A 55600-nucleotide genomic window follows, 5' to 3' on the forward strand; every position below is an offset into this window, starting at 1 on the left:
CGGGCGGCGGCGGGGCGCCGGCCGCCGCCGCCGCCCCGCCCGGGGCGGCCGGCCCCGGGCCCCCCCCCCCCCCCCCCCCCCCCCACGCCTGGGAGACCACCTACGCGCACCGCCTCAGCGGCCCCGACCCCGTCCTGGAATGGGTGACCGGCACGGCGCTGCGCCCGGTGCGCGCCGCGCTGGACGAGCCGGACTGGCAGCGGTTCCGCGCCGCGCTCGCCGACCGGCTGCGCACCAGTTATCCCGCGCGTGCCGACGGCACCACGTGGTTCCCGTTCCGGCGGATCTTCGTCGTCGCCCACAAGCCCTGATCCCGGACCCGCTCACCTGCGATGTTCTTGAACGGAGGGGGGTGTGAACGGGCCCGGAACGATGCGCTAGAGTGGTTCCCGTCAGCACGAACGAGAGCTGATGGAAATCGAATATTCCTCCGTAGCTCAATTGGCAGAGCATTCGGCTGTTAACCGAAGGGTTACTGGTTCGAGTCCAGTCGGAGGAGCTTTTCGAGCGAAGCCCCAGGTCACAGGCCTGGGGCTTCGCTCTTTCGTCGTCCGGAGATCTCTCGGTGCGAATCGCGCCCCCGGCCTTCGTTCACTCGTTCGTGGATATCCGGTGAGCGGTTCCGCACGCTCGCCCGGCGGGCTGCTGTACCGGGTCGCCTGCCGGGCGCGGGTGGCCGGCCACCGGGGCGCCCGTCGTGCGACTTCCGGGCGAGGCGCACTTGCCCGGAAGTACGACCTCGCCGTGGACTTCGAGGTGATCTCGCGGCCGTCGCCGGGCCCTAGCTTTGCGGGTGATCGGAACACGGGACCACCCAGGAGGACCACATGGTCAAGCTCGGCAAGGCGGCGCTGCTCGGCACGGCGGGGGCGGTCGCGCTGACCGCGGCGTTCACCCCCGCGGCATCGGCGATCATCGGCGGGCACGACGCCACCGCGGACTACCCGTTCATGGTGAGCGTGCAGAAGGACGGGCAACACTACTGCGGCGGCTCGCTGATCGCGCCCGACTGGATCGTCACCGCCGGGCACTGCACGGTGAACCTCGAACCGCAGCAGCTCTCGGTGCAGATCGGCGACCATGACCGCACGAAGGGAGAGACGGCGAAGGTCACCGAGGTGATCGCGCACCCCGACTTCTCCTACGAGCCGTTCCACGACGACGTGGCCGTGATGAAGCTCGACCACCCGGTGCGGGCCCAACCGATCGAGCTGGCCGCCGACTCCGGACCGGCAGGCACCCCCACCCGCATCCTCGGCTGGGGCATGACCTGCGAGGACGGCAGCGAGTGCCCGGACCTGCCGACCGTGCTGCAGGAGCTGGACACCGAACTCGTCGCGGACGACCGGTGCAGCGAGAACTACGACCCGGCGAACGAGCTGTGCACCGACAGCCCCACCGAGGGCGCGCAGGCCTGCATCCTCGATTCCGGTGGCCCGCAGCTCAAGGGACGGCCCGGCGCGTGGGAGCTGATCGGGGCGACCAGCCGCGACGGCGACGCCGACCCGAACTGCGCGAGCGGTCCCGGGATCTACACCGACCTCACCGCCCACCGAGCCTGGATCGAGAACACCATCGCGACCCGTTGATCGCTCTTCCGCTCCACTCCTGTTCCGGAGGGGGCGGGTGGCGGAACCTCATTGCCTGTCTTCCCACTCCAGTCGGGTAGCGCTCGGGTGGCGGAACCTCAGCGGCTTCGCCGCAGGCGGGAGGAGGACACGGCCCGGCGGGGTTCCGCCGCTCGGCCCCGCCGGAAACGGTGATCAAGTGGCGGCCAGCAGGCCGACTGCGACGGCCGCGGTGCCGAGGCCCAGCAGCTGGCCGGGGTGGATGCGTTCGGCGAGGACGCCGCGGGCCAGCAGCACCGTGCCCGCCGGGTACAGCGCGACGATCACGGCGACGACGGTGAGGTCGCCGCTGCGCGCGGCGAGCAGGAACAGCAGGTTCGCCACCGAGTCCAGCACGCCCGCCGCGGCCGAGACCGCGTACGCCGGCCGCCGGGACCCGAGCCTGCGGTGCAGCAGTCCGGCCGCGGTCAGCGTGACCGCCGAGGACACGGCGCGGCCGACGATCAGCGGCGCCACCCCGCTGTCGGCGGGCGCCTGGTGCAGGAACACCAGCTGCAGCGCGATCGCGGCCCCCGCTCCGAACGCCAGCAGCAGCGCCCCGCGGGACGGCCGCCCGGCACCGGGTCCCGCGCTGACCAGCACCACGGCGATCAGTGCCAGCGCGAGACCGATCCCACCGGCGAGCGCCAGCCGCTCGCCCTGCAGCAGGCCCACCGCGACCGGCAGCCCGGCCGAGACGAGCGCGGTGACCGGGGAGAGCACGTTCATCGGCCCGATCGCCAGCGTCCGGTAGAGCAGCGCGAACGCGGCCGCCGACACGACGCCCGAGGCGGCGCCCCAGCCGAGGGCTCCGGGGCTGAAGGAGGCGCCGAGCAGCGGCCACAGCGCGAGTTCGACGGCGAGGCTGGCCGGGGCGGCGATCACCACGGTTCGCAGCACGTGGGCGCCGCGGGCGCCGACGCCGCCGAGGAAGTCGGCGCACCCGTACGCGAGCGAGCTGCCGAGGGCCAGCAGTAGAGCGAGCACAGCACATCCCTTACGGTTCAACGGAACGACCGCACCGTACAGCGAACAGTCCGCTTTCTGTCAACCGAACGACCTGTGAGTGCAATAAAACGACCGGAAGGTGAGCAGATGCCCGAGTCGGAGGCCGCGCTGCGCACGGTGGCGCAGAACGTCCGGGCCGCCCGCACCCGCGCCGGCCTGTCCCTGGAAGAACTCGGCCGCCGCGCCCAGGTCAGCAAGGGCGCGCTGGTGAGCCTGGAACGCGCGCAGGGCAACCCGAACCTGGGCACCCTGGTGCGCCTCGCCGACACCCTCGGCATCTCCGTGTCCGATCTCGTCCAGGGCGCCCCGTCGAGCCGGGTGCGCGTGGTGGACGCCGCCTCCGTCGAACCGCTGTGGACCGGGGAGCGCGGCGGCGAGGCCCGCCTCGTGCTCACCGCGCGCGGCCCCGCGCCCACCGAGATCTGGCGCTGGCGGCTGGAACCCGGCGAGGAGTACCCCAGCCACCCCCACCAGGCCGGTGTCGTGGAGACCGTCACCGTGCTCTCCGGCCGGATGCTCCTGGTCGTCGACGGCGCCGAGCACGAGGTGCCCGCCGGGTGCACCGCCACCTTCGACGGCGACGTCCCGCACGGCTACCGCGGCGCGGGCGAGGAGACCTGCGAACTGGTCATGACCGTGGTGCTGCCCTGACGATCAGCCGCGGGTGGACCCGAACCGCCTGCGGTAGTCCGTCGGCGTGGTGCCCAGGTGCCGGGTGAACGCGCGGCGCAGCGCCTCGTCCGAACCCAGCCCGCTGTCCCGGGCCGCCGAGGTGACCGAGTGCCCGTCCAGCAGCAGCCGCTGCGCCCGGTCCAGCCGGACCCGTTCGACCCAGCACGCGGGCGTCGTCCCCAGCTCCGCGCGGAACAACCTGCTCAGGTGCCGGGTGCTGACGGCCGCGGCCCGCGCCATCGACGCCGGGCGGTGATCCCCGGCCGGGTCGCCGAGCACCGCGTCGAGCACCGCGCGCAGCTGCGCGGCCCGCGCCGGGGGCGGGGCGGTCGCCGTCGAGTACTGCGACTGGCCGCCCGGCCGGTGCAGGAACACGACCATCTCCCGCGCGATGTGCCGGGCGCCCTCCGCCCCGTGGTCCTCCTCCACCAGAGCCAGCGCCAGATCGATGCCCGCGCTGATGCCCGCGGAGCTGACGTAGCGCCCGTCGCGCACGTGGATGGCGTCCGGTTCCACGCGCACCGCGGGGTACCGCCGCGCCAGCGCGTCCGCGTGCCGCCAGTGGGTGGTGGCCCGGCGCCCGTCGAGCAGGCCCAGCTCCGCCAGCAGGAACGCTCCGGTGCACACCGACGCGACCCGCGGCGCGCCCGCGGTGAGGGTGCGCGCCGCCGACAGCAGTTCCTCGTCCACCGGAGCGGGCACGAGCCGCTCACCACCGGCGATCACCGCCGTGTCCACGGGTCCGGCGTCGGCGGCCGCGGTGGTCGGGCCCAGCGCCGGGCCGGTGGCGGTGGCGACCGGGCCGCCGCCGGGGGAGACCAGCACCACCTCGTACCGGTGGCCGAGCAGTCCCGCCTGGTGCAACACCTCGGCGGGCCCGCTGACGTCGAGCATGGTCACCCCGTCGAACACCAGGAACGCGACGCGGTGCGTCATGTCCGGATCCGTGGTGTTCCGGGCTGCGAGGACATGGCGCCACGGTAGCCGCCGGGCGAACCTGGTCTCGTCGGGCACCGAGACGAGAGGCGGCATCGATGAGCGAGACCATCGCGGGCGTGGAGATCCCGGACGGCGCGTTGGCCCGGGCGGCCACCGAGCTGGTGCGGGACGTGGCATCGCCGCTGGTCTACGACCACTCGCGGCGGGTGTTCCTGTGGGGAGCGCTGCGCGGGCGGCGGGACGGGCTGCGGTTCGACCCGGAACTGCTCTACGTGGGGGCGATGTTCCACGACCTCGGACTCACCGAGCGGTTCCGCCGCGACGACCAGCGCTTCGAGATCGACGGCGCCGACGAGGCCCGCCGCTTCCTGCGCGAGCACGGCGTCGACGGGGAGCCGGCGGACCGGGTGTGGACGGCGATCGCCCTGCACACCACCCCGGAGATCCCGCTGCACATGGCGCCGGAGATCGCGCTGGTCACCCGCGGCGTGGAGCTGGACGTGCTGGGCCTCGGCTACCACGAGGTGGGGGAGGAGCAGCGGGCCGCGGTCGTCGGCGCGCACCCGCGCCCGGACTTCAAGAACGGGATCCTCGCCGCGTTCACCGACGGCATCCGGCACCGTCCGGAGACGACCTTCGGCAACGTCAAGGCGGACGTGCTGGCCCACTTCGTGCCCGGTTTCGTGCGCGGCGACTTCGTCGAGGTGATCCGGGATTCTCCGTGGCCGGAATGAGCCCCGGAGGAACGCCACGGGCCGGGGCGACACCAGGTCGCACCGGCCCGTCGGACGGTCGGGGTCAGTCCGTGCCGACCTCGATGGCCGCGTGGTCCAGCGCGTCGGACTCGACACCGCCGTCCTCGCCTTCGGCGCGCGCGGCGATCGCGTTCGCCCCGCCCGGCGCCAGCTCGCCGACGAGCTCGCCCCACGCGGTGAGCGCCCCGTGCCCGCCGCCCTCGTACAACTCCAGCATGCTGCGCGAGTCCGCGATGTCCAGGTTCCGCATGGACAGCTGGCCGATGCGGTCGTTCGGCACGAACGCCTGGTCCTTGCTGCGCTCCATGGACAGCTTGTCCGGGTGGTAGCTCAGGTTCGGGCCCTCGGTGTTGAGCACCGTGTGGTCCCAGCCGCGGCGCAGCCGCACGGTGACGCTGCCGGTGACCGGGTAGCCGATCCAGCGCTGCATGGACTCCCGCAGCATCAGCGCCTGCGGATCGAACCAGCGGCCCTCGTAGAGCAGCCTGCCGAGGCGGCGGCCCTCGGTGTGGTACATGGCCACCGAGTCCTCGTTGTGCACCGCGTTGAGCAGCCGCTCGTAGGTGATGTGCAGCAGCGCCATGCCCGGCGCCTCGTACACGCCGCGGCTCTTGGCCTCGATGATCCGGTTCTCGATCTGGTCGGACATGCCGAGCCCGTGCCTGCCGCCGATGGCGTTGGCCTCGTGCACCAGGTCCACGTCGGAGTCGAAGGACTTGCCGTTGATCCGCACCGGGCGGCCGTGCCGGAACTCGACGGTGACGTCCTCGGCCGGGATCTCCACGTCGGAGTCCCAGAACCGCACGCCCATGATCGGCTCGACGATCTCCAGCGGCGTGTCGAGGAATTCGAGCTTCTTGGCCTCGTGGGTGGCGCCCCAGATGTTGGCGTCGGTGGAGTACGCCTTCTCCGCGGAGTCGCGGTACGGCAGTTCCCGCTCGACCAGCCACGCGGACATCTCGTCCCGGCCGCCGAGTTCGCCGACGAAGGCCTCGTCCAGCCACGGCTTGTAGATGCGCAGGTCCGGGTTGGCCAGCAGGCCGTACCGGTAGAAGCGCTCGATGTCGTTGCCCTTGTAGGTGGAGCCGTCGCCCCAGATGGACACGTCGTCCTCGCGCATCGCGCGCACCAGCAGCGTGCCCACCACCGCGCGGCCCAGCGGCGTCGTGTTGAAGTACGCCTGTCCGCCGGAGCGGATGTGGAAGGCACCGCAGGCCAGCGCGGCGAAGCCCTCCTCGACCAGTGCGGCGCGGCAGTCGATCAGCCGGGCGCGCTCGGCCCCGTAGACGCGCCCGCGTTCCGGCACGTCCGACAGGTCCGGCTCGTCGTACTGGCCGATGTCGGCGGTGTAGGTGTACGGCAGGGCGCCGCGCTCGCGCATCCACGCCACCGCGACCGAGGTGTCCAGCCCGCCGGAGAAGGCGATGCCGACGCGCTCACCCACTGGAAGATTATTCAGGACCTTCGACATGTATTCATCGTAACAGGCGTCGTTCCGGTCCTCGAAGGGCAGGGATTCCGCAGTGCCTGGACTGTCCGAACGGTCACCTCCGGTGCTCGTGAGCCGCGCGAGGAATGGCGCATAAATATGCAATTCCGAGGTCGTGGCCGCGTGCGGACGGAGCAGCGCGCGGTCCACCGGCCGGCGGCGTGCGCCACCCGGAAGGCGCGTTGATCCGGCCGGTGCGCGAACTAGGGTGGAGCGCGTGGTGATCCTCGTGAGCCTGCTGCGCCGCCTGCCGGAGCTCTCCCACGAGCAGTTCGTGCGGCACCACCGGGAGCACCACGCCCCGCTGGTCGCCTCGCTGCCCGTCGCCGCCCGGTACGTGCGCCGCTACGTGGTGGAGCACCCGCGGCCGCTCGGGGTGCCGGGCATCCCCGAGGCGACCGTGGACGCGGTGGTGCGGCAGTGGTTCGACTCGGCGGAGGACCTCGCGGCGCTGACGGCCTCGGCCGACTACCGGGACGTGATCCGGCCGGACGAGCAGCGCTTCATCGACATGTCCCGCAGCGAGTTCTGCTTCACCCGCGAGCAGGTGTTCCTCGGCGATCAGTGATCGGCGAGCAGGGCGCGCAGCTCGGCGGCGTCCTCCCGCACGCAGATCGCGAGGTCGGGTGCGCCGCCGGCGATCCAGCGCCCGAACGCGACCTGGAAGACGCTCATCGCGGCGTGCGCGGCGAGTTCGGCGTCCCGCGGGGGCGTCCCGCGCTCGCGCAGCGCCCTCGTGGCGGTCTCGGCCATGCCCGCGAGCTTGAGCAGCTCCCGCTCCCGCAACACCGGGGTGGCGGCGATGATCTCCGCGCGGCGGGCGGCGTGCTCGCGGCGCGCTTCGAGCAGTTCGGTGCTCGCGGCGACCCCGAGCAGTGCGGCGTCCAGCGGTGGGACGTCGTCGGCGGCGGCCGCGATCCCGTCGTGCACGGCCTGCTCCATCGCGCGGCCGCCGTCGAAGAGGACTTCGCGCTTGTCGGCGAAGTGCCGGAAGAAGGTGCGTTCGGTGACCCCGGCGCGCTCGGCGATGTCGCCGGCGGTGGTCCGCTCGAAGCCGCGTTCGGCGAACAGCTCCACGGCGGCGCGCGTCATCCGGTCCCGTGCGCCCGGTTCCCAGCGGCTCATGACCGGTGAGTGTAGTGATGGCAGCGACTGACATCAGGTGCTACTGTCGATGACAGTCACTGACATCAAGGGAGAGGAGCACGCCATGCGCGTCTTCGTCACCGGCGCCTCCGGCTGGATCGGCTCGGCCGTCACCGCGGAACTGCTCGCGAACGGGCACGAGGTCCTCGGCCTGGCCCGCTCCGACCGGTCGGCCGCCGCAGTCGCGGCCGCGGGCGCCGACGTGGTCCGCGGCGACCTCGACGACCCCGAAGGCCTCGCCGCCGCGGCCGCGAAGGCCGATGCCGTGGTGCACCTGGCCTTCAAGCACGACTTCGGCGCCTTCACCGCGGCGGGGCGCACCGAGGAGGCCGCCGTCCGGGGCATGCTCGACGCCCTCGCCGGGAGCGACCGGCCGTTCCTGCTCGCCTCCGGCCTGGCCGGGTTCGCGGCCGGTGGCGAACCGCCCACCGAGCTCGACTCGTCACCGCACGAGGGCGTCGACTCGGCGCGCGGTGGCAGCGAGAACCTGGCGCTGTCCTACGTGGACCGCGGAGTCCGCGCGGTGGCGCTGCGCTTCGCGCCGACCGTGCACGGGGCGGGCGACCCCGGGTTCACCGCGCAGCTGGTGAAGGTCGCGAAGGAGCGCGGGGTTGCCGGCTACATCGGCGACGGCGCGAACCGGTGGGCCGCGGTGCACCGCTCCGACGCCGCGCGGCTGACCCGGCTCGCGCTGGACGGTGCGCCCGCCGGTACGCGGGTGCACGCGGTCGCCGAGGAAGGCCTGCTCGCCAGGGACATCGCCGCCGCCATCGGCGACCACCTCGGCCTGCCGACCGCATCGATCGATCCGCGGGACGCCGCCGAGCACTTCGGCTGGATCGGCGGCTTCTTCGGGGTGGACGCGGCGGGGGCTAACGCCCGCACCCGCCAACTGCTCGGCTGGGCGCCGACCGGGCCCGGGTTGATCGCGGACATCGCGGCGGGCGGCTACTCGGGCTGAGCTCCGGTGGCGGGCCGGAAAGCCCTGCGGTGGCGGGAGAAACCGGTTCCTGAGGGGAGCGCCGCGGAGGAGGAGGCTGAATCGGTGCGGTCCGCGGCGGCTGCTATGCTGGCAGCACGGTCCGAGGACCGGTCCCAGCAGGTCGAACAGGGTGCGTGACGCATGAGCAGATGTGGACATCGCGACCGGATCGACGCGCCACGACCGGAAATCAGATCGGTCGGCCTGCCGAAGGCCTGCTGAACCGCGAAGGGGCGCCGATTCGGTGCCCCTTTTCCGCGATCGCACTCTTTCGGGCGAACCAGTCTCGGATTGATCAGAGTCGGATAACGATTCTGTCGAGACCCGCGATCTGATTCGTGCAGCGCCGCGACACCCCGCTTCCCCCTGAGGTTTTCCCGCAGGTCATAGCGGGCGTGAACGATCTGGATCAGCCAGTGGTCCCGGCCACGTGGCATGAACCAAATCGATTCATGATGCGAGAGGACCAACGAAACTCCCACTGCTCTCCGTCCTCGGAGCAGTGGTGCAAGAACGGGGACGACTAAAGGACGGGGGAAGTCGGGATGTCCGCTCCAGGGATCGGCAAGGAAAACCACTTCGCACTGCCCGATCTGGCCTCGGTGGCCCAGCTGCCGAAGCCGATCAGGGCTCTGGTCTACCTGGTCATGCTGTCGCTGCTGACGGTGGCCGGGATCAGCGCGCTGCTGGCCACCATCGTGATCATCGGCCAGCTGACCGGCGCGTTCAGCATCGCATCGTTCATGTGACGCCGCGACGAGCACGGGCCGGCACCTCCGGGTGCCCCCCCTTTCTGCTGCCACGGCCCGGAATTCCCGCTCCGGACAGCCCGCGACCGCCCGGTTTCGCCCGGTCGAGCGGGCAACCCAACGCGCCCCACACCGCCCAGCCTCGCTACGATCACCCAGAGGAGCGTTTCATCACGCCTTCGGGGGCAGTAGCTCAGTTGGTCAGAGCAGCGGACTCATAATCCGTCAGCCGTGGGTTCAAGTCCCACCTGCCCCACCACCTGACCAGCGGGCGAAGTTCGAAGCGAGATCGATCTCGTCGATTTCGGCGCGAGACCCCGGGTAGTGCGAGCGCACGCGCCGCCCGCCGGCGCTCGCGGTCGCTTCGAGGAGCAGGCACTCCGCGTGATCGAGTGCACCGATCGGCCTGCCGACGTACCTGAGCGCCGATCTTTCCTGCATTCGGAGCAATCGCGGGCTCGTTCGACGTTCCGGCCGAACCTGCGGCGCGATGGGGCGTCTTCCGGACGTGGGGGTTCACGAGTCGCCGGACGAGGGTCCGGGTCGGTCGTCCCCCGGTCTGAGGGGGCCGATGAGGTTGGACGCGCGGAGGAGCATCTGGATCGCGGCGGCAGTGGTCGTGGTTCTGAGCGTGGTCGGCGGGCTCGTGGGCGTGGCGAATTCCTCTCGGTGGGCGTCGTCGTGCAGCGGTGGTGTGTCACGGGGTTCCGGGACTGACGACGTGGCCCGGTCGGTGCGGGAGAAGCTGCCGTCGTTCGCCGAAGGCACCTCGGTGGCGATCGAAGTGGTGGATCTGGATTCGTGCGCGGAGGTCGCTCGGCTCGACGCCGACAGCGGCTTCCCCACGGCGTCCGTGGTGAAGCTGCTGATCGCGATCGACGCGGTGGAGCGCCTCGGGGACGCCACCACCGATGATGAGATTGAGCGGATGCTCTCGGCCAGCGACGACGCTGTGGCGAGCCGGTTGTGGGTCGCCCACGGCGGTCCGGACATCGTCCGGCGCACGGCGGCGAAGCTGAAGCTGACGGACACCGCGCCGCCGGATTCGTCCGGGCAGTGGGGGAGCACCCGGATGAGCGCGAGCGATGTCGCGCGGGTCTACCGGTACTTGGCGGCGCAGGCCGACGCGGGCACGCGCAAGCTGCTGCTGGGCGCGATGGGGCGGGCCCCCGGCACCGCGGAGGACGGATTTCCGCAGTACTTCGGCATTCCCGGCGGTCTGCCCGGACACCGCTGGGCGATCAAGCAGGGGTGGGGGTCGACCGAGACCGACACCGTGCTGCACACCACCGGATTGGTCGGCGGGGATCGCGATCTCGTCGTCGTGCTGCTGAGCACGTGGCCGCCGGACACCGACTGGGCGGTGGCCAGGGCGGCGCTGACCGAGGCGGTCCGTTCGCTCGACCGGATCGTCTGATGCCGCCCCGGTCCAGATCCGGATGCCGAGGCGTCGAGCTCGGTGGGCTGCTCCACCGGAGCCGGTGACCAGCAGCCCCACCGCCCCGCCGACTGGTCCTGGTCGGTGCCGGTGGGGTGCTGGTCAGGTCGCGCCACCGCGGAGGAGTTCCTCGAACGGCACCGGATTCGCGAACGGGTCGGTGTTCTCCCGCTCCGGTCGTTGCCGCACGGCGGCGACGAGTTCGCGCGCGGCGCGGGTGATCCGCTGCCCGAGCTCGGTGCCGCCGCCCCAATCGGAGCCGGCCGCGTAGACGCCGGTGGGCACGATGTGCGCGCGGAGGTAGGCCAGCAGCGGGCGCAGCGCGTGCTCCAGCACCAGCGAATGCCGCTCGGTGCCGCCGGTCGCGGCGATCAGCACGGGCTTGCCCCGCAGCGCATCGGGTTCGACGACGTCCATGAACGACTTGAACAGGCCGCTGTAGGAGGCGCTGAACGTGGGCGTCACCAGGATCAGCCCGTCGGCGGCGGCGAGCCGTTCCAGGACCTCGCGCAGGCGGGCGCCGGGGAATCCGGTGAGCAGGTTGTCGGTGATGTCGTGGGCGTGCTCGCGCAGTTCCACCACCTCGACCTCGGCCTCCTCGCCGAGCTCGTGGCGGGTGGCCGCGACGAGCCGGTCGGCGAGCAGCCGGGTGGACGAGGGCTGGGAGAGGCCGGCCGAGATCGCCAGGATGCGGGTCATGCGTCGCTCCTTCCGGCGCGCTGGGCGCGGGACTCGTGGGTGGGTGCGTCGGGCACGTTCGGGCCGCGGCGGTCGGCGAATTCTTTGCGGAGCACGGGGACGACCTCTTCGCCGAGGAGGTCGAGCTGTTCCAGCACGGTCTTCAGCGGCAGGCCCGCGTGGTCGATCAGGAACAGCTGGCGCTGGTAGTCGCCGACGTACTCGCGGAAGCCGAGGGTGCGGTCGATGACCTGCTGCGGGGAACCGACGGTCAACGGGGTCTGCGCGGAGAAGTCCTCCAGCGAGGGACCGCCGCCGTAGACCGGGGCGTGGTCGAAGTAGGGCCGGAACTCGCGCACCGCGTCCTGGGAGTTGCGGCGCAGGAACACCTGCCCGCCGAGCCCGACGATCGCCTGCTCCGGCGTGCCGTGGCCGTAGTGGGCGAAGCGCTCCCGGTAGTACTGCACCATCCGGGCCGCGTGCTGCGGCGGCCAGAAGATGTGGTTGTGGAAGAAACCGTCACCGTAGTACGCGGCCTGCTCGGCGATCTCCGGGCTCCGGATCGACCCGTGCCACACGAACGGCGGCACCCCGTCGAGCGGTCGCGGAGTCGAGGTGAAGCCCTGCAGCGGCGTGCGGAACCGGCCCTCCCAGTCCACCACGTCCTCCCGCCACAACCGGTGCAGCAACGCGTAGTTCTCCAGCGCCAGCGGAATCCCCTGCCGGATGTCCTGACCGAACCACGGATACACCGGCGGCGTGTTGCCACGACCCATCATCAAGTCCACCCGGCCACCCGCCAGGTGCTGCAACATCGCGTAATCCTCAGCGATCTTCACCGGATCGTTCGTGGTGATCAGCGTCGTCGAGGTGGACAGGACCAACCGCTCGGTACGGGCCGCCAGATAACCGAGCATCGTCGTCGGCGAAGACGGCACGAACGGCGGGTTGTGATGCTCACCGGTGGCGAACACGTCCAGACCGACCTCCTCGGCCTTCTCGGCGATGGCGACCATCGCCCTGATCCGCTCGGCCTCCGTCGGCGTGCGCCCGGTCGTCGGGTCGGGGGTCACGTCCCCGACGGTGAACACTCCGAACTGCATCTCGACCACTTCCTTCAAATCTGAACTAATCGGTCGAACGACGGCCCGGCGCGAGGTATTCCGACGAGGTCGAGGGGGTGACGAGCGCCATGCGCGGGCGTCAGCGGCCCGCGGTTCCGCGCAGCCGGTCCTGGGTGCGGGTGAACACGCGCCGGAGCACGTCCAGCTCCTGCTCGTCCAAGTCGTCGGTGAACAGCCGCTGCACCGTCCCCACGTGGTGGGCGTCCGCCGCCCGCAGCGCCTCCAGCCCGGCCGCGGTCAGCACCGCGTGGTGCACGCGCCGGTCATCGGGCGACGGGTGCCGCACCACCCAGCCGCGGCGCTCCAGGACCTTCACCTGGTAGGTCAGCCGGCTCGGCGAGAACACCATCCGCGCGGCCAGCTCGCCCATCCGCTGGCGCTGCTCCGGGCACTCCGACAGGACGAGCAGCACGTGGTAGTCCATCAAGCTCATCCCGGCGGCCGCGCGCAGATCCTCGTCGAGGCGGGTCTCCAGCAGCAGGCTCGTCTCGATGTACGGCCGCCACGCACGTCGCTGCGGCGAGGTCTCCCAAGGCTCCACCCCGCCGATCCTACCGTCGTTTCAACCGTTGAAATTCATGTCGCTGAGGTGGCCCGGCCACCTGCCCGCGCACCGATCGGCGCGCGGGCGGGCGGGTGGCTCACTTGACCTCGAGGAGCTCGACGTCGAAGTGCAGCGTGGAGTTCGGCGGGATGATCGGCGGGACGCCGCGCTCGCCGTAGGCCTGGGCGGGCGGGATCGTCAGGGTGCGGGTGCCGCCGACGCGCATGCCGACGACGCCGCTGTCCCAGCCCTCGATGACCTGGCCGGAACCCAGCACGAAGGTCAGGCCCTCGCCACGGTCGTGCGACGAGTCGAACTTCGAGCCGTCGCTGAGCGTGCCCGTGTAGTGCAGGGTCACGACGTGGCCGGGCTGGGCCTCGGTTCCCTCGCCGACATTGGTGTCCTCGACCTTGAGATCGCTCACAGCATCCTCCTCCGTTGTGGACCGTTCAGTCTGCCTCGGCGCGTGGTCCCGAGACCGCGCGGGGCTCGGGCGGAAAACCGCCGCCCGTTTCCCTTCGCGGCAAAGCGGATCTCCTTTCCGCGTGGCCGCGGACCCGGTCGCCCGAGACTCGGGTGAGGGTGGACCGGGTCGGAGGGAGCACGATGAGCCGGTACGCGCGCCTGGCGTTCACCGCGGCGGTGCGCGCCATGCAGGTCGAGCAGGGCAGCCGTCCCGCGCACCGCGCCGAACTGGGCGCCGGTGTGGGGCTCGAACCGGATCCGCTGGGGGAGCGGGAGCGCGCGTTCATCGCCGCCCGCGACGGCTGCTACCTGGCTTCGGTGGGGGAGACCGGGTGGCCGTACGTGCAGTTCCGCGGTGGCCCGCCCGGCTTCGTGCACGTCCTCGACGACCGCACCCTCGGCTACGCGGACGTGCGCGGGAACCGGCAGTACATCACCGGTGGGAACCTGCGCGGCGATCCGCGGGTCGCGCTGTTCTTCATGGACTACGCGACGCGGACCCGGTTGAAGCTGTTCGGGCGGGCCTCGGTGCGCGGGCTCGACGAGGATCCGCGGCTCACCGCGCGGCTGGGCGCGCCGCGCGCCGGCGGCCGGGTCGAGCGGCTGGTGCTGATCGACGTCGAGGCGCACGACTGGAACTGCCCGAAGCACATCCCGCACCGCTACTCCGAGGCGGACCTGGCCCGCACGCACGCCCGCCTCGACGCGCTGGAAGCGGAGAACGCGGCCCTCCGCGCCCGCCTCACCGCCCGCGGCGAACCGCCTCCGAGGTGAGTGATCGGAACGGGTGCGCGGGCCGCTCACTCCGCGAGGTAGGCCCGGCGGAGCGGTTCGAGGTCGAGCTTGTGCATGGTGAGCATCTGCCGCATCACGCGATCGGCGCGGGCCGGGTCGGGGTCGTGCAGCATGTCGGTGAGCTCGCGGGGCGCGATCTGCCAGGACAGGCCGTACCGGTCCTTCACCCAGCCGCACGGTCCCTGCTCGCCACCGGCGGTGAGCCGCGTCGTCATCCGGTCCACCTCGTTCTGCGAGGTGCAGTCGACGTGCAACGAGATGGCCTCGCTGAAGGTGAACTCGGGGCCGCCGTTGAGGCCGAGGAACTCCTGCCCGGCGAGCTCGAACGTCACGGTGAGCACGGTGCCCGCCGCACCGGGCCCGGCCTCGCCGTGGCGCAGGACCTCGGTGATCCGGGAGTCCGGGAAGATCGAGGTGTAGAACCGCGCGGCCTCTTCGGCCTGCCCGTCGAACCACAGGCACGTGGTGATCTTCTGCATGGCGTCCTCCAGCCGTCGGCTTGCATCCGACGGGGACGACGCTCCTCGGCCTGAGTGCCGCGCGCACCTCGGCGCCCGCTTTCCGGTCTCGCCCGGTAGATCCGCTCGTGCTCCGGCGGGGCCGCCGCGTGAGGAGGCCGAGCCGCTGAACAGCTCGCAAGCACCGCCGCAGCCGTCACCTCGCGAGGCCCGGCGGAACCTCCGCCCCCGAACAGCAGCGGTCAGCAGCAGCGCGAGCCGGGCTGGACGTCCCCGCGGTCCACGTGCCGCCGCCAGAACTCCCGCTCGCCCAGCGGCGGTGTGCCGGGGTGGTGCGCGCGGTGGTGCTCCAGGTAGCGCTCGTAGGCGGTTTCGCCGACGATGCCCCGGGCGATCTGCCAGGCCTCGCGGGCGGAGCGTCCCAGCCGGGACAGCACCGCCCCCGCGGCGGCGGACCGGGGGCTCACGTCCCCGCGCCCACTTCCTGCCGGTCCTCCGGCTCCCGCCGTTCCCGCATGATCCGCCGCTCCTCGGCGGTGGGGACCAGCCCGGACGGCGCCCACAGCGCCGACTCGGTGTGCGGGGTCTCGGTGTCGGGCAGCGGTGCGGTGCTGCGCAGCGCCTTGATCCACACCCGGATCGCGTCGGCGAGCACCACCAGGATGAGCACGGCGAACAGCACGCTGAGCACGCCGCACACCGTGGAGTTGGTGACGACCTGCCGCATCTCGTCGACGGTGGCCGCCGAGCCCTTGCTGGTCTCCCCGGCGTCGATCGCGGCCTGGTAGGCACTGCGCTGCGCGAAGAAGCCGAGCTTCGGGTCCGCGGAGAACACCTTCTGCCAGCTGGCGGTCAGCGTCACCACGGCGTCCCAGGCCAGCGGCACGATCGTCACCCACGCGTACTTCGCCCGACCCGACTTGATCAGCACGGTGGTCGCGACGGCGAGGGCGACGGCCGCCAGCAGCTGGTTGGCGATGCCGAACAGCGGGAACAACTGGTTGATGCCGCCCAGCGGGTCGTTCACCCCGGTCCACAGGAAGTAGCCCCAGCCGCCGACGATGGCCGCGCTGGAGATCCAGATGCCGGGCTTCCAAGTGACGTCGCCGAAGCGCTTCCACACGTTGCCGACGGTGTCCTGGAGCATGAACCGCCCCACCCGGGTGCCCGCGTCGACGGTGGTGAGGATGAACAGCGCCTCGAACATGACCGCGAAGTGGTACCAGAACGCCCGCATCGCGTCCCCGCCGAGGACCTGCGAGAACACCTCGGAGAGGCCGAGGGCGAGGGTCGGGGCGCCGCCGCTGCGGCCCACCAGCGTCTCCTCGTCCACGGCGGCGGCCGCGGCGGCGAGCTGCTCGGGGCTGATGGAGAACCCGACCCCGGCGACCGCGTCGGACGCGGACTGCAGGGTGTCGCCGAGCGCCGCGCTGGGCATGTTCATCGCGTAGTACATGCCCGGGTCGATGATGCAGGCCGCGGCCAGCGCCATGATCGCCACGAACGACTCGGTGAGCATCCCGCCGTAGCCGATGACCCGGACCTGGGATTCCTTCTCGATCAGCTTCGGCGTGGTGCCGGAGGACACCAGCGCGTGGAACCCGGACAGCGCACCGCACGCGATCTGGATGAACACGAACGGGAACAGGGTGCCCGCGAACACCGGCCCCTGGCCGTTGAACGCGAACTCGGTGATCGCCTCGGTCTTCATCACCGGCATCGCGATGAGGATCGACACGGCCAGCATCACGATGACGCCGACCTTCATGAACGTGCTCAGGTAGTCCCGTGGCGCCAGCAGTATCCACACCGGCAGCACCGAGGCGATGAAGCCGTACACGACGAGCGCCAGCACCACTTCGTTGCCGGAGAGCGTGAACGTTCCGGCGAGCGCGGAGTCGGCGACCCAGCTGCCGCCGATGATGCTCAGCAGCAGCAGCGCGATCCCGATGATCGAGGTCTCGATGATCCGCCCCGGCCGCAGGAACCGCAAATAGATGCCCATGAACAGGGCGATCGGGATGGTCATGCCGATGGAGAACGTGCCCCACGGCGAGCCCTTCAGCGCACCGACCACGACCAGCGCCAGCACCGCCAGCAGGATGATCATGATGGCGAGCACGGCGATGAGCGCGGCGATGCCGCCCACCGGCCCGATCTCCTCCCGCGCCATCTGCCCGAGGCTGCGCCCGTCGCGGCGGGTGGAGAAGAACAGCACCACCATGTCCTGCACGGCGCCCGCGAACACGACGCCGACGATGATCCAGATGGTGCCGGGCAGGTAGCCCATCTGCGCGGCCAGCACCGGCCCCACCAGCGGTCCGGCGCCCGCGATCGCCGCGAAGTGGTGCCCGAACAGCACCCTGCGGTCGGTGGGCTGGAAGTCGGCCGCGTTGTTCAGCCGCTCCGCCGGGGTGGCGCGGGTGTCGTCGGTCCGCAGCACCCGGTAGGCGATGAACCGCGCGTAGAACCGGTACCCGATCGCGTAGGAGGCCAGCGCGGCGAACACCAGCCAGGCCGCGGAGATCTCCTCGCCGCGGCTGAGCGCGATGACGCCCCAGGCGATGGCCCCCACCACTGCCACCAGCGTCCACACGAGGACCTGCCGGGGACTCCACTTCCGTCGTGGTGACGCCTCGTCCGTCGGCGTCGTTGTCGTCGTGTTCGCCACCGTCCCCGGTCTCCGTTTCCGCGATCAAGCAGTTGTGCACGCAACATGCCTCGTTGATCGCACCGATCTGCAAAGCAGTCGCAAGGATCTGCCTGCGGTGTCCCCCATGTCCAGTGCAAGACCGGGAAGTAACCAGGATGTAAGGGGCGGCCGCCGGCACCGGCCGCCCCCGCGCGGCTCAGCCGTGCCGGGCCACCACGCCGGCGAGCAGGTCGAGCCGTTCCAACGTCGCGTCCCGCGGCTTCGTCGGCAGGTAGAACAGGACGCGGTCCACCCCGGCCGCCGCGTACTCCTCCAGCGGTGCGTCCTTCGGCGCGGCGTACAGCGACACCGGCACCCGCCACCCGGCGCGCTCGCGCACCTTCTCGACCAGTTCGCCCAGGTTCTCGGTGCCCGCCCGGGGCAGCCAGCCGCCGCCGTACTCGGCGACGCGGGCGAAGGAGCGCTCGCTCTCACCGCCGATGTAGATCGGCGGGTGCGGGCTCTGCACCGGCTTCGGCCACGAGTACACCGGGTCGAAGTCGACGTGCTCCCCGTGGAACTCGGCGAGCTCGTTGGTCCAGATCTCGCGCATCGCCCGGATCCGCTCGTCCATCAGCGCGCCGCGCCTGCCCGGATCCGTGCCGTGGTTGCGCATCTCGTCGCGGTTCCAGCCCGCGCCGATGCCGAACACCACCCGCCCACCCGAGACGAGGTCCAGGCTGGCGACCTCCTTCGCCGTGGTGATCGGGTCGCGCTGCACCATCAGCGCGATCCCGGTGCCCAGCACCAGCTTCTCCGTCACGGCCGCGGCCGCGGTGAGGCTCACGAACGGGTCCAGGGTGCGGTAGTAGATGCGGGGCAGGTCGCCTCCGCCCGGGTAGGGCGTCTCGCGGCTCGCGGGGATGTGGGTGTGCTCGGCGAGGAACATCGCGTCGAACCCGCGTTCCTCCAGAGCACGACCCAGTTCCGCGGGCCCGATGCCTTCGTCGGTGTTGAACGTCGAGATGCCGAACTTCATGTCGGTTCAGGCGGCCGGGAGGCCGCCTATCCTCCCATCGCATGCCGAACGCGGAACAGATCCCGTGTCGCCGCCGACGGTAGTCGAACGCGCACCCGGCGGCATCGGCTGCCAAACGGGCGAGTGAGCGCGGCGTTGATCGGCTGACCAGCGGTTACACCATCAGGACGATCTTGGATGTGTCGATTCCCACTCGTCGCCGCGTCCGGCTGGAGCCAGGTCGCGACCACCTCCGTCCGCTGTGGACCGAACCGTCGGCCGGATGCGGCGAACCCCGACGCGGCGGTGGCCCCGCAGGCCGCGCGGCCTGCGCGGACCGGCCTCCGCTGGTCCTGCGCGGTACCGGGACCGGCCGTCGCGTCCGAGGCCGACGATCACTCCGCGAGGCCGTTCGTGGCGGACGGTAAGCTGCGCCTCTCCGCCGGTCGGAGCCAACGGTGGAAATCCGGTCCGCGTCGGCTGCCAACCGCGAAGGGGGTCTCGGGCGTCGTGCAGAGATGTGACGGTTTCGATCGCATTGCCCGTGACCGCCTGGCCGGGCGACGGGCTGGCGGCCATGGATGAACTGACGACCAAACTCACCGAGCTCTACCAGGACAACTACCGGCAACTGCTGCGCATAGCCGTGCTGCTCGTCGATGATCGCGCCTCCGCGGAGGACATCGTGCAGGACGCCTACGTGCGGGTGTTCGACTCCAGGGCGCGGCTGCGCGATCCGGAGAAGGCGCTGGCGTTCCTGCGGCAGGCGGTGCTCAACCGGGCCCGGTCGGTGCTGCGGCGCCGGATGGTCGCCAAGCGGTACCAACCTCGGATCGCCACCGAGGACTCGCGTCCGGACGACACCGGGCGCGGACTGGACCGGGCGGTGCTCGCCGACGCGCTCACCCAGCTGCCGCGCAGGCAGCGGGAAGCGGTGGTGCTGCGCTACTACGCCGACTTCAGCGAAGCGCGCACCGCGCAGCTGATGGGCGTGAGCCAGGGTGCGGTGAAGTCGTACTGCTCGCGGGGAGTGGCACGGCTGTCGGATCTGCTGCGGGAGCGGGTGTGAGGGATCCAAACGACACGCAGGACGTCGACGAGCTGCGCAGCGCGCTGCACGCCATCGTCGACGACGTCGAGCCGCGCGGGGACACCCTGCCCAGGCTGCTGGCCGCCCGGCAGCGCCGGTCCCGCAGGCCCTCGCGGCGCCCGCTGATCGCCGCGGGCGGGATCGCGGTCGCCGCCACCGCCGCGTTCCTGGTGGTCCTCGCGGTCGTGCCCACCGGCCCGCGGGCGCCGGAACCGGTCAGCATCGCCCCGAACAGCTACGTCGCCGCGCCCGCCACGTCGCTCGCCTCGTTCGACGTGCTCACCGGGAAGCGCAACGACGTGCTCGCCGACCTGCCCGCGCCGGTGCGCGGATCGCTGGCCGCCGACGGGAACCGCGTGTACGCGACCGTCCCGGCCGACGGCGGCAGCGACATCGTCGTGCTCGGCCCGGACCGCATCGTGCGCCCGGTGGCGCACCGCACCGGCAGCGGCACCGCACTGGCAGCGGGCGACGGGCTGTTCGCCTACTCCGACGACGACGAGATCGTCGTCGACGGAGCCGGTCCGGCGCGCCGGATACCCGTTCCGGCCGGGCAGCAGGTGCACGACCTGGCGGTCGGCGGTGGTGGGCGGCTCGCGGTGCTCACCTCCGACTCCGCGATCCACGTGGTGGCACCCGGCGCCGGCGAACTGGGGGCGCCGGTGCCGCAGCCCGCCGGGACCTGCGGGCCGCGCGCGCTCGCCTGGGCCGAGCGGGACCTCGCGGTGCTCGCCGCCACCGACTGCGGCGGTGCGGAGCGGCTGCGGATCGCCACGCTCGACGCGGACAGCGGCCGGGCGATCGGCGGCGGTGTTCCGTTCGGCACCGGGGGCGACGTCCCCGCCGAGCAGGTGCAGCTGTCGGTGGACCGCGTCGGCCGGTACCTCGTGTCCGCCGGCGACGGCAGGCAGTGGCTCATCGACGGCACCGACGTGCGCCCGGTCGCACCGGCCTGCTCGGACGACGGGTGCGCCACCGCTCCCGCCACCTTCTGGGGTTGAACCGCCGCACCCGTCGTGCTCGGCCGGTGCGGCGGAACCGCCGGCTGCTCCCGCCGCGGAGAGGACGTCCTCCGCGCGAGGGCCCCCCCGAGGACGCCCGGGCGGCCCGCGCGTGGATTCGCTCATCGGCGGGCGGAACAGGTGGCCGCTACGCCGGGGCGCGCAGGCGGAGGCCCCGTTCGGCGAGGGCGCGCAGCGCGACGTCGTCCGGATCCGACCGGCCCTCGGCCCACGCGGCCTGCACCGCCCGCAGCCGCCCGCCGGTCTGCTGCACCGCCGCCGCGGCGTCCGCGAACTCCGGCGAGCTCGGCATCCCCGGCTCCGCGCCCGAGTCGGCGATGCCGCCGGAACCGGGCGTGTTCAGCAGCTCCCGCAGGTTCCGCGCCGGGGTCGCCGACCCCAGGTCCACCACCGCGACCGACACGACCGCCGTGCGGCCCGCCGTCTCCCCGTCGAAGACCTGCCGGGACAGCCCCTCGCACGGGTGCCGCTGGAACCAGGCCCGCACGTCCCCGAACGCGGCCTCGGTGCAGTCCCCGCCCTGCTCGGCGCTGGTCCGGGTGAACGCGACGCCGTCCACCCGCTGCGCCGCGACCTCCCGAGCCCCCTCCGAACCACCGGCCAGCAGCAGCGCGGACACCGCACCGGCCAGCACCACCGCCACCGCGCCCAGCACCAGCAGCTTCGCGCGGCGCGGCACCGCGGCGAGCCGCTCCCGCAGGCCGTCCGGGCGCGCGGGCGGGCCGGGCGCCGGCTCGTCCGCCACCTTCGGGATGAGCAGCGTGCTCGCCACGGCGAGGTCGGGCGCCACCGAATCCGGGAAGCCCTCCTCGGTCAGCTCCGCCACCGAGATCCGGCGCGTGCGCTCGTCGAGGACGCCCAGCACCTTCCGAGCAGCCTCCACCCCGCACGCCCGCTCGTAGGTGGCGAGCTCGCGGGCCGCCGCGAGCATGCTCGTCGTGGACGGGTACAGCACCCGCACCCCGCGGTGCAGATCGCTCGTCGGCTGGATGATCCGCTCCGCGTAGGGACCGACGGCGATGATCGCGGCCACCGGCAGCGGTTCCGCGCCCCGGGACTGCAGCGCGCGGGCCAGCGCGGCGGCCGACTCCAGCGCGTCCAGCGCGGGGTTCATCGCCGAGTCCTGGCGCAGCAGCGGCCAGCCGTCCACCGTCCACGGCGTCTGCACCGGGGCCTCCAGCGAGAGCACCGACCCCGGCAGGTCCACGCCGACGACCACCACGATGCCGCGGGGCAGCACCAGCACCGCGTCCAGCGCCCGCGGCGCCCCCGGCGGCCGCACGCCGCACACCGCGACCCCGCCGTACACGCCGCTGCCCGGCCCCCAGGCCGTCACGGCCGCCCGGATGTCCGCGCCGATCTCGGTCGGCTCCTCGCCGAGCCGCACCACTCGCATGCTCGTCTCCCGTCCCCGAAGCTCGGGCCGGCCTGCCGCCGCCGGGCCCGGGTCGGCATTCTCGCCTACTCCGCGTACTCCCCCGTTCGAGTGGTATCGGCCACTCGTCCGCACCTGCTCCGTTGCGCCGTTCGGGGCGCCCGCTGCGTCGCGCGGGTGCGCCCGGAACTGCGACGACCCCGCGCCGGGTGGGCCGGGGAGCTCCGGCGAACCGTAGTCGAACCGCGCGACCCGTACGGGGAGTTCACCCACTTCATGTGGCGGTCGCGGTCGAGGCCCGTGCAGAATGACGCCGATCACCCGTGATCGGATCGCCGCAGGACGAGGTCGTAGGGGAAGACGTCCCTCGTCGAACAGCGGAGGTCAGCAGTGAGCACCCGTGGCAGCACAAGTGGCGTGATCTACGTCCACTCGTCGCCGTCTGCGGTCTGTCCGCACATCGAGTGGGCCGTTGCCGGCGCACTCGGCACGCGGGCGGAACTCCGCTGGACGGCGCAACCCGCGGCGCCTGGGCAGTTGCGCGCCGAACTCACCTGGACCGGCGAACCCGGTACCGGATCCAAGCTCGTCACCGCGCTGCGCGCGTGGCCGATGCTGCGCTTCGAGATCACCGAGGACCCCAGCCCGGGGATCGACGGGCAGCGCTTCTGCCACGTGCCCGGGCTCGGCCTGTGGAACGCGCGCACCAGCGCCAACGGCGACATCGTCGTCAGCGAGGACCAGTTGCGCACGCTCGCCGCCAACAGCCGCGGCTCCGAATCGTTCACCCACCGCGTCGACCAGCTGCTCGGCGCCGCCTGGGACGCGGAGCTGGAGCTGTTCCGCCACGCGGGCGACGGCGCACCGGTCAGCTGGCTGCACCGGGTGGGCTGACCGAGGTCCGGTCCGCGCCCGGTGCGGTCGCGGGACGTGCGGCTGTGGGAAGCTGATCGGCGTGCAGTCGTATTCTCCGGCCGGTCGTTCGCAGCACTCCTGGTGGAAGTGGGGGGTGCCGATCGCCGCGCTCGTGCTGATCGCGGCGGGCGTCGGCGGGGTCGCGGCGCAGCAGTACTACCCCGACTCGGTGCTCGCGGGCATCGACCCGGGCGTGCCGGGGCAGCCGGAGAGCTCCGAGTACGCCAACATCGAGTTCACCCCGGACGCGGAGGCGCACCCGGACCACGCGGACATCCGCTGGACCCTCCAGATGCACTTCAACGCGATCAACACGCGCCGCTACGAGACCTGGAAGACCACGGTCGTCGCGGCCAAGCAGCAGCAGCTGCCCGAGGACAAGTGGCAGCGCGAGTACGCCACCACGCGCGACGCCGCCATCAAGGTGCACCGGATCGAACCGGGCCCGGACGACTCGGTGCGCGTCCTGATGACCTTCGTCAGCACCCAGGACCCGAAGGACGCCCCCGCCGGGATGCAGTCGGCGTGCCTGCGGTGGCGCGTGGTCTACCCGATGGTCGTGGACGGCGGCGGGTTCCGGCTCGACACCAACAGCCTGCCGGGCAGCGCGCTCGCCGTGCCCTGCTGACGGCAGCCGCACGACGAGGAGCGCCCCGCCCTCCGGTTCGCACCGGGAGGCGGGGCGCTCGCGCGAGCGGCCGGGACATCAGGCCTTGGTGAAGGCCAATGCCACGTTGTGCCCGCCGAAACCGAAGGAGTTGTTCACCGCGGCCGACACCTCGACGTGCCGCGGCTTGTCCGTCACCACGTCCAGCTCCACCTTCGGGTCGAGCTCGTCGAGGTTGCGGGTGGGCGGGATCTGCCCGTGGTAGATCGACAGCAGCGTCACGATGCTCTCGACCGCACCGGCGCCGCCCACGAGGTGCCCGAGCGCGCTCTTCGGCGCGGTCAGCGCGACCCCGTCGCCGAACGCCTTGCGGATCGCCGCCGCCTCGCCCACGTCACCGACCACGGTGGAGGTCGCGTGCGCGTTGACGTGCTCGACGTCGGAGGTGGACAGGCCCGCGGTGCGCACGGCCTGCGTCATCGCGTTGACCTGGCCGACGCCGTCCGGGTGGCTGCCGGTGATGTGGTAGGCGTCGGAGGTGATGCCCACCCCGCCCAGCCGGCCGTAGATCCGCGCTCCGCGCGCCTTGGCGTGCTCGGCGCTCTCCAGGATCACCACGCCGGCGCCTTCGCCGAGGACGAAGCCGTCCCGGCCCGTGTCGAACGGGCGCGAGGCCAGCTCGGGCTCGTCGTTGCGGGTGCTCAGCGTCCGGGCCTGGCAGAACCCGGCCACGGTGATCTGGTGGATGCAGGACTCGGCGCCACCGGCCACGACCACGTCGGCCTGCCCGGAGCGGATCATGTCCCACCCGCGCGCCAGCCCCTCCGCACCGGAGGCGCAGGCGGAGGCGGGGGAGTGCACCCCGGCTCGCGCGCGCAGGTCGATGCCGACGTGCGCCGCGGGCCCGTTGGGCATGAGCATCGGCACGGTCAGCGGCGAGATCTTGCGCAGCCCGTGCTGCTCCAGCAGGTCGTCCTGGTCGAGCAGCGTCACCGGACCGCCGATCCCGGTGCCGAGCGCGACACCGAGCCGATCCGGATCCACCGACTGGTGCTCGTCGGTGGGCATGTCGTAACCGGCGTCGCTCCAGGCCTGGCGGGCCGCGATGATCGCGATCGCCTGGCAGCGGTCCAGCCGGCGCAGCTGCACGCGGGGCAGCACCTCGGCGGGCTCCACGACCAGCGGAGCGCCGATCTTGGCGGGCAGGTCGTACTTGTCGACCCATTCCGCCGTCAGCCTGCGCACCCCGCTGCGACCGGTCAGCAGACCGTCCCAGGTGGACGCGACGTCACCACCGAGTGGTGTCGTCGCGCCCATCCCGGTGATGACGACGTCGGTCGCCGTCATGCGTTCTTGGTGATGTAGTCCACCGCATCACCCACGGTCTTGAGGTTCGCCAGCTCGTCGTCGGGGATCTTGACGCCGAACTTGTCCTCCGCCTGCACGGCGATCTCGACCATCGACAGCGAGTCGATGTCGAGGTCGTCGACGAAGGACTTCTCGACGGTGACCTCGTCGGCGTCCACACCCGCGACCTCTTCGACGATGCCGGCGAGACCCTGCGCGATTTCCTCGTTCGCCACGATGGTTCCTTTCGTTGTTGCGGTGGTCACCGCGGACGTGCCCGCGGCGGTTCCGGTGAGCGCGGACGCGCTCAGGGGCAGATCACGACCTGGCCGGCGTAGGACAATCCCGCCCCGAAACCGACCAGGAGCAGCACATCGCCGCTGGAGAGCTCGCCCGCCGACCGCATGTGGTCGATCGCGAGCGGGATCGACGCGGCCGAGGTGTTGCCCGAGTAGACGATGTCACGCGCGACCACCAGGTCGTCGCGGGCACCCTGGCTCTGCAGCTTCTTGGCGATGCCCTCGACGATCCGCAGGTTCGCCTGGTGCGCGACCAGGGCGTCCACATCGGACAGCTCCAGGCCCGCGAGCTCCACGGCCCGCATCGCCACCGGCGCGATCTGGGTGGTCGCCCAGCGGAAGACCGACTGGCCCTCCTGGTAGATGTACTTGCCGTCGCGCAGGTAGATCGTGTCGACCAGGTCACCCGCGCTGCCCAGCGCGGCCGGGGCGATGCCCGGCTCGTCGGCCGGTCCCACGACCGCCGCACCCGCGCCGTCGGCGAAGATGATGCAGTTCGCCCGGTCCTCCCAGTCGATCCACTCCTGGAACCGCTCCGCGCCGATCACCAGCACCCGGCGGGCCGAACCGGCCAGCACCATGTCCGATGCGGTGTTGAGCGCGTAGCAGAACCCGGCGCAGGCGGCGTTGAGGTCGAACGCGCCGGAGGCCTTGATGCCGATCTTGTCGGCGACCTGCGCGGCCGCGTTGGGGATCCCGCCCGGCATCGTGCAGGTCGCGATGATCACCTGGTCGACGTCGGCCGGAGTCAGGCCCGCGTCGGCGATCGCCTTCGAACCGGCCTCCACGGCCATCGAGACCACGGTCTGGTCCTCGTCGCCGAGGCGGCGGTGCACGATGCCGACGCGCTGCTGGATCCACTCGTCGTTCGTGTCGACGATCTCGGCCAGGTCGTGGTTGGTCACGACCCGGTTGCCCTGGGTGCTACCGAAGCCGAGCAGCTTGGTCGCCGCCGGTCCGGTGGACTTGCGCAGGGTCGGTGTGCTCACGCATCGCTCCCAGAGGTGTTCGCGTCCTGGGCGGTCTCCTCGGAGTCCGCTGCCAGCAGGTCGGCGACCTTGTCGAGGTCTTCGGGCTTCTTCAGCGCCACGGTCTTGGTGCCCTTGAGCTCGCGGCGCACCAGGCCGGTCAGCGCACCGGCGGGCGGGAACTCGACCACCGCCGTCACCCCGCGCTCGGCGAGGGCGGTCATGCAGTGGTCCCAGCGCACCGGCCGGGTGATCTGCGCGACGAGCAGGCGCACGAACTCGTCGCCGGACTCGACGAACGAGCCGTCCGAGTTGGACAGCAGCGGGAACGCCGGGTCCTTCGCCGCCGCCTCCTGCGCCCGCGCGCCGAACGCGTCCTGCGCGGGAGCCATGAAGCGGGTGTGGAACGCCCCGGCCACGGCCAGCGGACGCACCTTCGTGCCCGGCAGCGGCTCCTCGGCCAGCGCCTCCAGCGCGGGCTTGCGGCCGGCCGCGACGATCTGGCCCGCACCGTTGCAGTTCGCCGGGTCCAGGCCCAGCGACTCCAGGTGGGAGATCACGGCGTCCCGGTCCCCGCCCATCACCGCGGACATCGCGGTCGGTTCCAGGGCGCACGCCGCCGCCATCTCCCGGCCGCGCACCGCGGCCAGCGCGACCGCGTCGTCGGGGGAGAGCACGCCTGCGATCGCCGCCGCCGCCAGCTCGCCCACCGAATGACCAGCCACCGGGGTCTCCGCGGGCACGTCGAAGCGGGCGCGCAGCTGCTCGGCCGCCAGCAGGGACAGCGCCACCACCAGCGGCTGCGTGACCGCGGTGTCCTTGATCTCGTCCGCGTCGGCGGTGGTGCCCAACCGGACCAGGTCCAGGCCGGCGTGCTCCGACCAGGCCTCGACGCGCTCGCGGGCGCCGTCCGGTTCGAGCCACGGGGAGAGCATGCCGGGGGCCTGGGAGCCCTGTCCGGGAGCGAGGAGCGCGATCACCCTGCTACTACACATGGCCGACCGAGATCGGCGTGATGCCGGTACGGACGAAGTCCGAGGCACAATCTTGTGGAGTGTCTACAAGGACAACGACGATTCGGGCATCACGCACCGTGATTCGTTGTCGCTCGTGCCGGTCCGGTGCCGACACGGGACCGATCACCACAGGCCGCGGGCCCGCGCCAGCCGGCCCACGGACAACGCTACCCGCAGCACCAGGGCGTCCCGCGCGTTCGCCGGGGTGCGGCCGGTCAGCTCGGCGACCCGGCGCAGCCGGTACCGCACGGTGTTCGGGTGCACGTACAGCTGCCGGGCGCAGTTCTCCAGCACCCCGCCCAGCTCCAGGTAGGTGTCCACCGTCTCCAGCAGCGCACCGCCCGCGTCCACCAGCGGCAGCACGATGCCCTCGACCAGCTGGCGCTCCGCCTCCGGATCACCGGCCAGCGCGCGCTCCGGGAGCAGGTCCTCCGCCAGCACCGGGCGCGGCGCCGTCGGCCAGGCCACCACCGCCCGCAGGCCGGACATCGCGTCCGCCGCCGAGCGGTGCGCCTCGGACAGGCTCGCCACCGTCGGGCCGACCACCACGGGGCCGCTGTCGAAGGCCTCCGCCAGCTTGTCCGCCGCCGCCGGCGCGCCGTGGTCGTCGGACGGGCCGCCGAACACCACCACCAAGCGGGTGCCCTGCACGCCGAGCAGCACCGGACGTCCGGCGCGGGCCGCGCTCCGGCGCACCTGGTAGATGATCGTCGGCGGGTCGTCGGAGGGGGCCGTGCCGACCAGCACCGTCGCCTCCGAACCCGGCTCCCAGCCGAGCGCGGCGGCCCGCGACAGCAGCGACTCCTCGGGGTCGCCGCGCACGATGCCGTCCACGACGAGCGCCTCCAGCCGCGCGTCCCACGCACCGCGCGCCTCGGCCGCCGCCGCGTACGAGGTGGCCGCCGCGAACGCGATCTCCCGCGTGTAGCGCAGGATCGACTCGGTGAGCGCGGTGCGCTCCGCCTCCTGCTCGGCGAGTTCCGGCAACCGCTGCTCGAACACGTCGATCGCCGCGCGCACCAGGTCCAGCGTCTGCCGCAGGCTCACCCACCGCGACAGGTCCTTCGGAGCGGCGCGGAACGCCTCCGCCGTCAACCGGATGGCCTCCGTCGGATCCTGCATCCAGGCCACGAAGTTCGACACCCCGGTCTGCGTCACCAGCAGCACGCTCGCCCGCTGATCGGCGGGCAGCCTGCGGAACCACGGCAACCGCTGCTCCATGGCGCCGACGCTCGCCGTCGCCAGGTCCCCGGAAGCCCGCTCCAGTGCGCGCAGGGTGGTCGAGGAAATGCGTTCGCCTTGTTCACCTGCGCCTTCGGAATGCATGCCGCCAGAATCGCACGCCCCCGCGACGCCCGGTGCCGGGCACCGCGTGCACCGCGGACCGGGCGACCAGGTAGGCGGGACCGGGGTCCGGCGCGGCGTCGCCCGCTCGCCACGCCCGGTTCGGCCCCCGGAAACCGGCAGCGCAGCGGCATTTCATCCGATCAGGCGTGGCCGGTGCGGCGCACCGCGGGACACGATGGGAGCAGGCGACGCGGCCACCGACGGCCGCCAGGGGAGTGATGGCGATGGCTCTGCCGCTGGTGTGGCTGGGAGACGTGCTGCGGGCGGCGGGGCTCACCGTCGTGGAGACGCCCGGATGGCTGGAACGCACCGCGAACTCGGGCGCGCAGCCCGAACCCGTCGGGGTGCTGGAGCACCACACCGCCACGGTCGCCTCCTACGAGGACCCGGCGCCGAGCCTGCAGCTCGTCGTCGACGGGCGGTCCGACCTGGCCGGGCCGCTGTGCCACGGGCTGATCGGCTTCGACGGCGTGGTGCACTTGATCTCCGCCGGGCGCGCCAACCACGCTGGGAAGGCGCGGGCCGCCGGGCCGGTGCCCGAAGGCGACGGCAACGTGCTCTACGTCGGCTTCGAATGGGACTACCAGGGCGTCGAGCAGGGGCCCAGCCCCGAGCAGTACGCCGCAGCGCTGACCGCGACCAGGGCCGTGCTCGACCACATCGGAGCACCTCCCGAGGCCGCGCGCGGGCACAAGGAGACCAGCGTGACCGGCAAGATCGACCCCGGCCACGTCGACCTGGACCGCTTCCGGGCCGAACTCGCCACGAGTGAACAGGAGAACGCCGACATGACGCCCGAACAGGACGCGATCCTGCGCCGCATCGAGAACGAGTTGCTGGGCCCGCGCGGGCCGGAAGGGCAGATCGCCGGCTGGAACACCGCGCTCGGACCGCGCACCCCGGTGGCGATGCTGGTGGACCTCGTCAACGGGCTGCTCGCCACGCAGACCCCAGCGCCGCAGCAGCAGGCCGCCCCGCAGCAGCAGGCGCCCGCCGTGCCGCAGCAGCAGGCTCCACCGGCTCCCGCGCAGACCGCGGGCGACGTCGAGTCGATCAAGGCCGCGTTCGCCGCGCTGTCACCGGCGCAGGCCGCGCCGCTGCTCGCGGACCTGGTGCGCATCCAGCAGGAGCGCCAGCTCACCCCGGAGCAGCAGGCCGCCGCGGACGCTTAGGCCACCGCTCGGCCGCACATCGCCTGGGTGGGGGCGGAACCGCACGGCTCGTCCTCGCGCGCGGTGGGTGCTTCGCCGGTTCCCGGGGGAGGGAGTCGCCGGAGTTCCCGAGACCGGGGTCTCCGGGAGAAAGCCGCCGCGGTCCTGCTGCCCGAGTTCCCCGCGCCCGGAGCCGAGGGGCGGGCCGTGGGCGGTCGAACTCGGCGGAGGTCAGCGCCGGGGGGCCGCCGCTCGACGATCGGAGCGTTCGGCCCGCATCCGCAATAATCGCTTCACCAGGACCGGCTGCTGGGCCAGCGCCTCCGGCTCGTCCAGCAACCGGTTGAGCCGCTGGTAGTAGCGCGTCGGCGAGAGGCCGAACCGCTCCTGGATGACGCGGTCCTTGCTGCCCGGGTAGCGCCAGAACTCGCTCTCGAACGCCAGGATCGCCTGATCGACGTCGTTCACCCCGCCACCCCCTTCGCGTCGAGCGCTCGCCGCCCGGCCGATGAGATCCGTTCAACCGGAGATCGCCACTGTACCCCGCGACGCACGTTTGTTCGATCACTTGAGCGACGACTCACCCGTGGTGTGATCCGAGCCACCAGTTGGCGACGGAACAACTCCCGCGGTCGACGATGTTGGCAGGAGTACGAGAAGTCGTGCGCTCCGGGGCTCGGTGAGATTCCGAACCGGCGGTGACAGTCCGCGAACCGGCGCCTCCCGGCCGAACCCGGCCCGGGGAGCCCGGCCGATCCGGTGGAATTCCGGAACCGACGGTGACAGTCCGGATGGGAGGCGGCGCACGGGTACCTGACCGGAACCGGTCGCCGTCCGCGGCACCGGCGCCCGTCGCGTTCCCGACCATCCCCGGCGCCAGGACCGGCTGGGAGGAGTGGGTTGTGCGCGCTGCGGCGGAATGGTTGCTCGGCAATGGGATCACCGTGCTGGGCCAGCAGATCTCCTGGGCAGAGCTGGTGGGGCAGCTGTGCGCGCTCGCCGTGGTCTTCCTGGCGCAGCGCCGCACCTTGGCGACCTGGCCGGTGCAGGTGACGGCGACGGTGCTGCTGTTCGCGGTGTACGCGTCGGCGCAGCTCGGCGGGCTGGCCGTCCGGCAGATCGTGATCCTGCTGATCTCGGTGTACGGCTGGTGGGCGTGGAACCGCCGCAGCGACCCGGTGTACGGGGTGGCGGTGCGCAAGGGGACCGCGCGCGAGCGGCTGGTGCTGCTGGGCGTGCTGGCGGCGGCCACCACCGGGTTCGCGCTGCTGCTGACGGCGCTGGACGCCTCCTGGGCGCCGTGGCCGGACGCCTGGATCTTCGTCGGTACCGCGGTCGCGTTCTGGGCGCAGGGCCGCGGTCTGGTCGAGTTCTGGCTGGTGTGGCTGGCCGTGGACGCGGTCGGGGTGCCGTTGCAGCTGGCGTCCGGGCTGCACTTCAGCGCCGCGATCTACGTGGTGTTCGCCGCGCTGGTGGTGCACGGCTGGTGGAGCTGGAACCGCACCGCCAAGTCGCAGCAGCTGGCCCCGACCCGGGTCTGAACGGCGAACGGGCCGTCCCGTCGCGGGGCGGCCCGTTTCGCCCGGACCTGGGCGGTGGGTCCTGCCGATTCCCCGCTGAGCAGCGACCCGGCGCGGAACAGGACCATCCGGTGGTTCTCAGCGGGATTCGCGCGAGGACGTCGCGAGCGATCATCCCGCTGAGGTTCTGCCACCCGCTCCGCCGAGCGGCCCGGGTGGCGGTCCGTTTCAGGCGCCGGACTCGGAGGTCTGCGGACCGGCGGCTCGCACATCGCCCAGCCGGTAGCGCTGCGCGGCCTCGGTGACCCGGGACCGGTCGACGAGTCCGCGGCGGGCCAGCGCGGCGAGCACGGCGACCACGGTGGACTCGGCGTCCACCAGGAACACCCGGCGCGCCGCCGGGCGGGTGTCGGAGAAGCCGAACCCGTCGGCGCCCAGGCTCACCATGTCGCCCGGCACCCACGAGCGGATCAGGTCCGGCACCGCCCGCATCCAGTCGCTGACCGCCACCACCGGCCCGTCGGTGTCCAGCAGCGCGCGCGTCACGTACGGCACCTTCGGCTCGGAGTCGGGGTACAGCAGGTTGTGCCGGTCGACGGACTCGGCCTCGCGGCGCAGCTCGGTCCACGAGGTCGCCGACCACACGTCGGCCCGCACGTCCCACTCCTCGGCGAGCAGCTGCTGCGCGCGCAGCGCCTCCGGCATCGCCACCCCGGAGGCCAGCACCTGCGCGGGGACGGAGCCACCGGTGCCGCGGCGGAACAGGTACAGCCCGCGCAGCAGCCCGTCCACGTCCACGTCGTCCGGTTCGGCGGGCTGCCGGTATGGCTCGTTGTAGACGGTCAGGTAGTAGAAGACGTTCTCGGCGTCCGGCCCGTACATCCGCCGCAGCCCGTCCTTGACGATGTGCGCGACCTCGAACGCCCACGCCGGGTCATAGGACACCACCGCGGGGTTCGTCGCCGCCAGCAGCAGCGAATGCCCGTCGGCGTGCTGCAGGCCCTCCCCGGTGAGCGTGGTGCGCCCGGCGGTGGCGCCGAGCAGGAACCCGCGCGCCATCTGGTCCCCGGCGGCCCACAGGCTGTCGCCGGTGCGCTGGAACCCGAACATCGAGTAGAAGATGTAGATCGGGATCATCGGTTCGCCGTGGGTGGCGTAGGCGGTGCCCGCGGCGGTGAACGAGGCGCTGGACCCGGCCTCGTTGATGCCTTCGTGCAGGATCTGCCCCTGCTCGCTCTCCCGGTAGGCGAGCATCAGCCGGTAGTCGACCGGCGTGTAGGACTGCCCGTTCGGGTTGTAGATCTTCTGCGACGGGAACATCGAGTCCATCCCGAAGGTCCGCGCCTCGTCCGGGATGATCGGCACGATCCGCGGTCCCACCTCGGGGTCCTTGGCGAGGTCCTTGAGCAGCCGGACGAACGCCATCGTGGTGGCGACCTCCTGCTTGCCGGAGCCGCGCCGGATCACGTCGTAGACGTCGTCGCCGGGCAGCACGAGCGACTTCGCCTTCACCCGCCGCTCCGGCAGGTAGCCGCCGAGCCGCTGTCGGCGTTCCCGCAGGTACTGGATCTCGGGAGCGTCCTCACCGGGGTGGTAGTAGGGCGGCAGGTACGGGTCGGCTTCGAGCTGCTCGTCGCTGATCGGGATCCGCAGGCTGTCCCGGAACAGCTTGAGGTCGTCCAAGGTCATCTTCTTCATCTGGTGCGTGGCGTTGCGGCCCTCGAAGTGCGGGCCGAGCCCGTAGCCCTTGATCGTCTTGGCGAGGATGACGGTGGGCTGCCCGTGGTGCTCGGTGGCGGCCTTGTAGGCGGCGTGGACCTTCCGGTAGTCGTGGCCGCCGCGGCGCAGCGCCCACACCTCGTCGTCGGTGAGGTCCTTGACCATGTCCTTGGTGCGCGGGTCGCGGCCGAAGAAGTGCTCGCGGACGAAGGCGCCGTCGTTGGCCTTGTAGGTCTGGAAGTCGCCGTCGGGCGTGGTGTTCATCAGGTTGACCAGCGCGCCGTCCCGGTCGGCGTGCAGCAGCGAGTCCCACTCGCGGCCCCACACGACCTTGATGACGTTCCAGCCCGCGCCGCGGAAGAACGACTCCAGCTCCTGGATGATCTTCCCGTTGCCGCGCACCGGCCCGTCGAGCTGCTGCAAGTTGCAGTTCACGACGAACGTCAGGTTGTCCAGCCCTTCGTTCGCCGCAACGTGCAGCAGTCCGCGCGATTCGGGCTCGTTCATCTCCCCGTCGCCGAGGAACGCCCACACGCGTTGCTGGCTGGTGTCCTTGATGCCGCGGTCGTGCAAGTAGCGGTCGAACCGGGCCTGGAAGATCGCGTTCATCGGGCCGAGGCCCATCGACACGGTGGGGAACTCCCAGAAGTTCGGCATCAGCCGCGGGTGCGGGTAGGACGGCAGCCCGCCACCGGGGCCCGCGTGCGAGTGCTCCTGGCGGAACCCGTCGAGCTGGTCGGTGGTCAGCCTGCCTTCGAGGAAGGCGCGGGCGTAGATGCCGGGGGAGGCGTGGCCCTGGATGTAGAGGTGGTCGCCCCCGCCGGGGTGGTCCTTGCCGCGGAAGAAGTGGTTGAACCCGACCTCGTAGAGGCTGGCGGACGAGGCGAACGAGGAGATGTGCCCGCCGACGCCGATCCCGGGCCGTTGTGCACGATGCACCATCATCGCAGCGTTCCACCGCATCCAGGCGCGGTAGCGCCGTTCGACCTCCTCATCGCCGGGGAACCACGGTTCCTGGTCGGTGGCGATGGTGTTCACGTAGTCGGTGCTGGTCAGGGCGGGAACGCCGACGCCGCCTTCGCGGGCGCGCTCCAGCAGGCGGAGCATCAGGTAGCGGGCACGCTGCTGGCCGTGCTCGCCGAGCATCGTGTCGAACGACTGCAACCATTCTTCGGTCTCCTCCGGATCGATGTCCGGGAGATGCGAGGCGAGACCGTCTCGGATGACCCGCACCCGTTGCGGGGTGCCGCCGACGTCGTTGCTGTGCGCGGGCAAAGGAACTCCTCGACTGCTTGCGGTGCTTGTCGCGGGCTGGGGTGACGCCCGACACGTCCCATGGTCCCCCATCTTCACGGCCGCTGCGTGCACCGCGGTCATTACTTGGCGGTACCGTTCTAGCCTGACCTGGATGCGGGCGCCTACAGTCGAGTTCCACGCCGGATACCGGCGTGTCGTGCGCCCAGCAGTTGCGCCGGAAGCGGTTCGCAGTGTTCGCTATCGGCCAGATCTGCCCAACCTGGGTGCGGTGGAGGCACCGCACCACCGCATTGGAGGAGTGAGAACGCCGTGGTCGCCGCGGGAGACGCCGGCAAGAGCGAGGTCGACGTCGCCGACAGGCTCGACATCGAGCCGGAGATGGTCGTTCAGGAGATCGGTTGGGACGAGGACGTCGACGACGCCGTTCGTGCCGCGATCGAGGAGCGTTGCGGGAGCGAACTGCTCGATGAGGATGCCGACGAGGTCGTCGACGTCGTGCTGCTGTGGTGGCGGGACGATGACGGTGACCTGACGGACACGCTCCTCGACGTGATGACGCCTCTTGCCGACGAGGGGGTGATCTGGGTGCTGACGCCGAAGACCGGTCGGGACGGCTACGTGGAACCCAGTGACATCGCTGAGGCAGCGTCCACGTCCAACCTGGCCCAGACCTCGAACGCGAGTCTGGGGGAAGCCTGGATGGGTACCAGGCTCGCTTACCGCAAGGCCAAGTCCAAGCGCTGACGAGTTCGGCCCAGCGCCGAGCGGATCGCCGTACCCACCACCTGGGCACCGGTGGCGACCTGCCGCCGGTGCCCAGGTGTGCGTGATCGGTGTAGGTTCGGCGGCGTACGTGCACAGGCCGAACAGAAGGGTGCGCGCATGACGGTCGAGGTCGGCGCCGATGCTCCGGACTTCACGCTGCCGGACTACAACAAGGAGCAGGTCTCCCTGTCCGGCTTCAAGGGCGACAAGAACGTGCTGCTGGTGTTCTACCCCTTCGCGTTCAGCGGGGTCTGCCAGGGCGAGCTGTGCCAGGTCCGCGACGACCTGGCCGACTTCCAGAACGACCAGGTGCAGGTGCTGGGCATCTCGGTGGACACCCCGTTCGCGCTGAAGGCGTGGTCGGAGCAGCAGGGCTACACCTTCCCGCTGCTGTCGGACTTCTGGCCGCACGGCGAGGTCGCCAAGGCCTACGGCGTGTTCCACGAGCCGGCGGGCATGGCGCTGCGCGGCACCTTCCTCATCGACAAGGACGGCAAGGTCCGCTTCGCCGAGGTCAACCAGCCCGGCGAGGCCCGCGACCAGAACGTCTGGAAGAAGGCGCTGGCCGAACTGGCCGCGTGAGGCCCGGCGGTTCCCGGTCGGTACAGTGATCCGGCCGAAGCGCGGCCGATCTTCGGACGGCCGCGCCCGGGGCGCATAGCTCAGCGGAAGAGCACTTGCCTTACAAGCAAGGGGTCGCTGGTTCGAACCCAGCTGCGCCCACCGCGCGAGAAGCCCGCTGATCTGGATCGAATGTCCAGGTCAGCGGGCTTTCTGCTTGATTGGTATTGATCTTGTTTGTCTGTCCTTTGTGGTCTGGAAGTGCTGCCCGGGGCGCTGATGGGAGGATTTTGGGAGGATTCGTTTTGCGCGCCTGTGTCCGGCCGTGTTGGGTGCGTCGTCGCGGGTTGGGTGCCAGCTGAGCCAGCTAATGGGGAGGGCTGGTTGCCCTACGTGCGATTGTCGGGATTCTTGGGGTTCTGGACGGTTGGTGCGCGACGCGGGGCCTGATGAGGGGCAGCCCCTGGCGCTGCAAGTGCACCCGCCCGGCAGTGATAGCCGCCGTCGGCCGCGCGACGCCCCGATGAAGGGCGGCCCCCTGAAGGGGCCGCAGGATGTTAACGATCGTGAGTGCACGTGCCAGTGCGGATCGCCGCCTCGATGAAGGGCGGTCCCCGGAGGGAGCCTCACACATCAGGTGTCAATCAAACCCCGGGAAGCCCCCTGCGGTTCCGGAGACGTCAGACGGCTTTCAAGTGAGCACAGCCGTCGACGACGGCTTCGACTGGATGGTCGGGCGGGGATCGTGACCGAAGACCGGTGCCGGAAGCTGCGATGATGCCCGCCCGGCGAGCTGAAGGGCAAGCGCGTGCACTTCTGCGCGGAGCGCCGACGGCCACCGGGAACTCCGAGAGGCGGGATCCAGCGGGTGTGGGCGTGCACGGAGAACGGTGGATCGGCCACGAGCGCGCGGTGAAATCCTGATGAAACAACCATGTCCGGAGTGGCGCGCCAGCGCACTGCGGGCGCACCGGTGATAGCGATTTTCCGGATCATCAATTCGGATGTGATTCCGGGATCGCGCGCGCAGATACCCCGAAGCGTCCGGGCGGTCCATCCCGGCTCGATTTTTGTCGGGAATTTGATGCGTTCCACCCGGCGCGCCCAGAGCCGTGTGTCGGCCAACACACTGCGAGGGATCTTGTCGTCCCGTGTGGACCTCGGGTAGCCTCCTGTTGCATTGAAAATGAGGCTACTGAAGGTAACGAACTCGGCGTTGCCGAAGCGGGATCGAGTCGTGTCGATCGCATCGAGCAGTCGATGTGATTGCCGTGTTTTCGCGCCTTGGTGACGAACGGCGCTGGTGCCGAAATCGGACGGATGGCGTTGCCGTAAAAAGTCGCTGAACGACGCGGTTCGGGCACGGCTGCCGATCCTGGTGGACGGCTTTGCATTCGGCCTGCGCGCGCTTCCCGGCAAGGCTCGGGATGCGGTCGGCCGTTTCCTTTCGGTCGCGCGATGCTCGTCTTCTTCTGTTGGCCGTTTCGGCAATGAAGACGCCGCAGGGATGATGGAGTTGGGAAGATGGCAGCGAGTGCTGTAATTGCGGGGTTGGGGGCATGGCTGCCGCCGTCGGTGGTGACCAACAGCGACCTGTGCTCGCGGCTGGACACTTCCGAGGAGTGGATAGAAAGCCGCACTGGGATTCGGGAGCGCCGCGAGGTCTCCGGCGGGGCGGCGACAGTGGACCTCGCGGTCGAAGCCGGCGAACGAGCGCTGAAGTCGGCTGGTCTGCGATTCGTCGACGCGGTCGTCGTTGCCACTACCTCGCCTGATCGGACCTGTCCGGCGGGCGCGCCGGAGGTGGCGTCAAGGCTGGGCATGGGTGGGGTCGCCGCTTTCGACCTGACTTCCGCCTGCAGCGGTTTCGTGTACGGGCTTGCCACCTGCGCGGGGCTCATCGCCGCCGACATCGCCGAGACGGTGCTCTTCATCGGTGCGGAAGCGTTCTCCACGTTCGTCAACCCGGCGGATCGGACGACGGCGCCGATCTTCGGCGATGGCGCCGGCGCGGTGGTGCTGCGCCGCGGGAGTCCCGGCGAAAAGGGCGCGATAGGCCCGTTCGATCTGGGCAGCGATGGCGAGAACGCCGATCTGCTCGCGGTATCGGCAGGCGGTTCCCGGCAGCGCGCATCAACCGGGCTCGGCAAGCAGGACGTGCCGACGGAGGACTGGTACCTGTCGATGTCCGGGCGGGCCATCTTCCAACACGCGCTGGCGCGGATGACGGCGTCGGCGAACACAGTGCTGGACCGCGCCGGCTGGGCGGTGGCGGACGTGGATCGTTTCGTGGGGCACCAGGCGAACATTCGAATTCTCACGTCGGTCGCCCAGCGTCTGAATATTGCGCAGGACCGGGTTCCCGCCAACATCGACCGGGTCGGTAACGCTCTGGCCGCTTCCATCCCCCTCGTTCTCGCGGAATCCTGCTCCACGGGCGAGCTGAGGCCGGGTGATCGGGTGTTGATCACCGCGTTCGGTGCGGGACTCTCGTGGGGATCGACGGTGCTCGTGTGGCCGGACATCCCGGCGAAGAGCCCCTTCTGATTTTAACCGGTCCATTGAAGGAGGAGATTGTGGTGGAAAAACTGATCAGTCGTGTCGGGGAAATTTTGGCCAGTCGGTTCGAGGTCGATCCGGATGGTGTGATCCCCGAGGCGTCGTTCGACGACCTGGGATTGGACTCGTTGGCGCAGGTCGAGCTCGGGGAAGTTCTTGAGCAGAACTTCGGAATCGAGGTGTCCGACGAAGAAATGGAGAAGTTGGCGACGTTGGCCGATCTGGCCGAGATGCTGAAGAGCAAAGGCGTGGCCGCCTGATGCCTGGGTTCGCCGCGGCGGTCACCGGGCTGGGGTTGATCACCCCCGCCGGCATCGGGGTCGAAGCGAACTGGGAACGCGTCACGTCCGGTCGGCCGACAGCAGCCATCGATCCGGAGCTCGACGGTCTCCCGGTCAAGTTCGCATGCCGAGTGCCTGACTTCGATCCCGCCGCGAGCCTTGGCGAGCAGAACACCTGGCAGCTCGATCGCCATCAGCAACTCGCCCTCGTAGCCGCCCACGAAGCCATTCGAGATGCCCGGCTCTCCCCGGGGAGTTGGGACGGCTCGCGCGTGGCCGTCGTTCTCGGGTCCGGCGCCGGCGGCAGCTCGACGATGGAGACCCAGCAGACCCGATTCCTCGAACGGGGAGCCGCGAAGGTCTCCGCCCTGACCCTTCCGATGGGACTCGTCAACATGGCCGCCGGCCGGTTGGCGATCGAGTTCGGTGCCCGTGGGCCGAATCTAACGGTCTGCACGGCGTGCGCCTCCGGGGCGAGCGCGATCGGCACGGGCCGCGACCTCCTCCGTTCCGGTGCGGCCGACGTCGTGATCGTCGGTGGCACCGAGGCGGTAGTGACTCCGCTGTTCGTCGCCGCCTTCAACCGGATGCGAGCCTTGTCCAGGAACAATTCCGATCCCGGTGGGGCATCCCGTCCGTTCGACGAGGCGCGCGACGGTTTCGTCATCTCCGAAGGTGCTGCCGTGCTCGTCCTTGAGGGCGAACGCCACGCCCAGGCCAGGGGGGCGCGGGCGCGTGGTCACGTCATCGGCTATGGAGCGTCCGCCGACGGCCATCACATCACCGCGCCGGATGTGGAAGGCGCAGGCGCCGAGCAGGCGCTGCGGACCGCGATGAGAGATGCCGATCTCACAGCCGAAGAGGTTCAGCACGTGAACGCCCACGGCACTTCCACGCCTCTCAACGACGTCGCCGAAGCGGCGACCATTCGGCGAGTAATCGGGGACGACGTCGCCGTGACCTCGACCAAGGGCGTGACCGGGCATGCGCTCGGCGCGGCAGGCGCGATCGAAGCCGCCTACAGCGTGCTCGCGCTCCAGCACGCGTGCGTTCCGCCTACTGCCAATTTGGAGAATCCGGATCCGCGGGTCGACGTCGATCTCGTCGCAGGGGCGGCGAGGGCGGGTGACATCCGGGTGGCGCTCAGCAATTCATTCGGATTCGGCGGGCAGAACGCGGTTCTCGCGTTCGCCCGCGCTTGAGAGAACGGGGAGGAACCCCATGACACGCTCCGCGGAACGACGGGAGCAGACCGAAAATCGCAGTTCGGCTGCCCACGACGAGCTCGTCGCGCTCATTTTTGACGGAAAGTTCGAGAGCCTGCACGAAGACCTGCGCACTGAGCTGGAACGCCCGCTGTTCGATGCGCGACCGGGATTGTCGGTCCTGGATGCGGGGCGGCTGTCCTACGAACGGGCTCGCCGGCTGCACGCCAGCGCGGGCCGTGGTGACGAGCTGGTGCCCGACCCCGAGAGGATGTTCGCGATCAGCGAGTGGTCCTGCCTGGCAGATACCACCGTGCTTCCGGTGTTGAACATCCACTACAACCTGTGCATGGGGACCATTCTCGCGCACGGCGCGGAGCGCGACGACCTCGACGATTACCTCGAAGAGCTCAGCGGCATGTCCTCGGTCGGCCTGCTGATCGCCACCGAACTCGGTCATGGGAACAACATCGCGGCGTTGGAGACAGTGGCGGTCTACGACCACGCGAATGGCGAGTTCGTGCTGAACACTCCGAACGCCAGGGCGCAGAAGTTCATGCCGAACACCGGAATCACCGATATTCCCAAGCTGGCAGTGGTGCTGGCGCGGCTTGAGGTATCCGGGGTCGACCGTGGCGTTTTCCCGTTCATCGTGCGCATCTCCGACCACGACGGCCTGCGCCCGGGCGTTCACGTCGAGCGGCTTCCGGAGAAGCCCGGTTTCGCGCTCGACAACGGGGTGACCAGGTTCGAGCACGTCCGCATCCCGCGCCGGAACCTGCTGACCGGGAACCTGGGTGAACTCACCCCAGAGGGCGAGTTCCGCAGCATCGTGAAGAACAAGCGCAAGCAGGTTCTGCGCGTCCTGGACAGGGTGGCGCCGGGGCGGATCTGCTTGAGCGGTGCGCTGGTCTCGGCCGGGCGGGCCAGCACCTGCATCGCGATCCGGTACTCGTGGCAACGCCTGACGGCCGGCCCCGGGAACGGTGAAATGCCGATCATGGCGTTCCGCAGCCAGCAGACCGCGCTGTTCACCGCACTGGCCCGTGTCTATGCGATGACGTTCCTGCTCAACCACGTGAAACGCGAGTACCTCGGTTGTCGCGGGGAAAACCGCACCGAGGTCAACCAGTTGATCTCGATCGCGAAGGTGCTGTCGAGCTGGGAGATGTCCGAGGTTCTCCACGTCTGCCGGGAGCGGTGCGGCGCACAGGGCATGTTCTCGATCAATCGAATCGCGGACTACATCCCGATGGCGCAAGGCGTGGTCACCGCGGAGGGCGACAACCTACCGCTGCTCGCCACGGTAGCCAGCCAGTTGATGGCCGCCCGACACGGCAGGCCGGTTCCCCGGCCACCGGCGTCCGCCGACCTCCACGACCGCGACGTTCACCTCGAATTGCTGCGGTACCGCGAGGAAAGCCTGCACCAGGAAGCGCAGCAGGACATGTCCGCGCAAAATCAAGAGCGGCAGAGCCTGCACGCCCGGTGGAACGACAGCATGAACACGGCCATGTCGATGGCTCGCACCCGCGGCGCGCGACTCGCCTTGCAGCGATTCGTGGCTGCCGCGGACAGTGCCAGGATCGCGGAAAGCCGTGCTGCGCTGGAACTGCTGTCGAAGATCTACGGCCTCGTCGAGATCGACCGGGACAGCGGCTGGTACCTCGCTCGGGGAGTTGTGCGACCCGATCAGGTGGAGCGACTACCTCGTGAGATCGATTCGCTTTGCCACCAGCTCCTGCCGCACTCGGCGATGCTCGTGGACGCGTTCGAGCTCACTCCCGAACTCTTGCGCGCGCCCATCGCGGCCGAGGACTACGTTTCCGCGGTCGATCAGGCGGTCGGACACGGGCTCACCACGGCTGAGGGCAGCTGACCGCTGCTGCAGCCCTCTCGCAGGAGTCCCCTCCTCTGAGTGCGGCGGTTCCTGACGCGCGCCGCGATCCGCACACGGGTGCATCCGGCCCTGCCCGGTTCCCGGCCGTCTTTGCGGTCATCGGCGATGCGGCGGCGAGCAGGCGCGAGTTGCCTTGCCCGCTTCTCCGCCCGGCCCGCCATCCGAGGCCCTACTGGTGACGGACGCACACGGAACGCAGTTGCGGGTGACTGCTGACGGCAGCAACCGCAACGACGTCATCGGACGGGTCCCGCTGATCGATCCGCGCCGGTGCTACTGACCGGTGAGTTGCGGGGATGTCCTGACCGCGCAGCAGGGCGGATGAACGCGCCGAGCACAGCGATCACGGCCGCGGTCGTGAATGCGGTCACCGGGCCGGCCTCCTCCGAGAGCGCTCCGACCACGCGTGCGCCGACGGCTTGGCCGAGGGCGATGAACAAGAAGGCGAGCCCGACGCCGGCTGCGGGAGCCTGGGTGTAGACCTCGGTTCCCCAGATCAACAGCAGCCCGGTCAACGCGATGTAAGCGGCGCCGAAAGCTGCCGACGCCAACCATGCGACAGCCACAACGCCGGGATACGCGGTGAACAGGGGCGTCGCGGCGGCCAGGACGAACATGGTCGCCATCCAGCTGGTTCCGATGCCGAATCGGTGGGCCAGGTTGCCGGTAGCGGCGCCGAGCACACCGAAGGCCCCGAGGAAGATCCATGCAGTGGACGAGCCGGACTCACTCATTCCTCCGGTGGTGACCAGCACGTCGCGCCCGAAGGTCCACACGGCGGAGCTCGCCGCTCCCATCAGCGCGACAGCGGAGAGCAGCCGAGCACTGCCAGCGGGTAGGAAAGGTCGCGGGATCAGGGTCTCGCCGACGCCTCCGCCAGAGCGTTTCGCGGGCTCGGAAGAAATCGTGAACGAGGCCCACACGGTGGCAAGAGCGCAGACGAGCGCGAACATGACCCAGGCAGACCGCCAGTGCTCATGGGTCAGTACCGCGATTGGACCGGCGACGGCGACACCGACGCCAGTACCCGCATTGATCACCGTCTGCGTCCGATCGCGTATCGGCGCTTGCACGGTGTGAGCGACAGCATGCGCTAAAGGTGGGGATGCCACGCCCGTACTCGACCCTGCGATGAGTACCCCGGCTGCCAGCACACCGGCCGTCGGCGCGGCCGCGACGACGAGTACCCCGATAGTCGCGATGACTCCTGCTGCAGTGGCGACGGCGCGTCCACCGAACCGCGGGGTGAGGATCGTGGAAGCGATGATCGCGATGCAGTAAGCGACGTAGGAGCCAGAGGCGATCGCCCCGGCTGTACCGGCGTCCAGGGCGAACTCGGAGCGGAAGACCGGCACGAACAATCCGTACGCAAATCGCGCCAGCCCGTAGCAGGCCGCGATCAACGAGAGTCCGGCGCCGGTCAGCCGCAGTGCCTGACGTCGGCTGAGCAGGCCAGGCGGGGCGCCTTCGATCATCGCGTTCTGCTCTGACACCAACCCGCTCCCACCTCATAGATCTGTGAACATTCCCTCCGCCACGGTAGGTTTACCGGTCTGTGAAGTCAATTGGCCCGCGGCCGGGTCGACCTGGCCCGCATCGAGCGGCACTGGGGGGACATCCTGCGGATCATCGGCTCCATCCACACCGGAGCCGTCCGCGCCTACGACGTGATCCGGATGCTCTCCCGGGACGGACGCCCCACCCCGCTCGGTGACGCGATCGCGCACTACGGGCGGATCGTGAAGACCCTGCACATCCTGCGCCTGGCCGACGAACCCGGATACCGCCGCCAGATCAAGGTGCAGGCCAACCTCCAGGAAGGCCGCCACGCCCTCGCCCGAAAGATCTTCCACGGTCGGGCCGGGCAGCTCTACCAGCGCTACCAGAACGGCATGGAGGACCAGATCGGCGCCTGGTCCTCAACGCGCTCGTGCTGTTCAACACCCGGTACGTGGACGCCGCCGTCACCCAGCTCCGCGCGGACGGATTCGATGTCCGCGACGAGGACGTCGCCCGCCTCTCGCCGTTCGTCCGCCACCACATCAACGTGCTCGGCCGCTACTCCTTCCAGCTCCCCGACCTGCCCGGCGGCCTGCGGCCCCTGCGGGACAAGCACGCCACCGACGACGAGTGAACCGTGCTCGCACCGCCGCCGAAGGCGTGGGGCGGGCTTCACTTCCCGGCGGCGCGTGAGCCCTTCGCTACGGCGGACTGTGCGCGGGCCGGGAAACCGGTCTGCGCGGTCCCGCCGCCGGGGTTCTTCGGGCAAAGAAACAGCTGAACCTCACGATCAAACCTGTCAGCCGCCCGAAGGGCATCTCCGGCTTCGTCCTCCTGCCCTGCCGCTGGGGCCAGCGAGCTCATCAGAGGCGCGGCCTACCACGCATCGAGTCCCGGCTGTGCCGCACCTGGCTCTGTCCGTGCCAATAGAGGCCCGGACGCGGTCTACGGGACGTCGAGGAGTGTGAGCATCGCGGGGAGCAGGTCGCTGCCGAGCGGGTCCGGATTGGTGCTGTCGATCGCGCCTTCCAGAGCGAGGGTGGTGTATCCGTGGACGAGGGACCAGACGGCGTAGCTGGGGATGAGTGTGGGGTCGGTGTCGTGTGCTGGTTCGGCGTCTTCGCCGTGTAGGGCGCGGTGCAGGGCGGTGAGGGCGCGGTGTTTCTGCTCGGCCAGTTCGGGGGCGGTGTAGTCGAACTGGGTGATCCGCCACATCAGGTCGAACAGGGCTCGGTTCTCGCCCGCGAACGAGACGTACTCGGCGGCGATGCGTTGGACGCGTGCCGGGGTGCTGAGCCCGGTCAGGTCGAGTGCTTCCAGCTGGTCGCAGAGCTGTTGGTAGGCGCGGGTCGCCAGGGCGCCGAGGAGCCCGCGTGCGTCGCCGAAGTGATGTTTGGGGGCGGACTGTGAGACCCCTGCGCGCCGTGCGGCTTCGCGCATGCTGAACCCGGGGACGCCTTTCTCGGTCAGGACCGTGAGTGCGCTGTCGAGCAGCGCGGCGCGCAGGTTGCCATGGTGGTAATGCTCTCCGGCGAGCGGTTCCTTACCCATCCCCTCATCTTGACAATGGGTAGATGCTCCGTAAAGTGCTCACTGTCAAGATTCTGGTGAAGGAGTTCACATGGCGGACAGAGTGCTGGTCACGGGTGTCTCAGGATTCATCGGCGGGCATCTTGCCGCCGAGTTGTTGCGGCGCGGGTATGCGGTAAGGGGTTCGGTGCGGTCGCTTTCCCGTACCGCCGAGGTGCATGCCGCGATGACGGCCGCAGACGCCGGCACGGCAGATCTCGAGATCTGCCGTCTCGACCTGACGTCCGACCGGGGATGGGCGGAGGCGGCAGAGGGGTGCCGGTACGTCGCGCACGTGGCTTCCCCGTTCGTGCTGGAGAAGCCGAAGGACCCCGACGAACTGATCCGTCCTGCCGTCGCGGGTACAACCCGGGCCGTCACCGCGGCCCTGGACGCGGGCGCGGAGCGCGTGGTCATGACCTCGGCGCTGGCGACGATGCAGTTCGCCCGCGCGCCCAAGGGGCACCTCTACACCGATGCCGACTGGACCGACCCGGACGACCCGAGCCTCAACGCGTACACCGTCTCCAAGATCAAGGCCGAACGTGCCGCACTGGAACTCGCGCAACAGCGCGGAGCTGAGGACCGGCTCGCCCTCATCAACCCCGGCGCGGTGATCGGCCCGCTGCTGACCGATGATCCCGGAACCTCGATCACCGCGATCCAGCAGATCATGTCCGGCGCACTCCCCATGATCCCCGATCTCCGGCTCCCCTGGGTCGACGTGCGCGATGTAGCCGACGCCCACATCGCCGCGATGACCTCCACAAGCGCCGCCGGCCGCCGCACTATCACCGCCACGGACCCGATGTCGCTCATCGAGGTGGCCGCAGTGCTCCGTGAACGCCTTCCCCGGGCAAGCCACAAGCTGCCCAAGCGGTCCATGCCGACCTGGCTCAGCTGGCTCGCCAGCACGTTCGAACCCCAACTGCGCGACAACAGATGGCTGATCGGCCAGAAGCAGCGCTTCGACCGTGCCCCGGCCGAAGCCCTCCTCGGACACCCGCTACGACCGATCTCCGACGCGATCGTGGCAACTGGACGCAGCCTGACCGAACGACAGCTCATCTGAACCCCGAACCCCATAGCCGAGCGCAGTCCTCCCATCGGTGCTGACGGCATTGCGTATCAGGGTGTCGTGAGTCGACCGGGCCCGCGGCGAGTGGGGACGTAGTTAGCCCATGTCATGCCTGACGCCTTGGCGTGTCGTTCGGCGCACTGAGCGGCGTAGCCAACAGCCTGTGCGGGGATGGCGGGCGGCATCTCCGAGACAAGAGCTCGGAGTGCGGTGATGCGGCTGCCGACGAGGGGATGCTGCTGGTTCCGAGCGAGTTCATCAGGTAGGTCGAGTGGATGCGCCGTCCAGGACAGCGGCCGGAGAAGAGCCACGGACGGCTGCGGTTGGCCGCCATGTTGTAGGGGCCGCAGTTCTCGGCGCACTCGCGCAGCACTTGGCCGAAGGGCTTCGGGACTGGAACGGCGCCGTGCCGGCCAGGGGGCGTGCCCCCGGGCCGGGGCGCCCATTCAGCTCAGCGCCGGGTGTCACCGGGCGCGAGGAGGCTGGTCAGCTCGGAGATCGCCTCGTGGGAGGGCTTGAAGTAGCGGGACGTTCTCCGGCTTCTTGTGCCTCGACTTCGCCATCAGCATCAGCAGGGAAGCACCTTGCACTCCGAGTTCGGTCAGGCCGGAGTGGCGGTACTCGTGCAGGTCCCAGCCGGTGCCCGGCCCGTGGGCGGCGGTGTGCTCATCGAGGAGGGCGCGGGCCTGGCCGTAGGAGAGGCGGGTGCCTACCGCCCTTACCAGGGGTCGCAACAGGGCGGTGACCACCTCGGGCCAGTGGATGCTGGCCAGCGGCTGTGCCGACCACCCCTACCAGGGGTCGCAACGCGAAAGACGCGTGCTGGAGGGCGTCCTGGAAATTGTGCCCGCCGCCCCTACAAGGGGTCGCCACACCAGCGCGAATCGGCCGTCCGTCAGGGCCGAGCAGTGCCCGCTCTCAGAAGGGGGCGCAACCGGGTCAGCGGCCTCGCGCGGGTGTGGCTACGTTCGGTGTGCTCGCTGGCCCCTTTCGGTGGGTAGCAGCTACTGCGACCCGTTGAAGTTGTGGCGCTGTTTGGGCGGGTTCTCTGGTTTCTAGTGGGCGCGTGCAGCTGTGGTGACGCGGAACCGTCGTGCGTTCCCGCGCGGTGTTGGATTCGCGGGGAAGGGTGGTTGTGGCGTTAGGGGCTCTTAGCCTCGATCCACCGATGGTTGCTGGTGGTGATCGTTGTCTGGGTTTGCGGTGTTGTTGATCGTGCTTCTGTGATTCAGAGCTTGTCTCGGTTGGCGCGTTGGAGTCGTTTGAAGCAGACGAGGGCTGCTGCCAGGGCGAGGAAGGCTTTGAAGGTGTCGGCGCGGCGTTCGTAGCGCAGGGTCAGGCGCCGGTAGCCGGTGAACCAGGCCATGGAGCGTTCGATGACCCACCGGTGGCGGCCGAGACGTTCCTTGGACTCGATGTCCTTGCGTGCCAGCCGGGGTCGGATTCCCTTGTCCCGCGACCATCGGCGACGTTCGCGGCTGTTGTAGGCCTTGTCGCCATGCAGCTTGGCGGGCTTGCGGCGTCGCGGCCCGCGTCGGGAGCGGATCGGCGGGATCGCGTTGACCAGTGGGATCATCGCCTCGCCATCAGCGGTGTTGCCCGCCGAGATCCCGGTGGCCATCGGCAACCCGGTGGCGTCGGAGAGCACGTGGAGTTTCGAACCGGGTTTGCCGCGGTCGACCGGGCTTGGGCCGGTCATAGGTCCCCTTTTTTGGCGCGCACGTGGGCGGCGTCCACTACCGCTCGGGACCAGTCGATCAAGCCCTGGCCACCTAATTCGTCCAGCACCGCGTGATGGATCCGCGCCCACAGCCCTTCCTCGGTCCAGCGCACGAACCACCGGTGCGCGGTCGGGACCGTGACCCCGAACGACGGTGGCAGCCACGGCCACGCACACCCACTAGTGAGCACATACACGATCGCCGTGAACACCATCCGAGCATCCGCCGGCGCCCTGCCGCCACCCTGTGGGCGGTCCTTGACCTCGGGAATCAACGGCTCAACCAGCTCCCACAACTCGTCCGGAACCAACCGCCGTGACAACGCGATCATCCCGGATGGCGGGTCAAGATCCAAACGAGACGCCCTCTTATTATCCGAAGCGCTAAGCAAGATCGTTCTGTGAGCCTTAATGGTGGGTCGGACGCTCACGGCCGACTAGAAACACCTGGTGGCGCACAGCGCTAGGTCGCTGTTGCCCTACAAGAGATCGTCAGCATCTGGCACGTCCGTGGGCACGTTTTGGAAGCTCGCGGCGACGTTTCCGCTGCGGGTGCGGGCTTGGGGGCGCGCCGCAGCCTGCTACGGCCAGCTCGGGACGGGCAGCTGACGCCCGAGCTGGGCCACCGGGGGCGAGACGAATCCGTGGGAATGCGTTCGCGAACATCCTGATCGGTTACTCCGAGGCGGTGCCTCGGCCGCTTTGACGTGATCGGCTCAGCCGAGGGCGAACCCCAGGCCGTGATGCGCGAGTACCGCCGCTCATCCTGGCACACCACGCTGGCATCGGTGACGGGTGTCCACCTGATCACCTACACCCACGACAGACATCAGTACGTCGGCAACATCGAGCGTTGCGAGGTGCCGAGTCGGCTCCGCCGCGAAGGCCATCAGATGAAAACGGTAACCGTTTTCGTTAGTATGGCGGGATGCAGCGCACGGAGGGGTTCACGGTGATGGCGTGTGGGGTCAAGCCTTGCCCGGCTGTGGGTGTGGACCCGCTAGGGGCGTTACGGTCAGCAGTTCGGAAGTGCGAGCACGGGGTGCTGGTTCAGAGCAGCTGCCCGTTCGCGCTATTCCCTCGCACGACCAGAGCCACGGCTTGCCCGGGCGCGGGACCTTTTGTCCTTGTACAGCCGTGCGACGTCGCACGGCGACCGAGTGGTGGAGCGGTGCTGGCGGGCCCGCTTCACGAAGCAGGTGACGTGGCCGATCTCTGTGATTGGCTGGCCGACGGACTGCTCATCGGCATGCCACTGCCGCAACACCTCCGCCCGACGATAATCACTAGCATCGACCGTCGCTAAAGGTTGTCCCGTAACCGCTGTTCAGGGGTGAGGCGATCTTGTCGTGACCGGTGTGATCATGACGTCGGAGCCGTCCTGGATAGCCCCGTTTACCGGGCTGAGCCCGCGGCAGTTCACCAAGCTGATCACCGCGTTGCGGCTCGGGGGTGCCGATCCGGTCCGCAAGGGCCGGCCATGGTCGCTGCCGGTCGAGGACCGGGTGTTACTGGTGGCCGTGTACTGGCGCACCAACCTCACCCTGCGCCAGCTCGCCCCGCTCTTCAGTGTTTCGAAGTCGGCGGCCGACCGGATCGTCGACAACGTCGGCCGGCCCTCGCCCTCCAGCCCCCGACGGTGCTTCCGCAAGGGCGCCGTGCTCATCGTGGATGGCACGCTGGTCCACATCCGCGACCGCAGCGTGGCCGCCTCCAGCAAGAACTACGGCTGTTCCACCAATCACCAGGTCGTCATCGATGCCGATTTTCATCTGGTCGTCGCCGTCAGCAATCGGCTGCCCTGCGGCCGCAACGACTGCCCGGCTTGGGAGGAAGCGGGAGCCGGGGCCGCCGTCGGCATCACCCCGGCGGCTACCGCGGCACCGGCCCGCACTACCGCCGCCACAAGAACGAAGTGCTGCCAGCCTGGGAAGAAGGCCACAGCGCCTCCCGCCGCACGGTCCGCGCCCGCGTCGAGCACTCCTTCGCCCGCATGAAGAGCTGAAAGATCCTGCGCGATTGCCGCCTCAGGGGCCATGGCGTTCACCACGCCATCTCGGTATCGCCCGCCCTGCACAACCTCACCCCCGCCGGATGACGGGCAAACCAACAGGTCAACCAGCATGCTCCCGAGCATTTACGGACACCGTCTAGGGACAGCCTCTTTCGTAAGTGAAGCTCACTGTTGTTGCTGGCCGTTCGTCCTCGCGCTACATGAAAGTGCAGGTGGCAGTAGCTCCCTGCACTGGCGAAATGGCTGTCCTCGCGAGGGGGCCGCTGCGAATCTGCCGGTGGTCGTTTTGCTCGGGTGGTCACTGCTCAGCGGCTCCGTCGCTGACAGGCAGTGAGCAAAAAGTATCCCGAAAGGAACTAAACGACGATAGTGGGCGAATTGACCAAAACGGTCATTTGAGTGTGTGCCATCTCATCCCGCAGTCCGGTGCCGGCGTAAGTAAAATGGTTACGGTTTTCAATAGTGGAGGTGTGTGGAACATGGGCTTCAGGCACATGGCCGGTGGGGGAACGGCAGCCTTGGTGGCTGCCGTGGTCGGCTTATCCGGGTGCTCGCCGCAGGCGTCGCAGCCCGCGCCGCAGGATGAGGGGCCGGTAGTGGTCGCCAGCACGACGCAGACTGCGGATTTCGCGCAGCAGGTGCTCGGGGATCGCGGGAAAGTGGTCGGCTTGCTGCAGCCGAATCAGTCTCCGCATCACCATGAGGTCACTCCTGCGGATGTCACCAACATCGCGCAGGCGGATGTCGTGGTGCACGGCGGCGCGGGCCTCACGGATGCATGGCTGCCCCAGGCGGTGGCCTCGGCCGGTTTCCAGGGGATTCAAGCGGACGCTGCCGCGGGAGCCAAGCTGCGCAAGCGGGTGAAGGACGGCAAGGTTGAAGACGATCCGCACATCTGGCACGACCCGGACAACGCCAAGGTCATGACTCGCAACATCGCTCAAGCGGTCGAGCAGCAGGACCCTGCCAATAAGGATTTCTACGAGCGGAACGCCTCGGCTTACTTGGCCAAGCTCGACGAGCTGGAGCAGCAGACTCGTCGGGCCCTCGACTCGATCCCGGCTGACCAGCGCAAGATCGTCACGACGCACGGCGCCTTCGGATATTACTGCGATCACTATGGTGTCGAGTTCGCCGGTTCGGTGATCCCCAGTTTCGATGACCAGGCTGAGCAGTCGAGCAAGCAGATCGACGACTTCGTTCGCACGCTCCAGGAGTCGAAGGTGAAGGCGATCTTCACCGAAGCCACGATCCCCGCCGACGTGGTGCGTGCGGTCGGTGAACAGGCTCATGTCAAGATCGTGTCCGACCCGCTGTACTCGGATAACAACGGTCCTGGGCTCGACTACATCGCTACCGAAACGCACAACGCCGACGTAATCGTTTCGAACCTGCGATGACGGACGGCGCTGACCACCGGACGGTCGAGGTGAGTGCGGCCACGTTCAGCTACGACGGGCGGGCCGCGCTGGAGGGCGTCGAGTTCACTGCCTGCTCCGGGGACATGCTGGCGTTGATCGGTCCCAACGGGGGAGGGAAGTCCACGCTGCTTCGAGGACTTCTCGGTCTTGTCGACAGCACCGGGGTCGTCCGAATCCTCGGTGAGAACGCCACCCTGTCTCGATCACGCTGTGCCTATGTGCCGCAAGCCGACGGCGTGGATCCGGAGTTTCCCATCAGCGTGCTGGGTGTCGTGCTCACGGGAGTCGGGAAGCGGACCGGGCCTGCGCTGTGGCCCCGGACCCGGGATCGTGCCACCGCGCGCGAGGCGTTGGGCAGGGTCGGGCTGGACGGGTACGAGCGACGCCTGTTCGGGGAACTGTCCGGTGGCCAGCGCCAGCGCACCCTGCTCGCGCGCGCCCTCGCGGCGCAGCCGCGGGTGTTGTTGCTCGACGAGCCGTTCAGTGGCGTTGATAAGCCGAGCGCGGACATTATCGAGGCAGAGCTGCTGGAGCTGACACGGGGTGGTCGGACGGTGCTGATCTCCACGCACGACCACGAGTTCGCCCGCCGGGCGTGCACGCGTGCAGTGCTGCTCAATCGGGTTCAGCGGGGCTTCGGCCCGGTGGCCGATGTGCTGACGTCGGAGTTGCTCGTGTCCTGCTACACGGGCCGCTCCAGCTCCGTCGGCACCGGAACGGGCAGGGAGTGAGCGGGTCCATGCTGGTCACCATCTTCGCCGTCCCGTTCATGGGGAGGGCGCTCGCCGTCATGCTCGTGCTCTCGGTGCTCGGCGGGCTCCTCGGCCCGTTCATCGTGCTTCGTCGGCTGGAGTTCTTGACCGACTCTCTCACGCACACGGTGCTGCCGGGCGTCGTCGTCGGTTTTATTTTCGGTGGCGTGCCGGGGGTCTTCTGGGGGGCGCTCGGCGCGGCGGCGGTGACCGCGGTCGCCGTGACCGTCCTTGCGCGCAGCGCCGTGGTGCGGCAGGAGACCACCGTGGCCGTCCTGCTGACGACCTTGTTCGCCACTGGGGTCGTGCTGTTGTCCCGGCGCAGTGATTATGCGGGAGAGCTGACGGACTTCCTGACCGGCCAGCCACTGACCTTGTCCACAGTGGATGTTGAAATGGCGTTGGGAGTCGCGCTACTGGTCATGCTCGTGCTGCTCGCGTGCGGCTATCTTCTCTACCAGCGCACATTCGATCCCGTGGATTACGAGGCACGAGGACATAGCGTGTTCGCGGCCGATTTGATTCTGAACCTCCTCATCTCTGTCACCGTGGTCTGCTCGGTCCGCACGGTGGGCACGCTCGTGGCCTTGGGGGTGTTGCTGTTGCCAGGGCTCATCGGCACGACCCTGAGCCGCAGCTGGTCCGGAGCGATGATCAGCGGAGGACTCGGCCTAGCGGTCGCCAGCTGGCTCGGTCTGGTGGTCAGCTACATCGCTTCCGTGCAGGCGGATGTCCAGGTACCTCCATCCGCGGGCATCGTGCTCATCGGCTGTCTGCTGGCCGCGGTCGCTGGAACCTGGCGCGGCGTGCGCTTCCGCCTGTCCGGTGCGAGGAGGCCTGATGTGGCCTGAGCTCGACTTCCACGCCCGGGTGCTGATCGAAATCGTGTTGCTCGCCGGGATCAGCGCCGTGCTCGGCACGCATGTGCTGGACCGGAGACTGTCCTACCTCACCCACGCTCTCGGGCATGCCACGTTTCCTGGGATCGCCACGGCCGCCGCGCTCGGTGTCCATCTGGCATTCGGGGGTTTCGCGGCAGGCATCGTGACGGTCGGCGTGCTGACCTTGTTCATCCGCCGACGTCCGAAGCTGGTCTCGGCCTTCACCGGCGCGTTGATGGTGGGCGGATTCGGCCTGGGCACGGTATTCACGAGCGCCTTCTTGTCGAACACCGCGCGCAATCTGGAGCAGTTCCTCGTCGGCCAGATCGTCAACGTCACCGAGACGGACCTCGTCATGGCGGGCCTCCTGCTGGTGGTCACCTCGGTGGTAGTACTGGCTATGCACGGGAGACTGGTGTTCTCCGCGTTCGACCCCGACGGCTACCGGGCGGCCGGACACCGTACCGGGCCGATGTCGGCCATCATGCTCGTGCTCCTGACCGGGGCTACGGCGCTGATGGCCTCCCAGGTCGGTGCCATCCTCACCGTGGCATTCCTGCTCGCGGCGCCCAGCGCCGCCAGGGTCCTGGTGCGTGGTCCGGTGCTCACGATCGTGCTGAGCTGGCTATTAGGCGCGGCGGCAGGAATGGTCGGGGCGACAGTGTCGGCGAACGTCGCGGTACCCACCGGGCCTGCCATCACGATCCTACTGGGCCTGCTCGCTGCCGCCGCCGGACTCGTCGGCCGATTCTGCCTGCGGCGGACGGTCCGTCCCCTGGGGCCGATAGACGCCACGGGCCGAGACTCGCGGACTGCGGTCCCGCGAGAAAACTGAATCAGAGCCGACTTCGACACTGGCAACCCGTGCCCATTCCCGAGTCGTTATTAGGAGGAGGTTCCACCAAGAAGTCGTGGGACGGTGTCGGCGTGGTGAATCGAGACGCGCAGGGGCCGATATGGCCAGCTCTGATGCTCTCGTTTAGAGCTCCTAGCGCGTGTGGTGTGGGAGTCGGCGGCAGGTGATGGGTCCGCGGGCCAGGGCGGGGAAACCGCAAATGGACGTCGGTGCGGCGTTCCCACCTTTCCGGTCAAGCGCCGGTACTGGTGCAGGGGGCCAGGGTTTGCTCAGCGAGTTGTTATCTCGGGTGACACGACGGCTGGTCACAGGCCGTATTACGCGCTGCCGCAGCAGGTTCCGGTATGTGCCGTAGTCGTAGCCTCGGTCGGCGACGAGGGTCTTTGGTGGGTGGAGCGGTCGACCTCGGTGGTCTCGGACACGGGCAACGGTGTCTGCGAGCGGAACGAGCTGCGCGGTGTAGTTGCGGTTGCCACCGGCAAGTGTGACTGCGCGAGGCACTCCGCCGCCGTCACAGATCAGGTGATGTTTCGATCCGGTCTTGCCACGGTCGACCGGGCTCGACCCAGTCGCAGATCCCTCTTTTTTCGCGCGGACGTGGGAAGCATCCACACATGCGCGCGACCAGTCGATCAGCCCGGCCCGTATTGAGCTCGGAGCAACACCTCGTGGAGGCGGTCGAAGACCCCGACTTCCTGCCAGTCCCGCAGGCGGCGCCAGCAGGTCATCCCGGAACTGGCCCCCAGCTCTTGCGGTAGATCCTGCCTCGGTGGCGCTGGCGGCTGAGGCAGGGTCAGGGTTGCCGCCGCCGCGTTACGTCGACGTGCGCCGCCCTCCTCCCGGTACGGGTACCGCTAGGTTCGTGCGACGTGCCTCATGCTGCCTTGCTTTCCGTTTGTTGGAAAAGGGGAAGTGCGCGACGTGCCCGCGGCGTTCGCCAGTTGATCGTGCAGCTTTCTTGCGGGACCGCGCCGCGCTGCTCTGATGCTCAGAGCTGGTCGAGAGCTTCGAACGCGGCGGTCAGGTACGCGGCGGCGTTGGGGGAGACCAGACCAGGGTGCATCTGATTCATCACGTAGGTGATCGTGACGCGCCGGTCCAGGTCGTTGACGGCGAACGAGCCTCCCGCGCCGAACCAGAAGCAAATCCTGCGGTCCGGGATGAACGGGAAGGTCGCTTCACAGGGCAAGGCGTAGCCGATGCCGAATCGCAGCGGAACGCCGAGAACGAGGTCGGTGCCGTTCGACTGCACGTCGAAAATCCGATCGAGGGTGTGTGGTCCGAGCAGCCGTCGGCCTCCGAGAGAGCCCCGGTTCGAGACGATCGATTGGAGACGGGCCAAGGCCTCCGCGGTGCCGTGCCCGTTGCCGGCCGGGATCTCCGCGCACCGGAAGCGCTCATCCGCGAACTGGGAAAAATCGGGGAAAGGGCCGGTGTAGCTCCGTGCCTGGATGCCGTCCGGATCCGGCATGCTGGTGACGTCCGGTTGAGCTGGCGGAATGAGTTCGGCCACTCGATGGAACTCGGCAGGGTCGAGCCCGATGTGGAAATCCGCGCCGAGCGGTGCCGCGAGTTCGCGGGCCACGAACTCTCCCGGCCGCATTCCCGTGATCCGGCGAATCACCTCCCCGATCAGGTGGCCGAAAGTGATGACGTGGTAGCCGGATGTGCTACCCGGTTCCCACCACGGAGCTTGCGTGGCCAAGCGTGTCGTGGAGGTATCCCAGTCGTAGACGTCGGGCAACGCGATGGGTTGCTGCCAGCCGGACAGCCCCGAGGTGTGGGACAGCAGATGCCGCACCTTGATCATGTCCTTCTGCTCGGCCGCGAACTCCGGCCAGTACCGGGAGACGGGAGCATCAAGATCCAGTTCTTCTCGGTCGGCCAGCAACAGGGCGGCCAGCGCGATCACTGTCTTGGTAGTGGAGCACACGCACACGAGGGTGTCCGCTCGCCACGGTGTGGCTCGTACGGCGTCGGCCCAGCCGCCGTGGAGATCGACCACCGATTCGCCTTCCACGCGGACGGCCAGTGCCGCTCCGAGTTCGTGCCCGGTTTCCAGCCGGTGGGCGAATTCCTCCTGGAGCCGGCCGAAGCGCTCGTTGCAGGATCCAGTTGTTGTTGACAATGCGTCCTGCCCTCGGTTCGTGTTTCGCCGGTGCGGTGCTGCTCACCGCGTCGCGAAAGGTAGGCCGAGTTTACGTTTGTTGCCAAGGTGCTTTGCTGAATCGGCAAAATTGGCTCGTTCGTCCTCCGGTGAGCTCTGCGTGCCCGCGCGTCGAACCAGGCCGGGAACGGTTGCCGGGTTTCATCGGCGTTTCCTCGAAAGCAGCGTTCGCAGCGCGACGAGGTGCGGGAATTCCACCAGCATCCCGATCGTGATCGCGGCATGTGTGAGGTGCTGAT

Annotated in this window: 54 protein-coding genes, 3 tRNA genes, 3 pseudogenes and 1 riboswitch (1 of these 61 cut by a window edge); of the genes and pseudogenes, 33 read left to right on the forward strand and 27 right to left on the reverse strand. The window is 69.9% G+C overall.

Annotated features, from left to right (window positions below):
- From LCD35_RS30710 to LCD35_RS11645, 3 genes and pseudogenes are all read left to right on the forward strand, one after another.
- Positions 1-311, forward strand: a pseudogene (locus LCD35_RS30710) (hypothetical protein); the annotation flags it as partial.
- Positions 312-426: 115 nt separating this feature from the next.
- Positions 427-499: transfer RNA gene (locus LCD35_RS11640), tRNA-Asn, on the forward strand.
- Between the two features lie 328 nt (positions 500-827).
- A complete protein-coding gene (locus tag LCD35_RS11645; protein ID WP_224977574.1) occupies positions 828-1589 on the forward strand; it encodes a trypsin-like serine protease in 762 nt (253 codons plus the stop codon).
- 174 nt (positions 1590-1763) lie between these two features.
- Here LCD35_RS11645 and LCD35_RS11650 read toward each other — a convergent pair whose 3' ends face one another.
- The gene (locus tag LCD35_RS11650) at positions 1764-2594 is read right to left on the reverse strand and encodes a DMT family transporter (RefSeq protein ID WP_224959413.1); all 831 of its coding nucleotides are present in this window, start codon (positions 2592-2594) and stop codon (positions 1764-1766) included.
- A gap of 108 nt (positions 2595-2702) precedes the next feature.
- Here LCD35_RS11650 and LCD35_RS11655 point away from each other — a divergent pair, with 108 nt between their 5' ends.
- A complete protein-coding gene (locus LCD35_RS11655) occupies positions 2703-3266 on the forward strand; it encodes a helix-turn-helix domain-containing protein (protein WP_224959411.1) in 564 nt (187 codons plus the stop codon).
- Between the two features lie 3 nt (positions 3267-3269).
- On the opposite strand, the gene LCD35_RS11660 is transcribed toward LCD35_RS11655, so the two are convergent.
- Positions 3270-4223 (reverse strand): GlxA family transcriptional regulator, encoded by a 954-nt coding sequence (locus LCD35_RS11660; protein ID WP_224959410.1) that lies wholly within the window; start codon positions 4221-4223, stop codon positions 3270-3272.
- A 98-nt stretch (positions 4224-4321) separates the two neighbouring features.
- Here LCD35_RS11660 and LCD35_RS11665 point away from each other — a divergent pair, with 98 nt between their 5' ends.
- Complete coding sequence (locus tag LCD35_RS11665) at positions 4322-4960, forward strand: HD domain-containing protein (protein WP_224959409.1); 639 nt, start codon at positions 4322-4324, stop codon at positions 4958-4960.
- Between the two features lie 64 nt (positions 4961-5024).
- Here the strand turns inward: LCD35_RS11665 and argG are convergent, their stop codons facing one another.
- The gene (argG, locus tag LCD35_RS11670) at positions 5025-6452 is read right to left on the reverse strand and encodes an argininosuccinate synthase (protein WP_224959408.1); all 1428 of its coding nucleotides are present in this window, start codon (positions 6450-6452) and stop codon (positions 5025-5027) included.
- Positions 6453-6687: 235 nt separating this feature from the next.
- Here argG and LCD35_RS11675 point away from each other — a divergent pair, with 235 nt between their 5' ends.
- Positions 6688-7038, forward strand: coding sequence for an EthD domain-containing protein (locus LCD35_RS11675; protein ID WP_224959407.1), 351 nt, complete (start codon positions 6688-6690; stop codon positions 7036-7038).
- On the opposite strand, the gene LCD35_RS11680 is transcribed toward LCD35_RS11675, so the two are convergent.
- Positions 7032-7595: a TetR/AcrR family transcriptional regulator gene (locus LCD35_RS11680; RefSeq protein WP_224959406.1), complete on the reverse strand. Its 564-nt coding sequence runs from the start codon at positions 7593-7595 to the stop codon at positions 7032-7034. The genes LCD35_RS11675 and LCD35_RS11680 overlap by 7 nt on opposite strands.
- 85 nt (positions 7596-7680) lie before the next feature.
- Between LCD35_RS11680 and LCD35_RS11685 the strand changes: the two genes are divergently transcribed.
- From LCD35_RS11685 to LCD35_RS11700, 4 genes are all read left to right on the forward strand, one after another.
- Complete coding sequence (locus LCD35_RS11685) at positions 7681-8577, forward strand: SDR family oxidoreductase (protein ID WP_224977576.1); 897 nt, start codon at positions 7681-7683, stop codon at positions 8575-8577.
- A 566-nt stretch (positions 8578-9143) separates the two neighbouring features.
- Positions 9144-9347, forward strand: a complete 204-nt coding sequence (locus tag LCD35_RS11690) for a hypothetical protein (protein WP_224959405.1) — start codon at positions 9144-9146, stop codon at positions 9345-9347.
- Positions 9348-9529: 182 nt separating this feature from the next.
- Positions 9530-9606 (forward strand) — tRNA-Ile (locus tag LCD35_RS11695).
- 462 nt (positions 9607-10068) lie between these two features.
- Complete coding sequence (locus LCD35_RS11700; protein WP_224977571.1) at positions 10069-10764, forward strand: class A beta-lactamase-related serine hydrolase; 696 nt, start codon at positions 10069-10071, stop codon at positions 10762-10764.
- 123 nt (positions 10765-10887) lie between these two features.
- Here the strand turns inward: LCD35_RS11700 and LCD35_RS11705 are convergent, their stop codons facing one another.
- From LCD35_RS11705 to LCD35_RS11720, 4 genes are all read right to left on the reverse strand, one after another.
- Positions 10888-11484: an FMN reductase gene (locus LCD35_RS11705; protein ID WP_225044168.1), complete on the reverse strand. Its 597-nt coding sequence runs from the start codon at positions 11482-11484 to the stop codon at positions 10888-10890.
- Entirely contained in the window at positions 11481-12566 is a 1086-nt protein-coding gene (locus LCD35_RS11710) for an LLM class flavin-dependent oxidoreductase (protein WP_224966348.1), read from the reverse strand. The genes LCD35_RS11705 and LCD35_RS11710 overlap by 4 nt, the downstream gene beginning before the upstream one ends.
- Before the next feature lie 100 nt (positions 12567-12666).
- Positions 12667-13128, reverse strand: coding sequence for a MarR family winged helix-turn-helix transcriptional regulator (locus tag LCD35_RS11715; RefSeq protein WP_224961769.1), 462 nt, complete (start codon positions 13126-13128; stop codon positions 12667-12669).
- Between the two features lie 100 nt (positions 13129-13228).
- A complete protein-coding gene (locus LCD35_RS11720) occupies positions 13229-13555 on the reverse strand; it encodes an FKBP-type peptidyl-prolyl cis-trans isomerase (RefSeq protein WP_224961765.1) in 327 nt (108 codons plus the stop codon).
- A 182-nt stretch (positions 13556-13737) separates the two neighbouring features.
- Between LCD35_RS11720 and LCD35_RS11725 the strand changes: the two genes are divergently transcribed.
- Positions 13738-14370, forward strand: coding sequence for a pyridoxamine 5'-phosphate oxidase family protein (locus LCD35_RS11725; protein WP_224961763.1), 633 nt, complete (start codon positions 13738-13740; stop codon positions 14368-14370).
- A gap of 26 nt (positions 14371-14396) precedes the next feature.
- On the opposite strand, the gene LCD35_RS11730 is transcribed toward LCD35_RS11725, so the two are convergent.
- The 4 genes from LCD35_RS11730 to LCD35_RS11745 all read right to left on the reverse strand — a co-directional run bounded on the left by LCD35_RS11730 (position 14397) and on the right by LCD35_RS11745 (position 18520).
- Positions 14397-14870, reverse strand: coding sequence for a VOC family protein (locus LCD35_RS11730; RefSeq protein WP_225044169.1), 474 nt, complete (start codon positions 14868-14870; stop codon positions 14397-14399).
- A 221-nt stretch (positions 14871-15091) separates the two neighbouring features.
- Entirely contained in the window at positions 15092-15316 is a 225-nt protein-coding gene (locus LCD35_RS11735) for a YbdD/YjiX family protein (RefSeq protein ID WP_225044170.1), read from the reverse strand.
- Positions 15313-17433, reverse strand: coding sequence for a carbon starvation CstA family protein (locus tag LCD35_RS11740; protein ID WP_224961757.1), 2121 nt, complete (start codon positions 17431-17433; stop codon positions 15313-15315). Before LCD35_RS11740 ends, LCD35_RS11735 begins: the two co-directional genes overlap by 4 nt.
- Before the next feature lie 265 nt (positions 17434-17698).
- Positions 17699-18520, reverse strand: coding sequence for an LLM class F420-dependent oxidoreductase (locus LCD35_RS11745; RefSeq protein WP_224961755.1), 822 nt, complete (start codon positions 18518-18520; stop codon positions 17699-17701).
- 523 nt (positions 18521-19043) lie between these two features.
- Between LCD35_RS11745 and LCD35_RS11750 the strand changes: the two genes are divergently transcribed.
- Together LCD35_RS11750 and LCD35_RS11755 are read left to right on the forward strand one after the other, a co-directional pair.
- A complete protein-coding gene (locus LCD35_RS11750; protein WP_224961753.1) occupies positions 19044-19568 on the forward strand; it encodes a SigE family RNA polymerase sigma factor in 525 nt (174 codons plus the stop codon).
- Positions 19565-20590, forward strand: a complete 1026-nt coding sequence (locus LCD35_RS11755; protein WP_224966351.1) for a hypothetical protein — start codon at positions 19565-19567, stop codon at positions 20588-20590. The genes LCD35_RS11750 and LCD35_RS11755 overlap by 4 nt, the downstream gene beginning before the upstream one ends.
- Before the next feature lie 148 nt (positions 20591-20738).
- Here the strand turns inward: LCD35_RS11755 and LCD35_RS11760 are convergent, their stop codons facing one another.
- Positions 20739-22007, reverse strand: coding sequence for a hypothetical protein (locus LCD35_RS11760; RefSeq protein ID WP_224961749.1), 1269 nt, complete (start codon positions 22005-22007; stop codon positions 20739-20741).
- Positions 22008-22376: 369 nt separating this feature from the next.
- Here LCD35_RS11760 and LCD35_RS11765 point away from each other — a divergent pair, with 369 nt between their 5' ends.
- Positions 22377-22880 (forward strand): DUF3145 domain-containing protein, encoded by a 504-nt coding sequence (locus tag LCD35_RS11765; protein WP_224961748.1) that lies wholly within the window; start codon positions 22377-22379, stop codon positions 22878-22880.
- Positions 22881-22941: 61 nt separating this feature from the next.
- A complete protein-coding gene (locus tag LCD35_RS11770; protein WP_224961746.1) occupies positions 22942-23529 on the forward strand; it encodes a hypothetical protein in 588 nt (195 codons plus the stop codon).
- A 78-nt stretch (positions 23530-23607) separates the two neighbouring features.
- On the opposite strand, the gene LCD35_RS11775 is transcribed toward LCD35_RS11770, so the two are convergent.
- The 5 genes from LCD35_RS11775 to LCD35_RS11795 form a co-directional block, all read right to left on the reverse strand.
- A complete protein-coding gene (locus LCD35_RS11775; protein ID WP_224961744.1) occupies positions 23608-24855 on the reverse strand; it encodes a beta-ketoacyl synthase in 1248 nt (415 codons plus the stop codon).
- Positions 24852-25091 carry an acyl carrier protein gene (locus tag LCD35_RS11780; RefSeq protein WP_373689974.1) on the reverse strand — a complete coding sequence of 80 codons (240 nt, stop codon included), beginning with the start codon at positions 25089-25091 and terminating at the stop codon, positions 24852-24854. Before LCD35_RS11780 ends, LCD35_RS11775 begins: the two co-directional genes overlap by 4 nt.
- A 71-nt stretch (positions 25092-25162) precedes the next feature.
- On the reverse strand, positions 25163-26143 hold the full coding sequence (locus LCD35_RS11785; protein WP_224961742.1) for a beta-ketoacyl-ACP synthase III: 981 nt from the start codon (positions 26141-26143) through the stop codon (positions 25163-25165).
- Positions 26140-27117 (reverse strand): ACP S-malonyltransferase, encoded by a 978-nt coding sequence (locus tag LCD35_RS11790; protein WP_255614751.1) that lies wholly within the window; start codon positions 27115-27117, stop codon positions 26140-26142. Before LCD35_RS11790 ends, LCD35_RS11785 begins: the two co-directional genes overlap by 4 nt.
- 144 nt (positions 27118-27261) lie before the next feature.
- On the reverse strand, positions 27262-28464 hold the full coding sequence (locus LCD35_RS11795) for a CdaR family transcriptional regulator (RefSeq protein WP_225044171.1): 1203 nt from the start codon (positions 28462-28464) through the stop codon (positions 27262-27264).
- 245 nt (positions 28465-28709) lie between these two features.
- Here LCD35_RS11795 and LCD35_RS11800 point away from each other — a divergent pair, with 245 nt between their 5' ends.
- Positions 28710-29657 (forward strand): N-acetylmuramoyl-L-alanine amidase, encoded by a 948-nt coding sequence (locus tag LCD35_RS11800; protein WP_225044172.1) that lies wholly within the window; start codon positions 28710-28712, stop codon positions 29655-29657.
- Positions 29658-29867: 210 nt separating this feature from the next.
- On the opposite strand, the gene LCD35_RS11805 is transcribed toward LCD35_RS11800, so the two are convergent.
- Entirely contained in the window at positions 29868-30104 is a 237-nt protein-coding gene (locus LCD35_RS11805; protein ID WP_224966353.1) for a DUF3263 domain-containing protein, read from the reverse strand.
- Between the two features lie 194 nt (positions 30105-30298).
- Positions 30299-30443: riboswitch (FMN riboswitch) on the forward strand.
- Positions 30444-30538: 95 nt separating this feature from the next.
- Between LCD35_RS11805 and LCD35_RS11810 the strand changes: the two genes are divergently transcribed.
- Positions 30539-31177 (forward strand): nicotinamide mononucleotide transporter family protein, encoded by a 639-nt coding sequence (locus LCD35_RS11810; protein ID WP_224961732.1) that lies wholly within the window; start codon positions 30539-30541, stop codon positions 31175-31177.
- Positions 31178-31384: 207 nt separating this feature from the next.
- On the opposite strand, the gene aceE is transcribed toward LCD35_RS11810, so the two are convergent.
- Positions 31385-34150, reverse strand: a complete 2766-nt coding sequence (aceE, locus tag LCD35_RS11815) for a pyruvate dehydrogenase (acetyl-transferring), homodimeric type (protein ID WP_225044173.1) — start codon at positions 34148-34150, stop codon at positions 31385-31387.
- A gap of 291 nt (positions 34151-34441) precedes the next feature.
- Here aceE and LCD35_RS11820 point away from each other — a divergent pair, with 291 nt between their 5' ends.
- The 8 genes from LCD35_RS11820 (at position 34442) to LCD35_RS11855 (ending at position 41382) form a co-directional block, all read left to right on the forward strand.
- Positions 34442-34876 carry a DUF3052 domain-containing protein gene (locus tag LCD35_RS11820; protein WP_184477758.1) on the forward strand — a complete coding sequence of 145 codons (435 nt, stop codon included), beginning with the start codon at positions 34442-34444 and terminating at the stop codon, positions 34874-34876.
- 138 nt (positions 34877-35014) lie between these two features.
- Positions 35015-35479, forward strand: a complete 465-nt coding sequence (locus LCD35_RS11825) for a peroxiredoxin (RefSeq protein ID WP_225044174.1) — start codon at positions 35015-35017, stop codon at positions 35477-35479.
- Between the two features lie 69 nt (positions 35480-35548).
- Positions 35549-35620 (forward strand) — tRNA-Val (locus tag LCD35_RS11830).
- Positions 35621-36761: 1141 nt separating this feature from the next.
- The gene (locus LCD35_RS11835; RefSeq protein WP_224966365.1) at positions 36762-37001 is read left to right on the forward strand and encodes a hypothetical protein; all 240 of its coding nucleotides are present in this window, start codon (positions 36762-36764) and stop codon (positions 36999-37001) included.
- Positions 36983-38005: a beta-ketoacyl-ACP synthase III gene (locus tag LCD35_RS11840; RefSeq protein WP_224966366.1), complete on the forward strand. Its 1023-nt coding sequence runs from the start codon at positions 36983-36985 to the stop codon at positions 38003-38005. The genes LCD35_RS11835 and LCD35_RS11840 overlap by 19 nt, the downstream gene beginning before the upstream one ends.
- Before the next feature lie 32 nt (positions 38006-38037).
- Positions 38038-38277 carry an acyl carrier protein gene (locus tag LCD35_RS11845; protein WP_308012509.1) on the forward strand — a complete coding sequence of 80 codons (240 nt, stop codon included), beginning with the start codon at positions 38038-38040 and terminating at the stop codon, positions 38275-38277.
- Entirely contained in the window at positions 38277-39500 is a 1224-nt protein-coding gene (locus tag LCD35_RS11850) for a beta-ketoacyl synthase (RefSeq protein ID WP_224966367.1), read from the forward strand. The genes LCD35_RS11845 and LCD35_RS11850 overlap by 1 nt, the downstream gene beginning before the upstream one ends.
- Positions 39501-39519: 19 nt before the next feature.
- Positions 39520-41382, forward strand: a complete 1863-nt coding sequence (locus tag LCD35_RS11855; protein ID WP_224966368.1) for an acyl-CoA dehydrogenase — start codon at positions 39520-39522, stop codon at positions 41380-41382.
- 257 nt (positions 41383-41639) lie between these two features.
- Here the strand turns inward: LCD35_RS11855 and LCD35_RS11860 are convergent, their stop codons facing one another.
- Entirely contained in the window at positions 41640-42896 is a 1257-nt protein-coding gene (locus LCD35_RS11860; RefSeq protein WP_225044175.1) for an MFS transporter, read from the reverse strand.
- 72 nt (positions 42897-42968) lie between these two features.
- Here LCD35_RS11860 and LCD35_RS11865 point away from each other — a divergent pair.
- Positions 42969-43537, forward strand: a pseudogene (locus tag LCD35_RS11865) (Tn3 family transposase).
- A gap of 311 nt (positions 43538-43848) precedes the next feature.
- Here the strand turns inward: LCD35_RS11865 and LCD35_RS11870 are convergent.
- On the reverse strand, positions 43849-44454 hold the full coding sequence (locus LCD35_RS11870) for a TetR/AcrR family transcriptional regulator (RefSeq protein ID WP_224966370.1): 606 nt from the start codon (positions 44452-44454) through the stop codon (positions 43849-43851).
- A gap of 70 nt (positions 44455-44524) precedes the next feature.
- Between LCD35_RS11870 and LCD35_RS11875 the strand changes: the two genes are divergently transcribed.
- Positions 44525-45544 (forward strand): NAD-dependent epimerase/dehydratase family protein, encoded by a 1020-nt coding sequence (locus tag LCD35_RS11875; RefSeq protein ID WP_224966371.1) that lies wholly within the window; start codon positions 44525-44527, stop codon positions 45542-45544.
- Between the two features lie 470 nt (positions 45545-46014).
- Here the strand turns inward: LCD35_RS11875 and LCD35_RS11880 are convergent, their stop codons facing one another.
- On the reverse strand, positions 46015-46299 hold the full coding sequence (locus LCD35_RS11880) for a hypothetical protein (RefSeq protein ID WP_224977908.1): 285 nt from the start codon (positions 46297-46299) through the stop codon (positions 46015-46017).
- Positions 46300-46778: 479 nt separating this feature from the next.
- A protein-coding gene (locus LCD35_RS11885) for an IS5 family transposase (RefSeq protein WP_224966373.1) occupies positions 46779-47602 on the reverse strand; the annotation gives its coding sequence in 2 pieces (ribosomal slippage) (positions 46779-47257 and positions 47257-47602; 825 coding nt in all).
- Positions 47603-48619: 1017 nt separating this feature from the next.
- Here LCD35_RS11885 and LCD35_RS11890 point away from each other — a divergent pair.
- The 5 genes and pseudogenes from LCD35_RS11890 to LCD35_RS11910 all read left to right on the forward strand — a co-directional run bounded on the left by LCD35_RS11890 (position 48620) and on the right by LCD35_RS11910 (position 53173).
- Positions 48620-49368: pseudogene (locus LCD35_RS11890) on the forward strand (transposase family protein).
- 395 nt (positions 49369-49763) lie between these two features.
- Positions 49764-50684: a metal ABC transporter substrate-binding protein gene (locus tag LCD35_RS11895; protein WP_225044176.1), complete on the forward strand. Its 921-nt coding sequence runs from the start codon at positions 49764-49766 to the stop codon at positions 50682-50684.
- Positions 50681-51436 carry a metal ABC transporter ATP-binding protein gene (locus LCD35_RS11900; RefSeq protein ID WP_224966375.1) on the forward strand — a complete coding sequence of 252 codons (756 nt, stop codon included), beginning with the start codon at positions 50681-50683 and terminating at the stop codon, positions 51434-51436. Before LCD35_RS11895 ends, LCD35_RS11900 begins: the two co-directional genes overlap by 4 nt.
- Positions 51437-51444: 8 nt before the next feature.
- Positions 51445-52308, forward strand: a complete 864-nt coding sequence (locus LCD35_RS11905) for a metal ABC transporter permease (RefSeq protein WP_225044177.1) — start codon at positions 51445-51447, stop codon at positions 52306-52308.
- Positions 52298-53173 (forward strand): metal ABC transporter permease, encoded by an 876-nt coding sequence (locus LCD35_RS11910; RefSeq protein WP_225044178.1) that lies wholly within the window; start codon positions 52298-52300, stop codon positions 53171-53173. Before LCD35_RS11905 ends, LCD35_RS11910 begins: the two co-directional genes overlap by 11 nt.
- Positions 53174-53326: 153 nt before the next feature.
- On the opposite strand, the gene LCD35_RS30715 is transcribed toward LCD35_RS11910, so the two are convergent.
- A complete protein-coding gene (locus LCD35_RS30715) occupies positions 53327-53806 on the reverse strand; it encodes a transposase (RefSeq protein WP_225044179.1) in 480 nt (159 codons plus the stop codon).
- A 250-nt stretch (positions 53807-54056) separates the two neighbouring features.
- On the opposite strand from LCD35_RS30715, the gene LCD35_RS11920 reads away from it, so the two are divergent.
- A complete protein-coding gene (locus LCD35_RS11920; protein ID WP_224966379.1) occupies positions 54057-54179 on the forward strand; it encodes a (2Fe-2S)-binding protein in 123 nt (40 codons plus the stop codon).
- Positions 54180-54182: 3 nt separating this feature from the next.
- Here LCD35_RS11920 and LCD35_RS11925 read toward each other — a convergent pair whose 3' ends face one another.
- Together LCD35_RS11925 and LCD35_RS11930 are read right to left on the reverse strand one after the other, a co-directional pair.
- Entirely contained in the window at positions 54183-55322 is a 1140-nt protein-coding gene (locus LCD35_RS11925) for a serine hydrolase domain-containing protein (RefSeq protein WP_224966380.1), read from the reverse strand.
- 180 nt (positions 55323-55502) lie between these two features.
- On the reverse strand, positions 55503-55600 hold the end of the coding sequence (locus LCD35_RS11930; protein WP_225044180.1) for an arsenic resistance protein. The gene runs 721 nt beyond the window's last position; 98 of the gene's 819 nt are visible here — the last part of the coding sequence; its start codon lies off the right edge, out of view — the gene reads right to left on this strand; the stop codon is at positions 55503-55505.

The sequence above is a fragment of the Saccharopolyspora sp. 6V genome, assembly GCF_020176785.1.
Taxonomy (GTDB): domain Bacteria; phylum Actinomycetota; class Actinomycetes; order Mycobacteriales; family Pseudonocardiaceae; genus Saccharopolyspora_C; species Saccharopolyspora_C gregorii.

Bases quoted from the DNA above. Each gene is read 5' to 3' on its own strand.
- LCD35_RS11645 (WP_224977574.1), top strand. From the start codon at position 828: ATGGTCAAGCTCGGCAAGGCGGCGCTGCTCGGCACGGCGGGGGCGGTC.
- LCD35_RS11655 (WP_224959411.1), top strand. From the start codon at position 2,703: ATGCCCGAGTCGGAGGCCGCGCTGCGCACGGTGGCGCAGAACGTCCGG.
- LCD35_RS11660 (WP_224959410.1), bottom strand. From the start codon at position 4,223: ATGACGCACCGCGTCGCGTTCCTGGTGTTCGACGGGGTGACCATGCTC.
- LCD35_RS11665 (WP_224959409.1), top strand. From the start codon at position 4,322: ATGAGCGAGACCATCGCGGGCGTGGAGATCCCGGACGGCGCGTTGGCC.
- argG (WP_224959408.1), bottom strand. From the start codon at position 6,452: ATGTCGAAGGTCCTGAATAATCTTCCAGTGGGTGAGCGCGTCGGCATC.
- LCD35_RS11680 (WP_224959406.1), bottom strand. From the start codon at position 7,595: ATGAGCCGCTGGGAACCGGGCGCACGGGACCGGATGACGCGCGCCGCC.
- LCD35_RS11685 (WP_224977576.1), top strand. From the start codon at position 7,681: ATGCGCGTCTTCGTCACCGGCGCCTCCGGCTGGATCGGCTCGGCCGTC.
- LCD35_RS11690 (WP_224959405.1), top strand. From the start codon at position 9,144: ATGTCCGCTCCAGGGATCGGCAAGGAAAACCACTTCGCACTGCCCGAT.
- LCD35_RS11705 (WP_225044168.1), bottom strand. From the start codon at position 11,484: ATGACCCGCATCCTGGCGATCTCGGCCGGCCTCTCCCAGCCCTCGTCC.
- LCD35_RS11710 (WP_224966348.1), bottom strand. From the start codon at position 12,566: ATGCAGTTCGGAGTGTTCACCGTCGGGGACGTGACCCCCGACCCGACG.
- LCD35_RS11725 (WP_224961763.1), top strand. From the start codon at position 13,738: ATGAGCCGGTACGCGCGCCTGGCGTTCACCGCGGCGGTGCGCGCCATG.
- LCD35_RS11730 (WP_225044169.1), bottom strand. From the start codon at position 14,870: ATGCAGAAGATCACCACGTGCCTGTGGTTCGACGGGCAGGCCGAAGAG.
- LCD35_RS11745 (WP_224961755.1), bottom strand. From the start codon at position 18,520: ATGAAGTTCGGCATCTCGACGTTCAACACCGACGAAGGCATCGGGCCC.
- LCD35_RS11760 (WP_224961749.1), bottom strand. From the start codon at position 22,007: ATGCGAGTGGTGCGGCTCGGCGAGGAGCCGACCGAGATCGGCGCGGAC.
- LCD35_RS11775 (WP_224961744.1), bottom strand. From the start codon at position 24,855: ATGACGGCGACCGACGTCGTCATCACCGGGATGGGCGCGACGACACCA.
- LCD35_RS11790 (WP_255614751.1), bottom strand. From the start codon at position 27,117: ATGTGTAGTAGCAGGGTGATCGCGCTCCTCGCTCCCGGACAGGGCTCC.
- LCD35_RS11795 (WP_225044171.1), bottom strand. From the start codon at position 28,464: ATGCATTCCGAAGGCGCAGGTGAACAAGGCGAACGCATTTCCTCGACC.
- LCD35_RS11800 (WP_225044172.1), top strand. From the start codon at position 28,710: ATGGCTCTGCCGCTGGTGTGGCTGGGAGACGTGCTGCGGGCGGCGGGG.
- LCD35_RS11825 (WP_225044174.1), top strand. From the start codon at position 35,015: ATGACGGTCGAGGTCGGCGCCGATGCTCCGGACTTCACGCTGCCGGAC.
- LCD35_RS11840 (WP_224966366.1), top strand. From the start codon at position 36,983: ATGGCAGCGAGTGCTGTAATTGCGGGGTTGGGGGCATGGCTGCCGCCG.
- LCD35_RS11850 (WP_224966367.1), top strand. From the start codon at position 38,277: ATGCCTGGGTTCGCCGCGGCGGTCACCGGGCTGGGGTTGATCACCCCC.
- LCD35_RS11855 (WP_224966368.1), top strand. From the start codon at position 39,520: ATGACACGCTCCGCGGAACGACGGGAGCAGACCGAAAATCGCAGTTCG.
- LCD35_RS11870 (WP_224966370.1), bottom strand. From the start codon at position 44,454: ATGGGTAAGGAACCGCTCGCCGGAGAGCATTACCACCATGGCAACCTG.
- LCD35_RS11875 (WP_224966371.1), top strand. From the start codon at position 44,525: ATGGCGGACAGAGTGCTGGTCACGGGTGTCTCAGGATTCATCGGCGGG.
- LCD35_RS11895 (WP_225044176.1), top strand. From the start codon at position 49,764: ATGGGCTTCAGGCACATGGCCGGTGGGGGAACGGCAGCCTTGGTGGCT.
- LCD35_RS11900 (WP_224966375.1), top strand. From the start codon at position 50,681: ATGACGGACGGCGCTGACCACCGGACGGTCGAGGTGAGTGCGGCCACG.
- LCD35_RS11905 (WP_225044177.1), top strand. From the start codon at position 51,445: ATGCTGGTCACCATCTTCGCCGTCCCGTTCATGGGGAGGGCGCTCGCC.
- LCD35_RS11910 (WP_225044178.1), top strand. From the start codon at position 52,298: ATGTGGCCTGAGCTCGACTTCCACGCCCGGGTGCTGATCGAAATCGTG.